The organism is Streptomyces sp. NPDC058864, from assembly GCF_042742985.1.
Taxonomy (GTDB): domain Bacteria; phylum Actinomycetota; class Actinomycetes; order Streptomycetales; family Streptomycetaceae; genus Actinacidiphila.
In genome coordinates, this window is record NZ_JBHYMQ010000030.1 from 1 (window position 1) to 54,321 (window position 54,321).

Sequence of the window (54,321 nt, forward strand, 5' to 3'; positions counted from 1 at the left end):
TTAAGGCTCCCAGTAGACGACTGGGTTGATAGGCCGGATGTGGAAGCCCAGTAATGGGTGGAGCTGACCGGTACTAATAAGCCGAGGGCTTGTCCATAGGTTGCTCGCGTCCACTGTGTAGTTCTGAAACAACGAACCCCGGCCTTTTTGGCTGGTGCCGGTTCGTATAGTTTCATAGTGTTTCGGTGGTCATAGCGTTAGGGAAACGCCCGGTTACATTCCGAACCCGGAAGCTAAGCCTTTCAGCGCCGATGGTACTGCAGGGGGGACCCTGTGGGAGAGTAGGACGCCGCCGAACAAATTTTGAGCCCCGGCTCCCGAGTTTAATCACTCGGGAGCCGGGGCTTTTTTGCGTACGATCGCGGTATGAGCAGCTACACGATACGTGCGTCCCGGCCCGATGAATGGCGTGCTCAGCGCGCGCTGCGGCTGGAGGCGCTCAATGACCCCGCCGCCGGCGTGGCTTTCGTCAACACCCATGACACCGAGGCCGCGTTCACCGACGACGTGTGGCAGGAGCGGGCGCGGACGCAGGCGTTCGTGGCGGAGGACGAGGCCGGCGGACGTGTCGCCAATGTGGCCGTACTCGTGGAGACGGGCGAGGAGTTCGACGTGCCGCAGACGCATCTGGTCGGCGTGTACGTGCGGCCGGAGTTCCGGGGTGGCGGACTGGCCGCGGAGTTGCTGGGGGCGGCGATCGCGTGGTCGTGGGAACTGCCGGCGCAGGTGCGGCGGGTGCGGTTGTGGGTGCACGAGGACAACCACCGGGCACAGGCCTTCTACAAGCGCCTCGGTTTCGTCAGGACGGGCAAGGAGATGGCGTTCCCGCTGGACGAGTCGCGGACCGAGTACGAGATGGAGCTGCAACGCCCGTAGGACGACGACGGGCCCTAGGGCAACCGCACCGCGTCCGGGACCTCGTCCAGGAGGGCGGGGGGCTGGCTGCCGAGGACGAGGCGGGCGTCGGCGCGCTGCCAGAGCGGGCCGCGCCAGTGGTCGCGGGCCTGTTCTGGGGAGCGCAGCACGGCCAGGGTGGGCAGGCCCGCGGAGGTGCCGGTGGCCAGGAGGTCGGGGAGCTCCGGGATCGGCGCGAGGGCGGCGATGTCGTCCAGCACGAGGGTCATTGGTGGGTCGAGCCGACCGGAGGATGACCCTGCGGCCATGCGCCGGCCGTGCTCGACCACGCTGGAGACGAGTGCGGTGAGCAACGGCATCGCACCCGGGTGGGTTCGCGGGTCCTCGTTGGGCTCGCCCACCACATAGAGCGTGCCCAGATCCTTGAGGAATGACTCCAGCTCGAGGCCGTCGGCGCGTCCCGGATTGCAGGCGTCCCGGATGTGTACGGAGCTGAGGGACTCCAGGGCGCGGTGGACGAGTGCCTGGGCGGCGTCGCGGCGGTGGGTGTGGGCGTGGAGGACGGACTCGAGCTCACCGCTCCAGCCGGACGCGGCCTTGGGGTGGGTGCGCAGGATGCGGACCGCGTCCTGGCCGGAACTGCCGCCCGCCCAGCGGTGCACCTGGCGGAACGGCTGGCCGTCGACGGCGGCGGCGTGCAGCCAGCAGCGCAGCAGGGTCTCGGCGGCGTCGAACATCGCGGCGTCGACCGCTGCGCGCGGCCGCACCGGGAAGAGCAGAGCGCGGGCGCGCGTGACGGCGGTGGGGACGTCCGTGCAGCCCGTGTGCGGGGCCCAGCGGAGCCGCGCCGGGGTGTCGACGAGGTGGGCCGGGTCGTAGACGTGCACCGGGCCGAGCTTGGCGCGGTTGCCGACCGTCTGGTGGAAGGTGTCCGGGTCGGCGGTCGTGACGAGGACCGGGCCCGCCGCGTTGAGGACGGCCGGCTGGACGAGGCGCTTGCCCTTGTCGCTGCGGAGGGCGGCGAAGGCCGCGTAGGTGCGGGTGAGTTCGCGGTCGGTGGTGACCGAGGGGCCGGTGGGACCGGCCGTGGGAGCCGTGGCGGCCGGTGCGGTGGGGGCGGCGGCCGGGCCCACCGGTACGGGTTCGGGTGCGGGGGTGACCGCCTCGGGGGCCTCCACGGGCCGCTGCGGGGCCTGCCGCGGCCCCACCGGGGTTCCGGGCTCCAGGGCCGCCTCCGCGGCCTTCAGGGCGGCCGTACGGCGTGCCGCGCGGCGCAGCCGGGTGCGGGCGATGGCACCCATCACGAAGACCGTGAGGACGAAGAGCACCATCAACTGCCCGATGAACACGCCCCAGAACAGCCCGGAGCCGGGCAGCCCCTCCGGCGGGGCGGGCCGCCAGGCCCCGGCGATGTCGTGGGGGTCAGCGATGAGGTGGCGCATGGCCACGGGGGTGCGCGTGAAGTGGACCTCGGCCGGCCACGCCCCGTGGGAGACGAGGCCCGCCATCCCGGTGCCCGTCCACACCAGGACGGTCATCCCGAGCAGGAAGCCGATGACGCCGAGGATCAGCCCGTCGGGGATGCCGCCCTCGCTCCCCTGGCCGTGGTGCTGCGCTCTCGCCATGGTCAGCTCCCCGTTCAGGCCACCGCGTCGTCTGCCAGCTGCTTGTCGAGGGAGACCCGGGGCTCGTCGAACCCGTCCGTCCCGTCGTCGTCGGCCGAGGCCTCGGTCATGGCGCGGTCGGTGTAGACGAGCGGCCGTTCGCTCTCGGTGATGAGGTGCTTGACGACCTGCACGTTGCCGTTGACGTCCCAGACGGCGATGCCGGGGGTGAGGGTGGGGATGATCTCCACCGCCCACCGGGGCAGGCCCAGCACCCGGCCGGTGGCGCGCGCCTCGTCCGCCTTCTGGGCGTAGATGGTGCGCGTGGAGGCCATCTTGAGGATCGCCGCGGCCTCCTTGGCGGCCGCGCCGTCCACCACGTCGGAGAGGTGGTGGACCACGGCGACGAAGGACAGGCCGAGACGGCGGCCGAACTTCAGCAGGCGCTGGAAGAGCTGCGCGACGAACGGGCTGTTGATGATGTGCCAGGCCTCCTCGACCAGGAAGATGCGTTTCTTCCGGTCGGGGCGGATCCAGGTGTGCTCCAGCCAGACGCCGACGATCGCCATGAGGATGGGCATGGCGATGGAGTTGCGGTCGATGTGGGACAGGTCGAAGACGATGAGCGGGGCGTCGAGGTCGATGCCGGCGGTCGTGGGCCCGTCGAACATGCCGCGCAGGTCGCCGTCGACGAGCCGGTCCAGGACGAGGGCCACGTCCAGGCCCCAGGCGCGGACGTCCTCCAGCTCGACGTTCATCGACTCGGCGGAGTCGGCCATGGGGTGCCGCAGCCGCTCCACGATGTCGGTGAGGATGGGCTGGCGGTCGGTGACCGTGTCGTGGACGTACGCGTGGGCGACCTTCAGCGCGAAGCCGGAGCGCTCGTCCAGGCCGTGGCCCATCGCGACCTCGATGATCGTGCGGAGCAGCGCGAGCTGTCCCGTGGTGGCGATCGCCGGGTCGAGCGGGTTGAGCTTGATGCCCCCGTCGAGGGCCGCCATCGGGTCCAGGCGGATGGGAGTTATTCCGAGGGCCTTGGCGATGAGGTTCCACTCGCCGACGCCGTCCTCGCCCTGCGCGTCCAGGACGACGACCTGGCGGTCGCGGAAGCGCAGCTGGCGCAGGACGTACGTCTTCTCCAGGGCCGACTTGCCGTTGCCGGACTCGCCCAGGACCAGCCAGTGGGGGGCCGGGAGCTGCTGCCCGTACAGCTGGAACGGGTCGTAGATGTAGCCCTTGCCGGAGTAGACCTCGCGGCCGATGATCACGCCGGAGTCGCCAAGGCCGGGCGCGGCGGTCGGCATGTAGACGGCCTGGGCCTGGCCAGTGGAGGTGCGGACGGGGAGTCGGGTGGTCTCCACCTTGCCGAAGAGGAAGCTGGTGAAGGCGTCGGTGATCGCTGCGAGGGGGTCCAGCATGGCCATGGTGGGAGCGCCTCCTCGGCGTCAGCGGTCGTCGCGCCCGGGGCGCAGGCTCCGGCGTGGCATCGTTGTCCCTGTCGTCCTTCCCATTAGCGCCGTCCTTGGAGACGGAGCGTCAAGTGCGCACAGGCGCATGGTGCTACCTCCCGGCCCCTCAGCGGCGGATGCCGGTCGCGAACGGGAGCGTGTTGACGAACGCCCGGTGGTGTTCCCGGTCGCACCACTCCAGCTTGAGGTACGACTTGCCGGCCGAGGCGCGGATCGTGCGCTTGTCGCGCGCCAGCGCCTCCGGGGAGCGGGAGGAGACCGTGATGTAGCCGACCAGGTTCACGCCCGCCGCGCCGGAGGCGAGGTCCTCGCCGCGCTGGTCGATGCGGGTGTGGTGGGCGATGTCGCGGGGGTCGACGACGCGGTTCATCTTGGCGGCGCGGCTGGCGTCGGCGTCGTCGTTGGTCTTCTCGGTGAGCATGCGCTCGATGGCGACGTCGGTCGGCTCGAGGTCCATGCAGACCGCGACGGTGCGGATCACGTCCGGCGTGTGGACCAGCAGCGGCGCGAGGAAGTTGACGCCGACGGGGGTCAGCGGCCACTCCTTGACCCAGGCCGTCGAGTGGCACCAGGGGGCGCGGGTGGCCGACTCGCGGGTCTTGGCCTGGAGGAAGGTCGGCTCGGTGGCGTCCAGTTCGGCGGGCCAGGCGTTGCGACGGGTCATCGCCTGGATGTGGTCGATCGGGTGGTCCGGGTCGTACATGGAGTGGATGAGCGACGCGAGCCGCGCCTGGCCGAGCGGCTGCCGGACTCGGATGTCGGCCTCGGTGAGGCGGGCGCAGATGTCGGTGAGCTCGCGGGCCATCACGGCCGCGATGCCCGCGTCCTTGTCGAGGGACTTGCGGCCGCCGCCGGCGGCGCGGGCGATGGCGTTGCCCTCGGCGGCGAGCTCGCGGCTGTAGTGCATGCACGCGACGAGATAGGCGCGGTGCTGCTCGGACGAGGTCGACACCATCGACTGCAGCTGGTCGTAGGAGTCCTTGAGCCACTGCTCGGCCTTGTCGTCGCCGCGCTGGGCGACGTCCTTGGCGTGCGCGTCGGGGTCGGCGGGGAGGGTGCGGGCGAGCATCTGCAGCCGGGTGACGAAGCCGTCCCCGTTGGCGACGTGCTTCAGCAGGGTGCCGAAGCGCTCGACCAGGGCCTCCTGGTCCTCGCTGTCGCGCAGGCCGACGCCGGGGCCCTCGATCTCGATGGCGGCGGTCACCGTGCGCCGGTCGACGTGCAGCAGTACGGCGATCTCGTCCGGCCCGAAGGGCGCCGACAGCCAGGTGATGCGGCCGATGCCGGGCGGCGGGCCGATCTCCACCTCGCGGCCGTCGAACCGGGTGCCGGCCTCGGCGGCGGCGGAGCGGTACGTCGCGGTCGCGGCGGAGCGCAGCGTACGGCGGTAGCTGCGGTTGATCTCGAACCAGCGGTAGAAGGTGCGGCGCCGGTACGGCATGTAGACGGCGGCGAAGGCGAGCAGCGGCCAGCCCGTCAGGCCGAGGATGCGCAGCGGCAGCACGGGGATCAGCAGGCCGCACATCATGCCGAGGAACGCGCCGGCGATGATCAGGGCGATCTCGCCGGTCTCGCGGTTCTTGCCGACGATGGCGTTGGGACGTGCCTTGCCGATCAGGTACGTACGGCGCTGCTGCGGTGGGGCGTAGGGCTGGGACGTCACCGGCTTTCGCCTCCTGCTGTCTTGCTGGGTCCGCCGCCGTTGCCGCGGTCAGGGTTCGTGCGCGGCGCGGGGGCCGGTGCCGGCGCGGTGCCGTTGCGGCTGCTGTGCGCGGCGATGCCGCTGGGCACGGCGTTCGCGGGCTGCACGCCGCCGCCCGTGGCCTGCTCCTGGGGACCGCCGCGGGTGCTGTGCGTCTTGATGCCCTGCTTCACCAGCGCGGCCGGGGAGGAGATGACGGCGGCGGCCTGGGACTCGGCGCTCGCCTTGCGGTTGCTGCGCAGGCTGGCCACGTCGTCGCCGAAACCGGGGACGAAGCGGTAGATCATCGCGCTGGCGAAGATGGCCAGCAGGATGATGGCCAGACCCGACACGACGGCGCCGAACGCGGTGGGCCCGTCGGAGCCGCTGAGCGCGCCCGCGAGGCCCAGCACGACCACGATCACCGGCTTGACGAGGATCACCGCGATCATGATCCCGGCCCAACGGCGCACGTGGTGCCACATGTTCTTGTCGACCAGGCCCGAGTAGACGGCGGTGCCGAGCAGCGCGCCGACGTACAGCAGGGCGGCGCGGATGACGAGTTCGAGCCACAGGACGCCGGCGGCGAGCACGGAGACCAGGGAGACCACGATCAGCATGATCGGGCCGCCGCCGATGTCCGAGTCCTTGGTCAACGCGTCCTGGAACGAGCCGAAGAAGGTGTCGGTGCTCGCGGACGTGCCGGACGCGATGACCTCCGTGATGCCGTCGGTCGCCGACACGACGGTGTAGAGGATCAGCGGCGTGAAGGCGGAGGCGATCACGGTGAGCCAGAGGAAGCCGACCGCCTCGGTCAGGGCCTCCGTGAGCGGCACCCCGCGCACGGCGCGCTTGGCGACGGCCAGCAGCCACAGGAGGAGCGTCAGGAAGGTGGAGGCGGCGAAGACGACGGCGTACTGGGTGAGGAACGCCTTGTTGGTGAAGTCCACGGCGGCGGTCTTGTTGACCGCCTTGGAGAGGCCGTCGATGACCCAGGCGGCGGCGTCGGCGCAGCCGCGCGCGAGCGAGTCCAGGGGGTCGAGCGGGTCCGCGACGGACGGGGTGTTCTTGGAACCGGTGCCGCCCTCGCAGTAGTCGCGGGCCTGCCCCACGATCAGGTCGCACGCGCTGTTGCTGCCGCTCGGGCTGGGCGTAGGGCTTGGGGCGGCCGCCACATGTGAGGCGGCGAGGACGAGGGTTGTCTGGGCGGCCGCGACGAGGGCGGTCAGGGACAGCGCGCGGCGCCGGTGGCTACCTGGCATACGTGAACCCTCCGTAACCCTGGACCGCGTTGGCGATCTCGTCGGCGCTGGCCGCACGGTTGTCGCCGTTGACGGGCGCGGGGCCCTCCTTCTGGCTGGACCTTTCGATTCTCCAGTCCCCGTCAACCCAGACGAGTTGCTCGGTGATGGTGAACCAGGTCTGGCTCACGGGCTTCGTCGAGCCCTCGCCGGCCAGGCCGACGAGGCCGGTGCTCCACACCTCGACGGTCGCGGCGTTCCTGGAGAAGTCCGTCACGCGGGTGCCGACGGGGACCGTGCGGGAGACGAACGTGTAGCCGTCCGGCACACCTCCGTCCTCGTCAAGTCCCACGTTGGCGAGGAATCCGGGTGAGTAGGCGCGGTCGAGGTCGTCCTGCAGGCGGTCGGTGACCTCGGGGGCGTGGATCGCCGCGACGATCGTGTGACGCCGGGCCGCGTCGAACATGCCGTCGGAGCCCAGCGCCACGGCGTAGTTCGCGGCGGCGGACTGCGCGCCCTGGTCGGTGCGGGCGTACCCCGCGGGGATGCCCGCGTTCTTGCCGTCCACCGGCTTCGTGCCGGTGGGGGACGTGGGCTGGGAACGCGCGCCGTCGGAGGTGCCGCCGCTCTGGCCGCCGCTGCCGGCCGAGTCGGAGGGGGAGCCTCCGCCGCGGTTGGCGAAGGCGATGGCGGCGATGAGGAGCACGACGACGCCGACGACCGTGACGAGGCTGCGGCTCGAGCGCTGCGGACGGCGGGAGGGGCCGCCCGTGCCGGGCGGGGGCTCGGGGAGACGGGTACGGGTCGGGGGGCCGTCCTGGCCGAGGCTCATCGGGGGCTCGCCCCCTCGGGGGTCATCGGGTGACTGGGCATCAGCAGACAGCCTCGGGTGGGGTGCGGGGCCGGGACGGGCCCCTCGGGGACAGTGCGCGGGGGATGGTGCGGAGTCCGACGCGTGGTCGCTAGACCGCCATCCCGTAGACGATGGTGAAGAGCGTGCCGAGGGAGCCGATGATGAACACGCCGGTCAGGCCGGCGATGATCAGTCCCTTGCCCTGCTCCGCACTGAAGGTGTCGCGGAGCGCCGTCGCTCCGATGCGCTGTTTCGCCGCGCCCCAGATCGCGATGGCCAGGCAGAGCAGGATCGCCACTGCCATGACCACCTCGATCATGACGCGTGCTTCGTTCCCCAGGGAACCGAAAGGCCCCCAGTCCGGGGCGATACCACCGATGATGGTGTTGATGTCGCCCTTCTCGGCTGCCAGGAACATGAGAACTCACCACCACGCTAGATCAGTTGGCGTCCTCGCCGGGGCGCAAGGAGCCAAGGTCTATCTTGGCGGAGGATGCCGCCGTCGTATGTCGACTCGGCGACTTTCTCAGCCGATTCCCCAATGTGATCCGGGCCGCAACCGTCAGACTGGACACACTGGCGTGCGATCCGGTGTTCGATGAGACTTTGTTGACTACTCTGTGTATCACGGTGGTGAGCGGAGGGCAACGATTGGCGGCGCTGCGGGTGGGGATGCTCCCCAGGGCCTGGCGCACCGTCACCTTCCGTGCCGGGCAGGGTGAAGTGACGAAGGGGTGGGGCGGGTGACGGCGGCTTCGCGGACCGCGCGCAAGGCCTGGCTGGTGTCGGGGGTCGTGGGTGGCCTCTTCATGTCGTTCGTCATGCTGCTCGTCGTCGGCACGTACCTGGTGGCGGCGAAGCTGACCGGCGGGGGCGGGGCGGTGACGCTCGCCAAGGGGGCGGTGCCGGCGGCGTACCAGGACCTGGTGCAGAAGTGGGGGAACCTCTGCGACGCCATCGACCCGGCGTTGCTGGCGGCCCAGCTCTACCAGGAGAGCGGCTGGAACCCGAGGGCGCAGAGCGCGGCGCAGGCGCAGGGGATCGCGCAGTTCATCCCCGGCACATGGGCGACGCACGGCGTGGACGGGGACGGGGACGGGGACCGCGACGTGTGGGACCCGGCGGACGCCATCCCCTCGGCCGCCTCGTACGACTGCCAGTTGGCCGGTTACGTCAAGGACGTGCCGGGGAACCCGACGGAGAACATGCTCGCCGCGTACAACGCGGGCGCGTACCGGGTCATCCAGGCCGGCGGGGTGCCGCGGATCCGGGAGACGCAGAACTACGTCCGGATCATCACGACCCTGCAGAAGAGCTTCGCGGCCCCGGTGGGACCGGTCGGGCCGTCGCGGACGGCGGCGGGCGCGATCTACTACGCCCAGCAGAAGCTGGGGACGAAGTACCTGTGGGGCGGGAACGGCACGCCGGAGCAGGGCGGCCGGTTCGACTGCTCGGGCCTGACGAAGGCCGCGTACCACTCGGTGGGGATCGAGCTGCCGCGTGTGGCCAACGACCAGTGGAACGCCGGACCGCACCCGAAGCGCGAGGAGCTGCTCCCGGGCGATCTGGTCTTCTTCGCGTACGACCTGACCGACCCGCGGTCCATCCACCACGTGGGGATCTACGTCGGCGGCGGGTACATGATCAACGCTCCCTACACGGGCGCGGTGATCCGCTTCGACAGGATCGACACCCCGGACTACATCGGGGCGACGCGTGTGACGGCGGCGGGCGCGGCGGCGGTGTGACCGGCCGCGCGCCCGCCGCGGTGTCGCCGTGGGTGAACACCGGGGTCCGGCATGCGGGATCGTGTCTCCCTTCGATAACGCCTTGGTGATCATCCGGTGGAGACCGGAACGCCGCGTACCGTGCCGTCCGTTGGACAGGGGAGAATCGACTCCCACACGGACGTGCACGGGGGTGCGGCGGAAGACAGTTAGGGGACACCGGTGGCAGAGCTCTCGCTGGACGGCTCGAACCCCGACGTCAGCCTGCTCCGCGACATCAACGGGCTCGCCAAGGACGCCCCGCGCTGGTTCGACCGCGTGATGGAGGCCGTCGGCGAGTACGGCCTCATCGTGCTCATGGTGCTGATCGCCGGCTGGTGCTGGTGGCGCGTGGCGCGCCGCAGCGGTGCCGAGGCGCCGGCGGCCGTGGCGGGCGTGGTCTGGTCCGGACTGGCGGCGGCGATCGCGCTGGTGCTCAACGTCCCGCTGCGCAACTTCGTGGACCGGCCGCGGCCCTTCGTGGAGCACAAGGGCATCGAGGTCCTGGTGAAGGGGAAGACCGACTTCTCCTTCGTCAGCGACCACGCCACCTTGACGATGGCCGTCGCGATGGGCCTGTTCATGGTCAGCCGCAAGTGGGGACTGGCCGCCGTCGCCGTCGCGCTGGCCGAGGGCTTCTGCCGCGTCTACATGGGCGTGCACTACCCGACCGACGTGCTGGGCGGCTTCGCCCTCGGCACGGCCGTCGCGCTGCTGTTCGCCCCGGCGGCGCTGGCCCTGCTGACCCCGCTGACCAAGGCCGTGGCCGACTCCCGCCTGGGCGTGCTCGTGCGGGCGGCGCCGGGCCGTGCGGAGGCGCGCCGGGGCGAGCCCTATCCGGAGCCGTCGGCGCTCGACAGGGACCTGGCCGCCTGACGGCTGCCACCGGCGCCCCTGCGCGTCCCTGTCCGGACGCGCGGGGCGGCGCGGAGGCCCGTCAGAGCGCCTGCTGGAAGGCGAACAGCCGCGAGGGGTCGTAGCGGGCCTTCAGGCGGGTCAGCTTGTCGGCGGCCGAGCCGTAGTAGGCGGTGCGCCAGTCGGAGAGCGTGGCGTCGGTGTAGTTCTGGTACGCGGCGCCGGAGGCGTGACGGCGCATGGCCGTGTGGAGCCCGGCGAGCCAGTTCGTGGTGCCGGGGGACTCTATGTACTGGGCCAGGAAGCGCGAGCGCCGGTGCACGAAGGCGGTGGCCGTGGGCGAGACGCGGTTGACGGCGCCGCCGAGCGCGGTGAGCGAGACGCTGCCGGAGCCGGAGCGCAGCCCCTCCACCTGGGACAGCAGGGTCTGGATGCCGGCGGCGGAGAGCGAGCGGTCGTAGAAGTCGGAGCGTGCCGCGTAGGTCTCCCGGCCGAGCCGGCCGGAGGGGCTGCGGCCGGGGGTGGTGCCGGGCAGGTGGCACTGGGCGGTGCTCAGGTTCGAGCAGCCCGCGTAGGCGAGGGCCGCGTCGAGGTAGGAACGCGGGTGCAGGGACACGCTGGTCGCGGAGGCACCGGCGCTGTCGGCGAGCCGGTCGACGGCGTTCGCGAGCTCGTCGCGGGAGGTGATGCCCACGGTGGCGATGCTGATCTGCGGGGCCCCGGTGCCCGACTTGTCCAGGTGCAGGGCGGACCAGATCTCGTCGGGCTGGGTGGGTCCCCACTCCTGCCAGGCGCGCAGGACGGCGGCGGCCTTGCTCCAGGGCCAGGTCAGATAGCCGGTCACGACCTGCGGCGAGGCCTGCGTGTCGAACGTCAGGCGGGTCACCACGCCGAACTGGCCGCCGCCCGCGCCGCGCAGCGCCCAGAACAGCTCCGGGTTCTCGTTGGCGCTGCAGCGCAGCACCCGGCCGCCCGCCGTGACGATCTCGGCGCCGGTGAGGCTGTCGCAGGTCAGCCCGTACGCGCGGCTGAGCACTCCGTGGCCGCCGCCGAGGGTGAGGCCGGATATGCCGACCGTCGGGCACGAGCCGGCCGGCAGGGTGCGCCCGCTCGCCCCGAGCCGGGTGTAGACGTCGATGAGCTTCGCGCCGCCCCCGATGGTCGCCGTACCGCCGGAGAGGGCCACCGAGGCCATGGAGGAGACGTCGAGGACGAGCCGGCCCTTGCCGCCGGAGTAGCCGGCGTAGGAGTGCCCGCCGTTGCGGACCGAGACGGGGACGCCGGTACGGCGCGCGAAGTCCAGGCACTCGCGGATGTCCTCGGTGCCGGAGACGTACGCCACGGCGGCCGGGCGCTGTCCGTCGAAGCGGGTGTTGTACAGCAGGCGGGCGGTGGCGTAGTCCGCGTCGTCGGGCATGACGAGGCGGCCGTCCAGGGTGCGGCCGAGGGCCTTCCAGTCCGGGCGCGCGGTCGGGGAGGCGCTGGGTGAGGCGGCCCCGCCGGCCGTCGTGGCGGTGCCGGGGGTGCCGGGCGCGGGGCTGCCCGCGTGCGCGGGGCGGCCGCTCTCCGGGGTGCAGGCCGCGGTCAGCCAGCCCGCCGCGGCGATGCCCGCGCCGCTGCGGATCAAAGTTCGTCGGTTCAAGGTGGTGCCTTCCGCTCCGCTTCCCCCGTGTGGTCGTCCGTGAGGACGGTGGGGAACAGGTGACCGGTTGCGGATGGGGAATGTGACGTCCGCCGGACCTGCCGCGGACCTGACGCGGACCGCGTCAGCCCTGCTCGTGCTCGGTGGCGTCGCGGCGGGCGCGGTCGCGGGCGCGGCGGGCCGGACCCCGCCAGCCGCAGACGCAGGTCGCGTGGGAGAAGGCGCCCTTCTCCGTGGTGGTCGCCCGGTGGGCGGACGGGGGCGGGTCGCTGGGAGGCACGGAACAAAGCTACCGGCCGTGACGCGGTGCCCTGACCCTCGTTATGCCCCACGACGTCCGAGGCGCGGCACGGTGCAGGGGGTTGGCGGAGATGGGGCAGCTCGGTCGGGCGACTGCGGCAGCCGTGGGTCTCGGGTTGTACGCGCTGGCGGTGGCGGGGTGCTCGGCCAGCGGTGAGGCCGCCGAGGTGGACAGCCTCCCGGTCGACGCCTCGGAGACGCTGCGGCACGCGGTGGACTCGCTGGTCGCCGCGGGCAGCTCCAAGGTCCGCACGTCGATGGAGATGGCCAGCGGCGGCACGAAGATCGCCATCAGGGGCACCGGATCCTTCGACTACGCCGAGCGGCGCGGCCGCCTCCAGGTCGTCCTGCCGCCGGACGCGGCCGGGGACGCGGAGCACGAGCCGGTCACGGAACTCCTCACGCCCGGCGCGCTCTACATGAAGAACCGCGGCGAGGGCGTGCCCGCCGACAAATGGGTGCGGGTCGACACGACCCGCCTGGCGGACGGCAACCTCGTCACGGGCGGTGCGACCGATCCCCTGGTGGCCGCGGAGCTGCTGCGGGCGGCGCGGGAGGTACGGCGGACCGGGACGGAGACGCTGGACGGGGTGCGGGTGCGCCACTACCAGGGGGTCACGGACATCGCGGACGCCGCACGCGTCGCCTCCCCGCTGGTACGGGCGGAGCTCGCGGCCGCGGCGGAGGGCTTCACCGTGACCCGGGTGCCGTTCGACGCGTGGCTCGACGAGGACGGGCGGCTGCGCAAGGTGCGGCAGCGCTTCACCTTCAGCAACGGCGGGGGCGCGGGCGTACGGAGCGCGCCGGCGCAGGTCACCGTGGTCTCGACGACCGGCATGTATGGTTTCGGGGCGCCGGTGCGGGTCACGCTGCCCCGCGCGACCGACATCTACACGGGGAAGATCGTTTCTGCGACCGGCCCCTGAGGGCTTGCCGAAATGGCCCGTCCGTGTCATGCACGGACCGTGCACCAGTCCCTACGCTGGGCGGGGAGGAGGTGGTGCACGTGGCGGTGTGGCTCCTGGACCAGGACGACCAGGTCCACGTGGCCCTCGCGGAGATCGAGCTGTGCTGCGAGCTGATGATCGCGGCGTCGGCGACGACCGAGGAACGGCTGAGTTACGAGCGCATCGACGAGGTGCTGAACGTGGGCCCCCGCGTGCCCGCGCAGGCGACCCGGCGGTCGGCAGGGGCCGGCCGCTAGCTCCGGAGCAGCCGGGCTATGGCCGCGGTCGCCTCGGCCACCTTGTCGTCGGCCTCGGGTCCGCCCTTCGCCGCGGCGTCCGCGACGCAGTGCCGCAGGTGCTCCTCCAGCAGCTGGAGGGCGAAGGACTGCAGAGCCTTCGTACCGGCCGACACCTGGGTGAGGATGTCGATGCAGTACACGTCCTGCTCGACCATCCGCTGCAGACCGCGGATCTGCCCCTCGATGCGGCGCAGCCGCTTGAGGTGCTGGTCCTTCTGCTTGGCGTAGCCGTGCTGGTGCGCCTCGTGCCCGTGCTCCGGGGTGTCCCCGGCGGTGTCGGCGTGCCCGGCGTCGTCCGCCGGCGAGTGCACCTGCTCCTCGGCACCGCCGGTCTCGGTGACCGTCATGATGTCCCTCCTGCCCCCTATACCCCGGCCGGGTATATCGTACCGAATTCGCCCCAATGTGCGAGGGTGCGCGGAGAACCCCTGCTGGGGCGCACCCTCGCCGATGAGCGACACTGTAGGACGCCGGTTAGCTGTGGCCGGATGATGCGCCTAGCATCAATGCGACCGAAACCGATGTATTCCGAGGACTTCACGTGCGCTTTCGTCTGACCCCCAGGGAGACGAGCTTCTACGACATGTTCGCCGCATCCGCGGACAACATCGTCACAGGGTCGAAGCTCCTCATGGAACTGCTCGGGGCCGATTCGGCCACCCGCTCGGAGATCGCCGAAAGGATGCGCGCCGCGGAGCACGCGGGCGACGACGCGACGCACGCCATCTTCCACCAGCTGAACTCCTCCTTCATCACGCCCTTCGACCGTGAGGACATCTACTCCCTGGCGTCGTCCCTCGACGACATCATGGACTTCATGGAGGAGGCCGTCGACCTGGTCGTGCTGTACCAGGTCGAGGAACTGCCCCGCGGGGTCGAGCAGCAGATCGAGGTGCTGGCCCGGGCGGCCGAGCTGACCGCCGAGGCGATGCCGCACCTGCGCACCATGGACAACCTCACCGAGTACTGGATCGAGGTCAACCGGCTGGAGAACCAGGCGGACCAGATCCACCGCAAGCTGCTGGCCCACCTCTTCAACGGCAAGTACGACGCCATCGAGGTGCTCAAGCTGAAGCAGATCGTGGACGTCCTGGAGGAGGCGGCGGACGCCTTCGAGCACGTGGCCAACACCGTGGAGACCATCGCGGTCAAGGAGTCCTGACCCAGGTGGAGACCTTCTCTCTGGTCGTGACCATCGGCGTCGCGCTCTTCTTCACGTACACCAACGGCTTCCACGACTCCGCGAACGCCATCGCCACCTCCGTGTCCACCCGGGCGCTGACCCCGCGGGCCGCGCTGGCGATGGCCGCGGTGATGAACCTCGCCGGTGCCTTCCTCGGGACCGGCATCGCGCACACCGTCAGCGAGGGCCTGATCGAGACGCCGCACGGGCAGACCGGCATGGCGATCCTCTTCGCGGGGCTGGTCGGGGCGATCGTCTGGAACCTGATCACCTGGTACTACGGTCTGCCCTCCTCCAGCAGCCACGCGCTGTTCGGCGGTCTGGTGGGGGCGGCGATGGCCGGCGGCACCGGGGTCATCTGGTCGGGGGTCGTGGACAAGATCATCCTGCCGATGTTCCTGTCGCCGATCGTCGGCCTGGTCGTCGGCTACCTGGTGATGCTGGCCATCCTGTGGATCTTCCGCAAGGCCAACCCCCACAAGGCCAAGCGCGGCTTCCGCATCGCGCAGACCGTCTCGGCGGCGGGCATGGCGCTCGGCCACGGCCTGCAGGACGCGCAGAAGACGATGGGTGTCGTGGTGCTCGCGCTGACCATCGCCGACGTCCAGGAGGAGGGCGACGGCATCCCGCTGTGGGTGAAGTTCGCCTGTGCGGCGATGCTCTCCCTCGGCACGTACGCGGGCGGCTGGCGCATCATGCGCACCCTCGGCCGCAAGATCATCGAGCTGGACCCGCCGCAGGGCTTCGCCGCGGAGACCACGGCGGCGTCGATCCTCTACACGACCGCCTACATCTTCAAGGCGCCGATCTCCACGACCCACATCATCACCTCGGCGATCATGGGCGTGGGTGCGACGAAGCGGGTCAACGCGGTCCGCTGGGGCGTCGCCAAGAACATCGTGACCGGCTGGTTCATCACGATGCCGGCGGCGGCGCTGGTGGCCGCGCTGGTCTACGCCGTGGTGCACGTGGCCTTCGGCTGAGCCGGGTACGGCCCGCGGGCGGGAGCGACACGAGGAGGCGGCGGCCGGACACCGGCCGTCGCCTCCCGCCTTTTCCCGGCGGCGTCCGCCACCCGTACCGGGCCTCCGCCGCCTTCCGGCCGCCCCCGGCCCGTACGGGCGACCCGTACCGCGGCCGCGACGCAAATGGGCCCGCCCCCCGTACGGGGGGCGGGCCTTCGCCTTGCGGTGGCACCGCCATGCAGCACCGCAGGACGGCTGTGGCCGGCTGCCGGGGACGATCAGCCGAAGCGGCCGGAGATGTAGTCCTCGGTCGCCTGCACGGACGGGTTGGAGAAGATCCGCTCCGTGTCGTCGATCTCGATGAGCTTGCCGGGCTGGCCGACCGCCGAGAGGTTGAAGAAGGCGGTGCGGTCGGAGACGCGCGCGGCCTGCTGCATGTTGTGGGTCACGATGACGATGGTGAAGCGCTCCTTGAGCTCACCGATCAGGTCCTCGATGGCGAGGGTGGAGATCGGGTCGAGCGCGGAGCAGGGCTCGTCCATCAGCAGGACCTGGGGCTCGACCGCGATGGCGCGGGCGATGCACAGACGCTGCTGCTGACCGCCGGACAGGCCCGAGCCGGGCTTGTTGAGGCGGTCCTTGACCTCGTTCCAGAGGTTGGCGCCGCGCAGCGACTTCTCGACGATCGTGTCGAGGTCGCTCTTCTTCTTGACGCCGTTCAGCTTCAGGCCGGCCGCGACGTTGTCGTAGACCGACATGGTCGGGAACGGGTTGGGGCGCTGGAAGACCATGCCGACCGTGCGGCGCACGGACACCGGGTCCACGCCGGGGCCGTAGAGGTTCTCGTCGTCCAGGAGCACCTTGCCCTCGACGCGCCCGCCCGGGGTCACCTCGTGCATCCGGTTGAGGGTGCGCAGGAAGGTGGACTTGCCGCAGCCGGACGGGCCGATGAAGGCCGTCACCGTGCGCGGCTCGATGTTCATCGAGATGTCGTCGATCGCCTTGAAGCCGCCGTAGTAGGCGGAGAGTCCGCTGACGTCGATTCGCTTGGCCATGGTGGTGTTGCTCGCAATCCTTGGGTCGCTGATGTTGGCCGCGTCAGCGACCGGTCTTCGGGGCCTTCCAGCGCGCGATGCCGCGCGCCAGGAGGTTGAGGATCATGACGAAGGCGATCAGCACGAGTGCCGCCGCCCACGCCCGGTCGTAGCTCGCGTCGTTGCCGTTCTGGTACTGCTGGTAGATGTAGAACGGCAGCGAGGCCTGAGGGCCGTTGAACGGGTCGTTGTTGATCAGGTTGTTGCCGAAGACCAACAGCGCGATGGGGGCGCTCTCGCCGGCGATGCGCGCGACCGCGAGCATGACGCCCGTGGTGATGCCGCCGATCGCGGTCGGGATGACCACCTTCACGATGGTGCGCCACTTGGGCACACCGAGCGCCAGCGAGGCCTCGCGCAGCTCGTTCGGGACGAGCTTGAGCATCTCCTCGGTGGAGCGGACGACGACCGGCATCATCAGGATGGCCAGCGCCATGGCGCCGGCGAAGCCCGAGGGGCCGAAGCCCAGCAGCAGGTTCCAGGTCGACAGGATGAACAGACCGGCGACGATCGACGGGATGCCCGTCATGACGTCGACGAAGAAGGTCACCGCCTGGGCGAGGCCGCCCTTGCCGTACTCGACCAGGTAGACGGCGGTCAGCATGCCGATCGGGGCCGCGATGGCGGTGGCGATGCCGACCTGCTCCAGGGTGCCGATGATGGCGTGGTAGACGCCGCCGCCCTCGCCGATGGTCAGCACGCCGTTCATGGAGTGCGAGAGGAAGGCGCCGTCGAGGATCTTGACGCCCTTGCTGACCGTGGTCTGGATCAGCGAGTACAGCGGGAGGGCGGCGAGGACGAAGGAGGCCCAGACCACGCTGGTGGCGACCCGGTCCTTGGCCTGGCGGCGGCCCTCGACCGCGGTGGCGATCGCGTAGGTGCCGAGGACGAACAGCAGGACGGCGATCAGACCCCACTGCAGCTTGCTGTCCAGGCCGGCGCCGAGGCCGATGCCGACGGCGAGCACGATCGCGCCGGCCGCGATGCCCGCGGGGGCCCACTTCGGGAGCCGGCGCTGGGCCAGGGGGCGCTGCGGCACCGCCGGGGCGGAGCGCTTGTCTGCGACTGCGTGGCTCATGCGTTGGCCCCCGAGTATTCCTTGCGCTTGGCGATGATCGCGCGGGCGGCGCCGTTGACGAGCAGCGTGATCACGAAGAGCACCAGACCGGAGGCGATCAGCGCGTCACGGCCGAACTCGTTGGCCTCGCCGAACTTCGCGACGATGTTCTGGGAGAAGGTGCCGCCGACCGGGTCCAGGACGTGCACCGACAGGATCGGCGAGGCGGACAGCACCGTGGCGACGGCCATCGTCTCGCCGAGCGCGCGGCCGAGGCCGAGCATCGAGGCGCTGATGATGCCGGACCGGGCGAAGGGGAGCACCGACATGCGGACGGTCTCCCAGCGGGTCGCGCCGAGGGCCAGCGCGGCCTCCTCGTGCATCCGCGGCACCTGCCGGAAGACCTCGCGGCTGACGTTGGTGATGATCGGGAGGATCATGATCGCCAGCAGGATGCCGACGGTGAAGATCGAGCGGGCGGCGCCCTGCGGGTCTTCCTTCTCGAAGACGACGGTCCAGCCGAGGTACTCGTCCAGCCACATGTTGAGGCCGGTCAGGTGCGGGACCAGGAAGAGCGCGCCCCACAGGCCGTAGATGATGCTGGGCACGGCGGCGAGCAGGTCGACGATGTACGACAGCGGGGAGGCGACGCGGCGCGGCGCGTAGTGCGAGATGAACAGCGCGATGCCGACGGCGATCGGGACCGCGATGACCATCGCGATGATCGAGCTGACGATCGTGCCGTAGGCCAGCACCGCGATGCCGAAGACCGGCGGGTTGGCGTTGGCGTTCCACTCGAAGGTGGTCAGGAAGTTGCCGTGGTCCTTGGAGATCGCGTTGATCGCGCGGATCGTCAGGAAGACCGCGATCGACGCCATGATCAGCAGCAGCAGGATGCCGGAACCACGGGAGAGGCCCGAGAAGATCTTGTCACCGGGGCGCGTGACATTGGCCCCGGATTGCCGCGCGGTCGTTGGCGGGGTGGGGTTCTGTGCGGTTATAGCCATCGGTTTCTACTCCGGTCTGGGTGGGGGATCGCTCCCCCGGCGGCGGTGCACCGGAAGTGCGACCGGCCCCGCGACGGTGCGTCGCGGGGCCGGTCGACTGGGTCAGGACAGGGCGTCCACGGTGGAGCGGACCTTCGTGGCGATCTCGGCCGGGAGCGGCGCGTAGCCGGCCTCGGACAGGATGGCCTGGCCCTCCTCGGAGGCGGTGTAGCCCAGGAAGGACTTCACCAGCGGCAGGGTCTCGGCCTTGTTGCCCTTGTCGCAGGCGATCTCGTAGGTCACCAGGACGATCGGGTAGGCGTTGTCGGCCTTGGTGGTGTAGGCGGCGGACATGTCCAGGGACAGGTCGGCACCGGTGCCCACGACCTTCGCCTGCGCGATGCCGGCGGAGGCGTTGTCGGCGGTGGCCTCGACCGGGGCGGAGGCGCCGGTGTCGATCTTCACCGTGTTGATGCTGTTGGCGGTCGCGTAGGAGAGCTCGAAGTAACCGATCGAGCCGTCGACCTGCTTGACCTGGGCCGCGACACCGGCGGACTTGGCGGCGGACTGGCCGCCCTTGCCGGCCCACGCCTTGGCGTGCTCGTACGGCCACGCGTCCTTGGCGGCACCGTTGAAGTACTTGGTGAGGTTGTCCGTGGTGCCGGACTCGTCCTGACGGTGGAACGTCTGGATCTTGCTGCTGGGGAGCTTGGCGTCCGGGTTCAGCGCCTTGATCGCCTTGTCGTCCCAGGTGGTGATCTTCGAGTCGAAGATCTTGGCCAGGGTCGGGGCGTCCAGGACCAGGCTGTCCACGCCGGAGAGGTGGAAGCCGATGGCGATCGGGCCGCCGACCATCGGGATGCTGATGCCGGTGCCGGTGTTGCAGATCTTCTTGGACGCCTCGACCTCTTCGGGCTTCAGCGGCGAGTCGGAGCCGGCGAAGCCGTCCGTGCCGTTGTTGAAGTCGATGATGCCCTCGCCCGAGGACGACGCCTTGTAGTTGATCTGGGCGCCGGTGCAGGCCTGCTGGTAGTTCTTGACCCAGGCGTCCATGGCGTTCTGCTGCGCCGAGGAGCCGGAAGCGAGGAGCTGGCCGCCCTTGTCCGCGCACTTGATGCTGCTGGACGAGGTGGAGGGCGCCTTGCTGCTGTCGCCGCCCGCGTTCGTGTTGTCGTCCGAACCGCACGCAGTGAGCATGAGAGCACCGGAGACCGCGACCGCGCCGACGGCCAGGGCACGGAGCCCGCTCTTACGCTGAAGCTTCACCTTTGGTGATTCCTTCCTGAAGCCCGCCGGTGGACGGCGAAGCAGAGGTATGGATTTCTGCATCCACCCGGCGGCTGCTCGCTCACCGGTAAGGCCGAAATTAGGCAGATCAGGTGAAGTGGTCGACGGCCGAGGGTGAACGCAAGGTGAACCTCGCATATCAGTGCGGTGCTGTAGCCCACACCGAGTGGCGTACGTCTCAGCGTGCCACCCTCACACGGCCGTTCCCCGGAGGAACGCGTCGAGCACGACACGGTCCCGCTCGTGGGTGAGACGGTTGCGCGAGGCGGTCGGCGGCAGCCAGATCATGCGGTCGACCTCGCGGTTGGGGGCGAAGCAGCCCTCGCGTGCTTCGGCGGCCCAGTAGCGCACGATCTTCGTGCGCCCCTCCACCAGGTACGTGGAGGAGGGCAGCACCCGGCCGGGCACGCAGTCCAGGCCGGTCTCCTCCTTGACCTCGCGGAGCGCGCCGTCCAGCGCCGTCTCCCCGCGCTTCAACTTGCCCTTGGGGAGCGACCAGTCGTCGTACTTGGGGCGGTGGATCAGCGCGATCTCCAGGCCGCCGTCGAGCGGGGAACGGCGCCACAGCACCGCCCCGGCGGCGAGGATCGGGGTGTCCGCGGTGCCGGTGGAGGCGATGGCGGTGCTCCTTTCCGGGCCGCGGGTCACGGATCGGGCCGCTACCGCGGACGGGCCGGACGTGCCGGAGGGATCAGCGCGTCCACAGGTGGGCGAAGGCGTACCGGGCCGCCTCCACCTCCAGGCGCTGGTCTGCGTGGAGCACGCCCAGCGCGTAGGCGGTGGCGGGGGCGATCCGCGGGGTACGGGCGGCGGCGGTGACGGCGGCAGCCGCCTCCGCGGCCTCCCGGTGCTGCTCCAGCACCCGCGCCGCGGCGGCCAGCCGGGCGGCTGACTCCCCGTCGTCGTACGCGAGGAGCTCCTGGGCGTAGCGGCGCAGCCGCAGCAGGACGCGGACCCGGTTCCACGCGGCGTCCAGCCGCTCGGCGGGCAGTTCGCCGGCGAGCGCGGCATGGAGCGTCTCGCCGTTGTACGGGTGCCGTGCGCGCGTCAGCGGGAGCGCGGACACGGCGTCGGTGAGCCGGGTGTGGGCCTGTTCCGTCAGCAGCGGCAGCACGGTGGCCGCGGGCTTGCGCGCGGCCGGCGAGAGCGGGACCTCGGAGGCGAGCACGGCCACCGCGTCCACCACCGCGTGGAAGCGCGAGGAGCCCATGGCCTGCAGGGCGGCGGAGTGCGCCCGGGTCCGGGCGAGGGTGAGCTGACGCTCCAGCAGGGCACCGGCCCGGGCGGCGCCCACGGCGAGCGGGCCGCTCCCGGCGCCACCGCGTTCGCCGGCCTGCGGCGGGGCGGGGGAACGACGGGCCCCCGCGGCGTGCGCCGCCGCGGTCACCGGTTCCGGGAGCTCGGCGGGGGCCTCCGCCGCGGCGGGGTCGGGCGTGGTGGGCACCGCCAGCCACAGGCCGAGGTCGTCGTCGGCCGGGGCGGGAGCCGCGGGGATGCCACCGGTGTCCTCGGCGGAGGCCAGCCGCTGGAGTGCGCCGATCAGCCGGCCGAGCCGGGCCGCATAGCGGTGCTCGCGGCCGAGGGTGTCGGTGAGCCAGCCGAGCTCGCCCCGCAGGGGGTCGGCCCAGCCGGGGTCGGTGAGCGACCCGAAGGTGTGCAGGGTGCCGGCGATGCGGCGGGCCGAGCGGCGCATCTGGCGGCCGCTCTCGGCGGTGTCGTCCTGGGGCCGGCCGGGTTCGCCCTCGCGTGGTGCCAGCGCGCGCAGAAAGGCCGTCGCCTCTTCCCGCAGGTACTGTCCGAGGACCGCACCGGCCTCACGGTCGGGGAGCCCGCCGGCCGTCAGGCCGGCGGGCGCTGCCGTGTCAGGGTGTCGCTGGGCCACGCCGGCGCCTCCGCGCATCGATGAGCATCTCCTGGATGTGGGGCAGCGGACGCCCTTCGGCGTCGGTGCTGTGCCGGGTCCAGTCCCCGTCCGGACCGAGCCACCAGGACGAGGTGGAGTCCGAGGTTCCGGTCTCCAGAAAGCGGTTCAGGGAGGCCCGGTGCGCGGGGTCGGAGACCCGGACCAGTGCCTCGATCCGCCGGTCGAGGTTGCGGTGCATCATGTCGGCGCTGCCGAGCCACACCTCGGGGTCGCCTCCGTTGCCGAAGACGAAGACCCGGGAGTGCTCCAGGAAGCGGCCGAGCACGCTGCGCACCCGGATGTTCTCCGACAGGCCCGGCACGCCCGGGCGCAGCGCGCAGATGCCGCGCACCCAGACGTCGACGGGCACGCCGGCCATGGAGGCCCGGTACAACGCGTCGATGATCGCCTCGTCGACCATCGAGTTGGCCTTCATCCGGATGTACGCGGGCCTGCCCTCGCGGTGGTGGGCGATCTCCGCGAGGATCCGCGAGACCAGCCCGTCGCGCAGGCTGCGCGGGGCCACCAGCAGCCGGTTGTACGTCTCGCGGCGCGAGTAGCCGGAGAGCCGGTTGAACAGGTGGGACAGGTCCGCGCCCACCTGCGGGTCGGCGGTCAGCAGCCCGAGGTCCTCGTAGAGCCGGGCGGTCTTCGGGTGGTAGTTGCCGGTGCCGACGTGGCTGTAGCGGCGCAGGGTGTCGCCCTCCTGGCGGACCACCAGCGACAGTTTGCAGTGCGTCTTCAGCCCGACCAGGCCGTAGACGACGTGGCAGCCCGCCTCCTCCAGCTTGCGGGCCCACTTGATGTTGGCCTGCTCGTCGAAGCGCGCCTTGATCTCGACCAGCACCAGCACCTGCTTGCCGGCCTCGGCGGCGTCGATCAGGGCGTCCACGATCGGCGAGTCGCCGGAGGTGCGGTACAGGGTCTGCTTGATGGCCAGGACGTCCGGGTCCTGCGCGGCCTGCTCCAGGAACCGCTGCACGGAGGTGGAGAAGGAGTTGTACGGGTGGTGCAGCAGCACGTCGCGCTCGCGCAGCGCCGCGAAGACGTCGGTGGCGTGCGCCGACTCGACCTCCGCCAGGTCCGGGTGGGTGCCGCCGACGAACTTCGGGTACTTCAGCTCCGGACGGTCCTGCCCGGCGATCGCGAACAGCCCGGTCAGGTCCAGCGGCCCGGGCAGCGGGTAGACTTCGGCGTCCTCTATGTTCAGCTCCTGGACCAGGGTGTCCAGGGCCTGCGGGGAGATCGACTCCTCGACCTCGAGGCGGACCGGGGGACCGAAGCGGCGCCGCAGCAGCTCCTTCTCCAGGGCCTGGAGAAGGTTCTCCGCGTCGTCCTCCTCGACCTCCAGGTCCTCGTTCCGGGTCACCCGGAACATGTGGCTGTCCAGCACCTCCATGCCGGGGAAGAGCTCCTCCAGGTGCGCGGCGATGACGTCCTCCAGCGGGACGAAGCGCTGCGGGCCGGCCTCGAGGAAGCGGGACAGGATCGGCGGGACCTTCACGCGGGCGAAGTGGTCGTGCCCGGAGACCGGGTTGCGCACGGTGACGGCCAGGTTCAGGGACAGGCCGGAGATGTACGGGAACGGGTGCGCCGGGTCGACGGCCAGCGGGGTCAGGACCGGGAAGATCTTGTTCCGGAAGAGCGTGAAGAGCCGGGCCTGCTCCTTCTCGGTGAGGTCGCTCCACCGGATGATGTGGATGTCCTCCTCGCTGAGCGCCGGGGCCACGTCGTTCTGGAAGCAGGCGGCGTGCCGGGCCATGAGCTCGCGGGCCCGGCTGAGGATGTTCTCCAGCACCTTGGTGGGCGGCAGGCCGGAGGCCGAGCGCTGGGCGACGCCGGTGGTGATGCGGCGCTTCAGGCCCGCGACGCGGACCATGAAGAACTCGTCCAGGTTGCTGGCGAAGATCGCGAGGAAGTTGGCCCGTTCGAGGAGCGGGGTGGCCGGGTCCTCGGCGAGCTCCAGCACGCGCTCGTTGAAGGCCAGCCAGCTCTGCTCGCGGTCCAGGAAACGGTTGAGCGGGAGCTCGTCGGCCGTCTCCCCGTCCTCCGGGGCGTCGGCCGGGCGGGCCTCGCCCGTCTGCTCCGCGGGACGCGGCACCGTCGAGAGGCCGTCGAGGCGCTTCAGTTCGGGATGCAGGGGCGGGACGACGTGCGGGCGCCCGTAGGCCGGTGACTGCTCCGCCGGGGTCTGCGACTCGGACTCGGCAGTGGCGCCGGAGCCCGACCGCTCGGTCCGGGCGTTCGTCGGGAAATTCATCGAGGCCATGGGTGCGAGCCCTCCTCCGGATCCGGCACGTCGTTCACGTGGACGGCGGCGCACGGAACCCGGCCACCGACCATGCCTCCATTGTCCCCGGCGCGCCGGGATACCGGCAGGTCGACAGGGGGGAGGTGGGTGGCGGCGGGCTTCTGCATTCACAGATGCTCGCAAGCGAGTTTGAATCGCCGGTAACGGGCAGGTGGCGGTCAGGAAATCGCCGTACGTACCGGCCGTGACCGGACGGTCACCCGGGCGGCCCCGTCGGGTGCCGGACCGCCCGTCCGCGGGAGGCTCAGGTCTCCGTCCGGTACATCAGGTCGACCTCGTGCGTGGTGAAGCCGAGGCGCTCGTAGACGGCGAGGGCGGGGGCGTTGTCCGCGTCGACGTAGAGCATCGCGGTGGGCAGGCCGCGGTCGTGCGCCAGGTACCGCAGTCCGATCAGGGTGAGGGCCCGGCCGAGGCCGCCGCCCTGCTGTTCGGGGTGGATGCCGAGTACGTAGACCTCGCCCAGGCCCTCGCGCGCGTGCACCTTCGTCCAGTGGAAGCCGGCCAGCCGGTCGCCGCGGAAGGCGAGGAAGAACCCGGCCGGGTCGAACCAGGGCTCGGCCTTGCGGTCGTCCAGGTCGCGCTGGGTGAGGCTGCCCTGCTCAGGGTGGTGCGCGAAGGCGGCGGCGTTGACCGCCAGCCAGGCGGCGTCGTCCTGACCGGGGACGAAGGTGCGCACGGTGACGCCGGAGGGAAGCACCGGCTCGCCCAGCGGGGGCGCGCCGGCGCCCTCCTCCAGCGGGCGGCGCAGCTGCCGCAGCTCACGGAAGAGGGCGAGGCCGAGCAGCCCGGCCAGGTGGCGGGCGGCGGGGTGGCCGCCGTGCGCCCACACCCGCAGCCGCTTGCCGGAGGCGGCGAGCAGGGCGTGGCCGAGGGCCCGCCCGTGGCCCTGTGCCCGGTGCGCGGGGTGGATGACCATTTCGGCGGCGGGGGCCTCGACCGGGTCGGTGTCCTCCAGTTGGGCGTACCCGACGAGCACGCCGTCGCTCTCGACCAGCAGGTGGGTCACGCCCGCACGGGCACCGCCGCGCAGGTTAAGCCGGCCCTGCTCGGAGACCGCGGCCTGGCCGTCGACCTCGGCGGCCGCCCCGATCAGGGCGAGGACCGCGTCGGCCCGGCCGGGGCCCAGCTCGTCGAGGGTCTCGATCCTGCGGGGGCCCACGGCGGTCTGCTGTGCTGCTGCGTCGGTCATGGGACCGAGCTTACGACCGCTGGAGTGCCGGAGGTGTCCATCGGCACCAGTGCCGCCGCACCGCAGGCCACGACCGCCGCGGCGGCGAGGGCGGGCCAGTAGCCGGTGGCCGAGATGAGGGCGGCGCTCAGCGGCGGCACGACGGCGGCGGTCAGGTTCTGGCCGGTGTTGTGGACGCCGAGGGCACGGCCGGACCAGGAGGTGCCGGCACGTTCGGCCGTGGCGGTGAAGGACAGGCCGTTGGTGCTGGCGGTGATCCCGACGGACAGCACGAGGGCGGCCTCCGTCAGCGGTGAGGGGAAGGCCGCGGTCAGGGCCGCCGCCGCGACCACCACAGCGGTGGCGACGGCCAGTTGCCGCATCGGCCGCAGCCGGCTGCCGACCCGGTCCGACCAGCGCCCGGCGGCGATCCGGGAGCAGGCTCCCAGCACCTGCGCGAGGGCGATCAGCCGGCCGGCGCCGACCGCCGACCAGCCCCGGGTGTCCACCAGCAGCACCAGGGCGAAGGCCCCCGCCGTGAACTGCGGTACGACCAGCAGTGCGCCCGCGCCGTGGATCCGCCACAAGGCGGCCGAGCCCCGGTAGGGGTTGGCGGCCGGGGCCGCCCCGGGAGCGGCCGGCGGGCGTGCCGGGTCGGCGGCGAACAGTGCGACCAGGCAGGCCACGGCCCCGCACACCGCGGCCAGGAAACCGAAGGCGCCGCGCACGCCGTACGCGGCCGCGAGCGGGGGCATGGTCAGCGCGGCCACGCCCATGCCGAGCGGGGTGGCGGTCTGCCGGATGCCCATGGCCAGCCCGCGCTCCCCGGCGGAGAACCAGCCCATGACGAGGCGTCCGCTCGCGGAGTACACCGAGGCCCCCGCGGCTCCGGCCAGGGCGAGCAGCAGGCCCAGTGCCGTCGTGCCGCCGCCGGCGCCCATCGGGCCGGCGGCGACGGCGAGCAGCGCGGCCGCGCCGCCGAGCCCGGTGGCGATGACGACGCGTTCGCCGTACCGGTCCGCGGCGGCGCCCCAGGCGACGAGGGCGGCGACCAGCCCGGTGGTGGGGCAGGCGATGAGGAGGCCGATCTGCGGCAGGGTCAGGTGTGCCGTGTCCCGCAACGCGGCGGCCAGATAGGGGACTCCATAGACGAAGGCGCAGGCGGCGGTCTGCGCCCCGGTGCCCAGGGCGAGCATCAGCCAGCGGCGTCGCATGGCGCGCACCTCCTCGGTGGGTGGTGGCTCCAACTATGCCGCTTGTTTGAATGGCGAGACAGATCATTCCGTTCTGTGAGACGAAATGGGCGTGGAGCCGTCATGTACCGATCAGTCGAAACCTGCCCGTAACCGCAAAGCCACTGACAACTACGCGCGTTGACAATAGGCTGCGGCCGTCCTCCGCCTCTCATCCTTCGTCCACGTCCAAGGGGACCCATGTCAGTGACCCACCCGCGTAGCCGTGGCGCACGCCGCGTCGCCGCCGCGACCGCCGGTCTGGCCGCGGTCGGTGCGCTCGTCATAGCGAGCCCGACCGCCCAGGCCCACGACACCCACCACGGGGGTCACGGCCACGGCAGCCGTACCGTCGACCTCCAGCTGCTCGCCGTCAACGACTTCCACGGCAACCTGGAGCCCCCGGCCGGTTCCTCCGGCCGCGTCACCGAGCTCCAGGCGGACGGCACCACCAAGACGATCGACGCCGGCGGCGTCGAGTACCTGGCCTCCAGCCTGCGCACCGCCCGCCAGGGGCAGGCGCGTTCGCTCACCGTCGCCGCCGGCGACATCGTGGGCGCCAGCCCGCTGCTGTCCGGCCTGTTCCACGACGAGCCCACCGTCGAGGCCATGAACAAGCTGGGCCTGGACGTCACCGGCGTCGGCAACCACGAGTTCGACGAGGGCAAGGACGAGCTGCTCCGGCTGCAGAACGGCGGCTGCCACCCGGTCGAGGGCTGCTACGAGAAGGGCCGCAAGTTCAAGGGCGCGGACTACCCGATCCTCTCGGCGAACGTCGTCAACGAGAAGACCGGCCGCCCGCTGCTCAAGCCCTACACCATCGAGAACGTGAAGGGCGTCCGCGTCGGCTTCATCGGCGTCACACTCGAGGGCACTCCGAACATCGTCACCGCCGAGGGCGTCAAGGGCCTGAAGTTCCTCGACGAGGTCGAGACGATCAACAAGTACACCAAGGAGCTCAAGCGCCAGGGCGTCAACGCCGTCGTCGCGCTCGTGCACGAGGGCGGCTTCCCCGCCTCCTCCGCGTACAACTACGACTGCGACGCGGGCGGCTCGGGCACCGGCCTGTCCGGCCCGATCGTCGACATCGCCAAGAACACCTCGGCGGACGTCGACGCGCTGGTCACCGGCCACACCCACAACGCGTACGTGTGCACCATCCCCGACCCCAAGGGCAACGACCGCCTGGTCACCAGCGCGGCGTCCTTCGGCCGGCTCTTCACCGAGCTGGACATGAAGTACGACCTGCGCACGCACGACATCGTGCGCGCCTCGGTCCGGGGCTCCAACCACGTCGTGGACCGCACCCAGAACAAGGCCGCGGACATGACCTCGCTGATCGGCCGCTGGCAGACGCTCGCCGCCCCGGTCGCGGGCCGCACCGTCGGCTGGATCTCGCAGGACATCACCCGGGCCGGCAACGAGTCCGCCCTCGGCGACCTCATCGCCGACGCGCAGCTCGCCTACGCCAAGACCCTCGACCCCTCGGCTTCGATCGCGCTGATGAACCCGGGCGGCATCCGCACCGACCTGGTGCACAAGGCCTCCGGCAGCGAGGGCGACGGCGTCGTCACCTACGGCGAGGGCTTCGCGGTCCAGCCGTTCAGCAACACGGTCAACCTGCGGACGCTGACCGGAGCCCAGCTGGTCACCGCGCTCCAGCAGCAGGTCAGCGGCAGCAACGAGGCCGCCCCGAAGATCCTCCAGATCTCGGCCGGCCTGACCTACACGCTGGACCTCACCAAGTCCGGCGCCGCCCGCGTCGTGACCGACTCGATCCGCCTGAACGGCGCCCCGATCGACCCGGCCGCGAGCTACCGCGTCGCGATGAACTCCTTCCTCTCCGGCGGCGGTGACGGCTTCGGCGAGCTGGCCAAGGGCACCGGCGAGCTCGTCGGCGGCGACGACCTGGCCGCGCTCAACGCCTACCTGACCGCCAACTCCTCGGCCTCTGCGCCGCTGGCCGCCCCGGCGGCCGACCGCATCACGATCGTCCAGTAGTACGCGGCGGGAGCGGGCCGGTCCCGCGACCACGCACCGCACGGGGGCGGCCGTCGACACCGACGGCCGCCCCCGTCCTTCGTGCCGGGCCGCCCGCGACCCCGCCCTCGTGGCGCGGCTCCGCGCTGCTTACGCTGTGGACATGACGACTACGGGGCGACGGCGGTTCAGGTCCGGCACGGTGATCCTCGGCGGCATGGGTGTGCTCGCCGCCGCGCTGTCCGCGTGCGGCTCCGAACCCGACAAGCGCTGCGTGGACCCCGACACCTACCGCACGCTCCCGCGCGAGAAGTGCGACGACGGCAGCGGCCAGGGCCGTTACTACTACGGCGGCAGCGTCCGGGGCGGGAAGGCCAAGGGCGGCAGCTTCGACAAGTCGTCCGTGAAGACCGGGGGCTTCGGCGGCCACGGGTCGGGCCACGGGTCGGGCCACGGGTCCGGCGGCGGCTGATGCGCCGGCACGCCGTCGAGCCGCGCCCCGGCTGGCAGCGGACCGTGGAGGAGCAGGGCGTCGTCTACCCGCTGACCCGCTACCCCGACGGCTCCCTGCAGCCGTACTGGGACGAGAGCGGGTACTACGAGTTCTCGCTCCCGGAGGTCGAGGCCCTGGAGGGGACCGTCGAGGAGCTGCACGCGATGTGCCTCGCCGCCGCGGAGCACATCGTGGCCGAGGACCGCTTCGCCGAGCTCGGCGTCCACGACCCGCGGCTGGCCGCGCGGATCGCCGAATCCTGGCGGCGGCGTGCCGAACTCCCCTCCCTCTACGGCCGCTTCGACCTGCGCTACGACGGGACCGGCCCGGCGAAGCTGCTGGAGTACAACGCCGACACCCCCACCTCGCTGGTGGAGGCGGCAAGTGCCCAGTGGTTCTGGATGGAGGACCGCTTCCCCGGCGCCGACCAGTGGAACTCCCTCCATGAACGCCTCGTCGACGCGTGGCGCCGCCAGGCCCCGCTGCTGCCGCCCGGCCCGGTGCACTTCGCGCACACCGAGGCCGACGAGCTCGGCGAGGACCTGATGACGGTGGCCTACCTGAGGGAGACCGCCGAACAGGCCGGGCTCGAGACCCACGCCCTGTCCGTGGAGGCGATCGGCTGGGACGAACTGTCCGGCCGCTTCGTCGACGACCGGCTGCGCTTCATCCGCAGCTGCTTCAAGCTCTACCCCTGGGAATGGCTGGCCGCCGATCCCTTCGGCGGTCACGTCCTGGACACCCTCGACAACGGCGGCGGCACCGGCACCACCTGCTGGATCGAACCCGCCTGGAAGATGCTGCTCTCCAACAAGGCCCTCCTGGCGGTCCTGTGGGAGCTCCACCCGGGCCACCCCAACCTCCTCGCCGCCCACCTCGACGGTCCCCGCGAACTGGCCCGGACCACGGGCTGGGTCGCCAAGCCGCTGCTCGGCCGCGAGGGCGCCGGCGTCACCGTGCACCGCGCCGGCGAGTCCGCGCCGCCGCGCGCCGGCGAGCCGTGCTGCTACCAGGAACTGGCCCCGCTGCCCGAGTTCGACGGCAACCACGTGGTGCTCGGCGCGTGGGTCGTGGCGGACGAGCCGGCCGGGCTCGGCATCCGCGAGTCGGCGGGCCTGGTCACCGACACGTACGCGCGCTTCCTGCCGCACGTCATCCGCTGAGCCGCGCCGCCGGACGGCGCGAACGGCGGCTCAGGGTGACCCGGCGGCGGCAGCGCGTGCACTGAACGCGCTTACCCTTGCCGCGCGGGGGAGTTACCAGCGGAAACACTTTCCTCGACGGTAACTTGTGCTTCACCATGGGCAGCCCTGTCCCTCCAGACCCATCGATGTGTCCGGGTGGTCCGCCGTGTCCCAGAAGCACCAAGCGCCCGTCTACGACGAGTTGTCCGACGCCGCTCTGACCGAGCGGATACGGGCCGGCGCGCCGACCGCCTACCCGGCGACCGAGGAACTGCGCCGCCGCCATCTGCCCGCCGTCGCCTGCTACGCACGGCTGTGCGCCCGCGACGGGGCCGCCGCCGACCAACTCACCGCGCAGGCCTTCGCGCTGGCCTGGCAGGAGGTCCACCGGGGCGTCGACCCCCGCGGCCCCTGGCGGCACCGGCTGCTGATGCTCGTCCACCAGGCCGCCGCCGTGTGGGCGGGCGGCAGCCGCCGCGAACGGCTCGGTGACGGGTACGCCGCCTTCATCGACGACATCCGCGGCGCCGAGCAGCGCCTTCCCGGCCTCCCGGGGCTGCCCGTCCACCCACGGCTCCACCTGGCCGAACGCTCCGGGCTGGTCGGCGGTTTCGCCGTCCTGCCGCAGCACACGCAGGGCGTCCTGTGGCACGCCGTCGTCGAGCGGGAGGGCGCCGCCGACGTCGCCCGCTGGACCGGCGACCGGCCCACGGAGATCGCGGACCTGACCGCCAGGGCCCGGGACGCGCTGCGCGAGGCCTACCTGCGGACGTACCTGGACCGCAGCGAGGACCCCCGGTGCAAGGGCTTCGGCCGGCTCCTGGACGCCGCCGCCCGCCGCGACGACGCCCGGCAGAACGAGGACGTGGAGCGGCACCTCGCGCACTGCCCCGGCTGTTCCGGCGCGCTGGAGACGCTGATCGCCCTCGAACGCGACCCCCGGCCGCTGCTCGCCGCGGCCCTGCTCGGCTGGGCGGGGCCCGCCTACCTGGCGGCCCGGTCCGCCCCCGCGCTGCCCGCCGCCGCGCCCGGCCCGCCCGCGGCGTCCGTCACGTCCCGCCGTCGGCGGCGGCCCGGCCCGCTGCGGCGGCTGCTGAGCCTGCGCACCCGCTACCCCTCGCCCCTGGTCTCCCTGCTGCTCGTCACCGTCGCCGGTATCGCGGCCACCGGTCTGGTGTACGCGACGGGCGACGACCCCGCCCCGACCGGGAACGACAGGGCGCTGCCCCGCCCGCCGGCGGGCTCGGTCACGGTCACCGCGACCGCCACGCAGACCGTCACCCCGGACCCCACCGCGACCCGGAGACCCTCCGGCACGCCGAGCGCCTCCGCCACCGCGAGCGCGTCGGCGAGCCGCTCGCCCGCGCCGCCGACGCGCACGCCGAGCGCCGGTCCGCCGCGCAGGGTGCCGGGCAGCGGCTACGCGCAGGTCGTCAACGACGCGTCGGGCCTCTGCCTGGACGTACGCGACGAGGAGTTCGACAAGGGTGACGACGTCATCGTCGCCGGCTGCGACTCGGGCTCGGCCTCCCAGCAGTGGCGGGTGGATTCGCGCGGCCTGCTGGTCAACGGCGCGGACCCCTCCTTCTGCCTGGACTCGCGCGGCGGGACCGACCGGGGCCTGGGCATCTGGGCCTGCTCGTCGGTCGAGGGCAGGAACGCGGCGAACCTGCAGTTCCTGGTCGACTCCCTGGGCCGGATCCGCCCGCAGATCGACCTCGGCACCGCGATGCAGCCGGACGGCACCGCCCCCGGCTCCACCCTCTCCTTCGCCGGCACCGGCACCGGCGACGCGCAGCGCTGGCACGCCGGGTAGCCGGGCCGGGCCGGTCAGGCGGTCGCGGGTGCCTCGGGCGGCGGGCTCTGCGCCCCGGGCAGCCGTATGACGGCCGTGGTGCCGCCGCCCTGCGCGGGGTGCAGGCCGACGGTGCCGCCGAGCTGCTGCACCGTATGGGCCACGATCGACAGGCCCAGGCCCGAGCCGGGCAGGCTGCGTGCGGAGGCCGAACGCCAGAAGCGCTCGAAGACGTGCGGCAGGTCCTCCGGCGGGATGCCCGGACCGTGGTCCGTGACCGTCAGCTCGCCGCCGTGCAGCTCCACCTCGACCGTGCCGGCCGGCGGGCTGAACTTGACGGCGTTGTCCAGGAGGTTGATCACCGCCCGCTCCAGGGCGGACGGCTCGGCCCGCAGGTACCACGGGGCCAGCTCGGCGGTGATCTTCAGATCCGGGCCGGTGCGCCGCCGGGCCCGCTCCAGCGCGGCCTCCACGACCTCGTGGAACGCCACGGTCTGCGGGGGCGCGCCGCCGTGCGCCGCGTCCGGCCGGGACAGCTCCTGCAGATCACCGATGAGCGCCGCCAGTTCGCCCATCTGCGCCTTCACCGACAGCATCAGTTCCCGGCGGTCCTCCGGGGGCAGCTCCCGGCCGGTCAGCTCGCTGCGCTCCAGCAGTTCGATGTTGGTGCGCAGGGAGGTGAGCGGAGTGCGCAGCTCGTGCCCGGCGTCCGCGATCAGCTGCTGCTGCAGCTTGCGGGAGGAGGACAGTGCGGCCGTCATGGAGTTGAAGGAGGCCGACAGCCGGGCGATCTCGTCGCGGCCCTCGACCGGGATGCGGACGTCCAGGTCCTCGGTGCGCGCGACGTGCTCCACGGTCTCGGTGAGCCGGTCGACCGGCTTCAGCCCCGCACGGGCCACCCCGAGGCCCGCCGCGCTCGCGCCGAGCACCCCTATGCCGCTGACGGCCAGGAGGACCAGCGCGAGGGTGTTCAGCGGCCCTCTCACCTCGCTGAGCGGAAGGGCGGTCGAGATGGCGACGGGCACCTTCTGGTTGCGGGACTCGATGGTGGCCTGCTGCGTCAGCATCCGCATCTTGGTGCCGTCGGCCGCGGTCACCGTCTGCACCGACTGCGTACTCTCCCGCCGCAGGACGGCCAGATCGGCCTTGGTCACCGGGAGCGTCTGGTCGCCGAGCACCCAGCACGACCCGCCGCTGACGGTGATGAGCTGCATGGACGCGCGGTACGGATTGCTGACGACCCGCCAGTCGCTGGTGTCGCTGTCCGGCTCGCTCAGGCAGCCGCGGCGCAGCAGCACCTCCGTGGCAGCGTGTCCCCCGCCGCTCGAGGCATCGTACAAAGCGTCGTCCAGACGCTCGGACAGCTGCGCCCGCACGATGAACCAGCAGGCCAGCGCGCACCCGGCCACCGCGGCCGCCACGGCGGCCGCGGTGAGGATCGCCAGGCGGGACCGCAGCGGCAGGGAACGGAAGCGCGGGATGCGCGGCATCAGCCCTTGCCCTCCGCGGAGCGCAGTACGTAGCCGACGCCCCGCACGGTGTGGACCAGCCGGGGCAGTCCCCCGGCCTCGGTCTTGCGCCGCAGGTACATCACGTACACGTCCAGGGAGTTGGAGCTCGGCTCGAAGTCGAAGCCCCAGACCGCCTTGAGGATCTGCTCGCGGGTGAGCACCTGGCGCGGGTGCGCGAGGAACATCTCCAGCAGGGTGTACTCGGTGCGGGTCAGCTCGACCGGCAGGCCGGCCCGGGTGACCTCCCGGGTCGAGGTGTCCATCCGCAGGTCCGCGAAGGACAGCGCGCTCTCCTCGCCGGTGTCCGCGCCGGTCACCGTCGCGTACGCGCTCCGCCGAAGCAGCGCCCGCAGCCGGGCCAGCAGCTCGTCCAGCTCGAAGGGCTTGACCAGGTAGTCGTCGGCGCCGGCGTCGAGACCGGTGACCCGGTCGCCGACCGTGTCGCGGGCGGTGAGCATGAGGATCGGCGTGGTGGTGCCGCCGGACCGCAGCCTGCGGGCGGTGGTGAGGCCGTCCATGCGCGGCATGAGGACGTCGAGGACGATCGCGTCGGGCCGGTAGGAGGCGACCTGGTCCAGGGCGGCCAGGCCGTCCTCCGCCAGCTCGGTCTCGTATCCCTCGAAGGCGAGGCTGCGCCGGAGTGCTTCGCGGACCGCGGGCTCGTCGTCCACGATCAGGATGCGGGCGGGGGCCTCGCCGTTCTCGCCGGGGCTCATGGTCTTCCACCTCGTGGGATGAGGGTCGGGGGCGGCGGGTGCCGCCGGGGGTGCGGCGGGGTGCTCCGGTCCCTAGCCTCGCACGGCGGCGAGGCGGTGGGCCGCAATCGCCCGGCGGGCGTAGCGGCGCGCGTACCGGCGGGTGGTCGCGATCTCGGGCTCGCGGGCGGCCGGCTCCCGGTAGGGGATCAGCGCGCGGTCGGCGGGGCCGGACGGGACGCTCGCGGGGTGGAGGGAGGTGCTGAGGAAGACGTTCATGGTGCCCACATCCCTTCGATGCGGTGCGGTCAGCTGTCGCTGCCGCCGTTGCGCAGGGTGCCGAGGTCTGCCTTGAGGGTGTTCACCGGGATGGCGAAGCCGAGACCGACGCTGCCCGCCTGTCCGGTGGCGGAGGAAGCGGCCGAGTACATGGCCGAGTTGATGCCGATGATCTCGCCGCTCATGTTGAGCAGGGCGCCGCCGGAGTTGCCGGGGTTGAGCGAGGCGTCGGTCTGGATCGCCTTGTACGTGGTCGTGGACGAGCCGACGTCGCCGTTGTACTGGCCGCCGCCGAACTGGAACGGCCACCGGCCGTTCCCGCCGCCGGGCCGCTGCCCCTGGCCCTGGCCGGTGGAGACCGTGACGTCGCGGTCGAGCGCGGAGACGATGCCGCTGGTGACGGTGCCGGTCAGGCCCTCGGGCGAACCGATGGCGACGACCTGGTCGCCGACCGCGACCCGGCTGGAGTCGCCCAGCGACGCGACCGGCAGGCCGCTCACGCCCTCGGCCTTCACCAGCGCGAGGTCCTTGCCGCTGTCGGTGCCCACGACGGTGCCGGTGACCGTCTTGCCGGAGCTGAAGGTCACCTTGACCGAGTCCGCTCCGGAGACGACGTGGTTGTTGGTGACGATCTCACCGTCGCCGGTGACGACCACGCCCGAACCGGTCGACTCCCCGGCGCCGGAGGACGCGCTGATCTCCACGATGCTCGGGCTGGCGGCGGCGGCCACGGCCGCGACACCGGTGCTGCCCGAGCTGCTGGTTCCGATCACCTTCGTCGCGGTGCCCGCCGCCGGGGCCGAGGTGGTCGCCCGCCCCACCAGGGCGGCCGTCCCACCGCCGATCAGCGCGGACACCAGCGCCACGGAGGCGACCAGGGCCACCGGGCGGCGCGTACGGCCCTGGGGCTGGGGCTGGGGCTGGGGCTGGGGCTGAGGCTGCGAGGCGTGGGGCGCCGGGTGCCCGTACGCGAAGTGCGGCTCGTAAGGCGGCCGGGGCGGGTACCCGCCGGCGCCGGGGGACTGCTGCGGCTGCCGCGGGTCGTGGGCGTCGTCGTGACGGGTGCTCTCGTTCATGCCTATGACTGTTCTCGCCGAACATGAGAGCTTCCTGAGTGTGACCTGAGAACCGGGGCAGAGTTCCGTATGCCCGATATAAAGAACGAAGCCCCAGGTCAGGGCCTGCGCTTACACGCTTCGTAGAAAGGCCGCCGGCCGGGGCGGGCGGGGCCCGTCGCGGCCGGCGCCGCTGTCAGTGGCAGCCGCAGCTGCGCCGCACGACCAGCCGGGACGGGAACTGCCGCAGCCGCTCGCGCCGCGAGCCGGAGACCCGCAGCCCGTCGTCCAGCACCAGGTCCACCGCCGCACGGGCCATCGCCTCGCGGTCCGAGGCCACCGTCGTCAGCGGCGGGTCGGTCAGCCCCGCCTCCTTGACGTCGTCGAAGCCGGCCACCGCCAGCTCCCCGGGCACGTCGATCCGCAGTTCGCGGGCCGCCCGCAGCAGGCCGATGGCCTGGTCGTCGGTCGCGCACACGATGGCGGTCGGACGGTCCGGCCGGGACAGCAGTTCCAGGCCGACCTCGTAGGCGTCGTAGCGGTTGTACGGGGACGAGTAGAGATGGCCGTCGACGGGGAGTCCCGCCTCCTGCATGGCACGGCGCCAGCCCTCGATGTGGTCGGTGACCGGGTCGCCGTGCTTCGGGGTCACCTCGGTGCCGCCGAGGCAGGCCACGTACGCGTGCCCGTGCTCCAGCAGGTGCCGGGTGGCGAGCTGGGCGCCGCCGACGTCGTCCGTGACGACCGCGACGTCGTCGATCGCCTCGGGCCGCCGGTGCATCAGCACGACCCGCGCGTCCCAGGCGTCTATCTCCAGCGCGGCGTGCTCGCTGAGGCCCTGGCTGATGAGGATCAGCCCGGATACCCGCATGCCGAGGAAGGCGCGCAGGTAGTGCACCTCGCGCTCGTCGAGGTAGTCCGAGTTGCCGACCAGCACCATCTTGCCGCGCTCGGCGGCCGCCCTCTCGACGGCGTGCGCCATCTCCGCGAAGAACGGCTGCCGGGCGTCCGGCACGATCAGCCCTATGAGGTCCGTACGGCGGCTCGCCATGGCCTGGGCCACCCGGTCGGGGCGGTAGCCCAGCTGTTTGATCGCCGCGAGGACGCGCTCGCGGGTGGCCGGTGCGACCGGCCGGGGTCCGTTGTTGATGACGTAGCTGACGACCGCGGTCGAGGTCCCCGCAAGCCTGGCCACATCGTCACGCGTCACCTTTGCCACGGGCCGAGTCTACGCGGGTACACCCGTGCATCCCACCGTCTGTCCACAGGCGTGACCACCGTGTGATCAGCCGTTCCGGGAGGCGGTCGCGGCCGTCCCCTGCGCCGGTTCCTGCCCGGTCCCCGAGGGTGCCGCCGCCGTCTCCTCCGCCGTCCGCTCGCCCTTCTCCGGGGTGACGAAGCGGTAGCCGACATTGCGGACGGTGCCGATCAGGGACTCGTGTTCGGGCCCGAGCTTGGCGCGCAGCCTCCGCACGTGCACGTCCACGGTGCGCGTGCCGCCGAAGTAGTCGTAGCCCCAGACCTCCTGAAGGAGCTGGGCGCGGGTGAACACCCGGCCCGGGTGCTGCGCGAGGTACTTCAGCAGCTCGAACTCCTTGAAGGTCAGGTCCAGGACCCTGCCCTTGAGCTTCGCGCTGTACGTGGCCTCGTCCACCGACAGGTCGCCGTTGCGGATCTCCATCGGGCTGTCGTCGACGCCGATCTGCTGGCGGCCCATGGCCAGCCGCAGCCGCGCCTCGACCTCGGCGGGCCCCGCGGTGTCCAGCAGGACGTCGTCGATGCCCCAGTCCGCGGTGACGGCCGCGAGGCCGCCCTCGGTGACCACCAGGACCAGCGGGCAGCCGGGCCCGGTGGAGCGCAGCAGCTGGCACAGCGAGCGGACCTGCGGCAGCTCGCGGCGGCCGTCGACGAGGATCACGTCGGCGCCGGGGGTGTCCACCAGCGCGGGGCCCTCGGCCGGGGCCACCCGTACGTTGTGCAGCAGCAGTCCGAGTGCCGGGAGCACCTCGGTGGACGGCTGGAGCGCGTTGGTCAGGAGGAGGAGAGAGCTCACCGGCCGCTCCCGTCGTTCATCGTCCGGTCATGCGTGTTCCGCTTGCCCATTGCGACCCTCCTCGGTCCTGCGAGGACGTGTGCGTGCGCCGACATGTGCGCTCCGGTGGCCCGGAAAGCACGAAAGGACCCGGGGGCGACGCTGCCCGGATCCTCTTGACCAAAGAGAATAGCCCACATGGAGTCCGTAAGTGAGCCCGCGGTTGCGCGGTCCTGTGTCCCGTCGATCGTTTCCGGTGGGTTGCGGGCCGTGCTGACGGCCGAGGACCGGGTGCCGATCGACGCCGCGTACCTGCCCGGATCGACGCCCGGAGGGCTCGCGATCGTGGTCGCGCACGGCTTCACCGGCGCTCTGGAGCGGCCAGCCGTGCGCCGCGCGGCGGAGATCTTCGCCGGGGCGGCAGGTGTCGGCGGGGTGGTGACCTTCTCCTTCCGGGGGCACGGGCGCTCGGGCGGGCGCTCCACGGTCGGCGACCGCGAGGTCCTGGACCTGGACGCCGCGGTGCGCTGGGCACGGCGCCTCGGCCACCCCGCGGTGGCCTCGGTGGGCTTCTCCATGGGCGGTTCCGTCGTCCTGCGGCATGCGGGGCGCAAACCGGCGCACGACGGGGCGCACGTTGACGCTGTCGTCTCCGTGAGTGCGCCCGCGCGCTGGTACTACCGCGGTACGGCGCCGATGCGCCGGGTCCACTGGGCGATCACCCAGCCCGTGGGACGCCTGGTCTCCCGGGGACTGCTGCACACGCGCATCGACGACAAGGACTGGGACCCCGTGCCCGTGCCGCCCGTCGAGGCGGTGCGGTCCATCGCGCCCACACCGCTGCTCGTCGTGCACGGCGACCGCGACGGCTACTTCCCGCTCGACCACCCGCTCTCCCTCGCCGAGGCCGCGGGCGACGCGGCGGACCTCTGGATCGAGCCCGGATTCGGCCACGCCGAGAACGCCGCGGCGCCCGCCCTCCTGCGCCGCATCGCCGCGTGGACGGCCGAACGGGCCCGCCCCGCCGGCACGCCCGGCTGACCCCGCCGCCCGTACGGACCGGGCCCGGCCGCCGTGCCGCGCCCGCGCTGCGCCATCATGGACCGCGGCAGGACCCGCACGGGCGAACGGAAGGACCGCTATGGCGGCACACGGAACCATCCGGTACTGGGCCGCGGCCAAGGCCGCCGCCGGCGCCGCGGAGGAGCCGTACCGGGAGGGCACCCTCGCCGAGGCGCTGGAAGCGGCGCGTGAGCGCCACGCGTCCCGCCCCGAGTTCGCCCGCGTACTGGCGAGCTGTTCGTTCCTGGTCGACGGGAACCCCGTCGGCACCCGGGACCACGCCGGGGTCCGGTTGGCCGACGGCGGCACCGTCGAGGTGCTCCCGCCGTTCGCGGGAGGATGAGCACGTGACCGACAACCACGACTGGTACGACCGCGGCGCCGGACCGATGCCCGCGCACGACAACACCACCGCCGTCCTGCCGCCCGTCGGCGGCGACCCGGAGCCGTCCCCGGGCGGTGGCCGTGCCGCGCGGCGCCGCCAGGCGTCCCGCACCGGCTCGCCGATCATCGCCCCCGGCATGCAGCCCGCCCTCGTCACGGCCGCCCTGGCGCTGCTGCTGGCGGGCGGGGCGCTGCTGGGCCGCCCCGCGCTCGCCGCGGCGGGCGTGGTGCTGCAGGCGGTCACCGCGGCCGGCTGGTTCCGGCTCAACGGCATGTGGCCGGCCCGGCAGGGCATCGTGCTGGCCTTCCTGGCCGGCGTCACCGCCGAGGCCGCCGTTCTGGTGGACGGGGTGGACAACGCGCCGGCGGTGATCGTCGGCACCCTCGGCGTCTGGCTGCTGCTCGTCCTCGTCCTGCAATTGCGCCACCGCGGCAGCTCCGAGGAGCGGCTCTCCTCGCTGACCGCGACGGCAGCCTCGACGCTCATCACGATCCTGGCCACCGGCTTCCTGGCGACCACGGCCGACCCGCGGGGCACCGACGCCGTCGTGACCGCGGTGATCGCGGTCGCCGTCGCGACGCTCGCCCGGGCGGTCCCGCTGCCCGGCGTGGTCTCGGTCCTGGTCGCGCTCGCCGCCGCCACCGGCAGCGGCATCGCCCTCGGGCAGCTGGAGACCTCCGACGCGGCGCTGGTCGCGCTCGCCGCCGGGGTCTGCGCGCTGATCGGCCTGCGGGTGGCCAGCTATGACTTCCCGTCCCGGTTCGTGCACTTCACGGCGGGTGTGGCGCTGCCGCTGACCGCCGCGGCCCCGGCCGTCTACGTGATGGCCCGGGCACTGCTGGGCTGACACCCGTTAGGGTCGGTCCGAACACCGACTCGGGGGTTGACCCATGCGCGCTGTCCGGATCCTGCTCGTCCTCGTCGTGGTCCTCGGCGGCCTGTTCGTCGCGGCGGACCGGATCGCCGTGCACTTCGCGGAGTCCGAGGCGGCGGACCGGGCGCAGCAGACGCTGGGCCTGGACTCCCCACCGGGGATCGACATCAAGGGCTTCCCGTTCCTCACGCAGGTGCTGGCCGAGAAGCTGGACGACGTCGAGGTGACGGCGGACGGCGTGCGGGCCACCGGCACCGGCGGCCAGACGCTGCGCGTCGCCCGCTTCCAGGCCGACCTGCACGGGGTGAGCCTTGGCAGCGGCTTCAGCAGCGCGGTCGCCGACACGGCCGAGGGCAGTGCCCTGGTCGGCTACGACGACCTGGCCAAGGCCGCCCCGAGCGGTGTGACCATCGCCTACGGCGGAACCTCGGCGAACGGCAAGGGCCAGGTCAAGGTGGGGGTGGAGGTCTCCACCCCGGTCGGCACGATCAAGCGCAGCGTGGTGAGCGAGGTCAGCGTCGCGGGCAAGGGCGGCATCAAGCTGACCGCCGGCAAGATACCGGGGCTGGAGTCGCTGCCCCCGGTCGTGGAGGACCTGATCCGCGAGCGGATCGACTTCACCCGCGCGCTGTCGGGCCTGCCGGAGGGCATCGAGCTCAAGTCGGTGACCGCGACCGCCGACGGCATCAGCGTCGCGGCGACCGGCACGAAGGTCGTTCTCGCCCAGTGAGACGGGGGCGTCCGCTCCGCAGTCGACACGGCGGAGGGCGGGCCCGGAGCCACCGGGCGACGACCCGGCATCTGATGTTCATCTCGCAGTCCGGACAATCTCATCTCGGGATCCGGACCGCCGGTGACACCGGCCGGTCCCCTTCCCTACGATCGAGCCCATGAAGCGACAGGCGGACCTCACGAAGCGGCGGGCAGTCGACCTGTGCCGTGTCGCCGCCATGCTCTGTCGCGTCCCCTAGGGGCCCCGCGCCGTCTTCCGGCGCCGTATGCCGCCCCGCCCTTCCCCGCGAGAACGCCGTGTCGCGACGCTCAGCGCAGCCCGGCACCCGTGCGCACCCGTCCGTGCGCCGAGACCATCCGCAACTGCCCCGGAGGAGAACAGCAATGAGCCGCAGTGACGTCCTGGTGGACGCCGACTGGGTCCAGGCCCGGATCGACGACCCGAAGGTGGTCATCGTCGAGGTCGACGAGGACACGTCGGCGTACGACAAGAACCACATCAAGAACGCCGTCCGGATCGACTGGAAGACCGACCTCCAGGACCCGGTGCGCCGTGACTTCGTCGACCAGGCGGGCTTCGAGAAGCTGCTGTCGGAGAAGGGCATCGCCAACGACGACACCGTCGTCCTCTACGGCGGCAACAACAACTGGTTCGCGTCCTACGCGTACTGGTACTTCAAGCTCTACGGCCACCAGGACGTCAAGCTCCTCGACGGCGGCCGCAAGAAGTGGGAGCTGGACTCCCGCGACCTGGTCGACGGCTCCGAGGTGCCGGTCCGCCCGGCGACCGAGTACCGGGCCCAGGGCCAGGACACCTCCATCCGCGCCTTCCGCGACGACGTCCTCGCCGCCATCGGCAGCCTCAACCTGGTCGACGTCCGCTCGCCCGACGAGTTCACCGGCAAGCTGCTCGCCCCGGCCCACCTGCCCCAGGAGCAGTCCCAGCGCCCGGGCCACGTGCCCACCGCCCGGAACATCCCCTGGTCGAAGTCGGCCAACGACGACGGCACCTTCAAGTCGGACGACGAGCTGAAGGAGCTGTACCAGAACGAGGGCGTGGACCTGGCCAAGGACACCATCGCCTACTGCCGCATCGGCGAGCGCTCCGCGCACACCTGGTTCGTGCTGCACGAGCTGCTCGGCCAGCCCAACGTGAAGAACTACGACGGTTCCTGGACCGAGTACGGCTCCCTCGTCGGCGTGCCGATCGAGCTCGGCGCCGCCAAGTAAGCCCCCAGAACCGAGACCCCGACCCGGAGGATTCAGCACCATGTGTGGAGCGAAGGCCGGCGGCCCGGACCTGGCCGGTATCGACGTGGCGACCGAGACGATCATCCAGGGTTCCGTGACCCGCGACGGCGAGCCGGTGACCGGCTACGTTCGGCTGCTGGACGGCGGCGGCGAGTTCACGGCCGAGGTGCCGACCTCGGCGACCGGCCAGTTCCGCTTCTTCGCGGCCCCCGGCTCGTGGACGCTGCGCGCCCTCGTACCGGGCGCGACGGTGGACCGGGCCGTCGTGGCCCAGCAGGGCAACCTCACCGAGGTCGCCATCGCCGTCTGACCCGACGGCCGCGCACACGAGAAGGGCCGCATTTCCAACGGGCCACCGAGTGGGAGTGCGGCCCTTCGGGTCGTACGGTGGAAGGGTGTCCACGAGGCGTCGTCGTCGCTGGTATTACGCCATGATGGGCAGTTGCGTTCTGCTCTTCGTCCTGGCGTGGAGCCTCGTGCGCCTGTGGTCGGTGCCGGTGGCCGTCGGGATGTGCGTGGTGGCCATGGTCATCCCGCCGATCGCCGCCGTCGTGGCGAACCGCAGGGGCCCGGACGAGCACTGGTGGGACGAGACCGGCGACCCGACCTCCGACGAGTGGTGGCGCGAGCTGGACCGCCGCGACGACCACCGTGACCAGCGCTGACGCCCGGGGAGACACCTCGGCGTCCCCCTGCGGCGGCTCAGTAGACGAGCGCCTGCGTTCCGTCGGCCATGGCCTCGCTGACGAATACCTGCGCACCGGCGATCCGGACCCCCTCGAGCAGGTCCTTCTCGGTGATGTCGCGGCGCGCGGCGCACTGCGTGCACAGCGTGATCCGCCCGCCCGCCAGGATCCCCTCGATCAGCTCGGGCAGCGGCGCCGCGTGCGGCAGCTCGAACTCGGCGGCCCGTCCCGGCAGCGCGAACCACGACGACTCGCCGGTCAGCCAGAGCGACACCTCCACGCCGCTGGCGACCGCCACCGCCGCCACCGTGAACGCCTGGGAGCAGCGTTCGGGAGCGTCCGCACCTGCGGTTACCTTGATCACGAGCTTCTTCGCCATGGCGTATACCCTAAGGTGGCTCGGCTCACAGGAAAAACGTTGAGAGCGTTTGCCGACGCTCGGCATAATGCGTTCGCCGCGTGGGCGCGATCAGCGCGCCGGCCGCGGATTTCTGCCCGGGGGGGCTTGTGGAAGCGCGTACCGATTCGCGTACCGGCGTCGTGATCGCCACGATCGTCGGACTTGTTGTGCTCGCGACATTGACTGCGGGGGCAGTCGTGGCGTTCGGCTCGTCGTCCTCGTCGACGTCCGCGTCCGGGCTCCCCGGTGGGGCCGCGCCGAGCAGCCCGGGTCCGGGGACGACCGACCCGGCGCCGCCGTCAGCGGAGGAGTCCCCGAGCCCCGCCGCCACGGGCGCGCCCTCGCCCAGCCACACCCTCAAGGGCACCGTGGACGACGGCAGGCACCGCGGCGACCTGCGCTACTTCCTGCTCACCCCGCCGGCGGACGCCGAGGTCTACGGCGACGAGGAGGGCACCGAGCTCTCCCGCTCCGAGGTCGCGGACTCCGCCGAGGTCAAGCAGGCCCTGGCCACCCACGGCTTCAAGGCCGCGGCCCAGCGGACCTACCTCACCGGTGACGGCGAGTACGAGGTCTCCGTGCAGCTCGTCCGCTTCGCGAACGCCGGCTCCGCCGCCGCGTACTACGGCGCCTTCTACTACCAGGGCACCCGGATCACGCTGCCCTCGTCGGGCAGCCCCGCCAAGGCCTACCGGCTCTCGTCCTCCTCGGCCGAGAGCACCGGCTCGGTGATCGTCCTGTCCCATCAGGGCGACGTGCACATCACCCTCTCCGTCACCGGGGCGAAGACCCCCGGCAAGGACCTGCTCGCCCGGCTCCTCGACAAGCAGTACCGGCGTCTGAAGACCGGCCGCTGAGCCGCACGGCAACACCGGACGTACGGACCGGCCCGCGCGGCCGTCCGCACCCACCCACGAACACCCCAGTGGAGAACCCCTTGTCCCAGGACACCCCCGTCCCGGAACAGGTCGCCCCTGTTCCGGACGGGCCCCCCGTCCGCCCGCCGCGCAGACGCGGCCGGACCACCCTGCTGATCGCCTGCGCGGCGGTCCTCGGCGTCCTCGCGGGCGCCGGCGCCGGCTACAAGATCCAGTACGACCGCCCCGAGACCCCGCTCCCGCCGCTGGCCCAGCCGAAGCCCGTGCAGCCCAAGGGCGCCGCCCCCGCGGCCAAGCCGCTCACGGCCGCCGAGGACACGCTGGTCACGTACGACGGGGACCTGCGCAAGCTGCTGCTCAAGCGGCCGAAGGGCGCCAAGGACCTCGACGGCACGTCGGGCCACGACCACTGGCTGTCGCTGTACGACTACGCGGACAGCTTCGAGGAACCGGACCACATGTTCGGCGAGCTGAACGGCAACGACTTCCGGAGGGCCGCCGTCTCCATGTGGCGGACGGGCGGTTACGCCACGACCACCACCACCGAGGTCCGCCTGGTCCAGTTCCGCGACGAGACCGACACCTACACCGACGACATGTTCGACGGGCAGCAGGGTTACATGGCCGGGAAGAAGTTCGCGGGCAACACCGGGTCGGCCATCCCCGGCTCGTTCGACGGCCGCGTGTGGGTCTACTCCAGGCCCTGGAGGAAGGCGGGCTACCTGCCCCTCTACACGGCGCGTGCCCTGGCCCGGAAGGGCACGGTCATGATGGACATCTGGGTGTACTCGGAACGGCCGATCAAGAAGTCCACCATCATGTCCCTGGGCGAGCGGCAGTGGGAGCGGCTGTGAGCGACGAGAACACCCCTGTCCCCGCCGAGCCGCAGCCCGAGGGATCTGCCGAGGCCCCGACGGCTCGGCCCGAGGCCCGGCCCGAGGAGCAGCCCGCCCCGCTCGCCGGACCCGAGCCCCCGGACGGGGCCCCCGCGCCGGAGACCGTCCCCGCGCCCGTCCCCGCGCCCCGCCGCGGCCGTCGTGGCCTCGCGCTCGGCGTCGCCGCCGCGCTGGTGGCCGTCGTCGCGGGCGGGGGTATCGGCTTCGCCGTGCTCGGGCACCAGAAGGACGACGGCAAGCAGGCGAGCCGGCAGACCTGGAAGGCCCCCGAGCCGAAGAAGACCGGCGAGTACGGCACCCAGTCCGGCGGCAGCCACTACGGCACGCTCGGCAGGCTGCTGCTTCCCGTGCCCGATGCGTACATGCCGGGCCCGGACGTGGACGAGTACGGCAACGACGCGGAGTTCACCGGCAAGCAGGCCGTGGCCGTGTTCGAGGGCGACCTCGCCGAACTGCCGAAGAAGCAGCGGGACCGCCTGCACAAGACCGTGGCGGGGCTGCACATCCAGGGCGTCGGCCTGCGGACGTACCGCGACGCGACGGGTGAGGCCGTCTTCGAGACGCAGATCGTCCAGATGAAGAACAAGCGCGCGGCGCGCGCGGGGACGGAGTTCTTCACCGAGTTCACCAAGGCGCTCGGGGTCTTCAGGAACGGGCCGAAGATCGCGGGCCACGACAAGGCACGCTGCGTACTGCCGCCCAAGAAGCCCGGCGCGAAGCTCGACAGCATGATCTGCGAGGCGACCGAGGGCGACCTGACCATCCGCATGTCCGTCTCGGGTGCCTCGCCGCTGAAGAAGGACGACGCCGCGGATCTGTTCAAGCAGCAGCTCGACCGCGTACAGGACCCGGGAGAGGCCGCATGAGCGAGCAGACCCAGAGCGACGACGTGAAGATCCCGGCCCAGGCCGCCGCCCCGGCGGAGGAGACCCTCGCGGAGCCCGTCCCCGCCGTGGCGGTGACGGAGCCGGTGCCCGCGGAAGCGGTGAAGGACGCCTCGGCGGAGCCCGCTTCCGCCGTGCCCGTGGCGGAGCCCGAGCCCGCGCAGGCCCTGGAGGAAACCGCGACGGACGCCGCGCCCGTGGACGCCGCCCCGGCGGAGCCCGACGTGACCGCGACCGAAGCCGTGCCCGTGCCCGTCGATGCGGCCTCCGCGGAAGCGGTCGCGCCCCGCCCGCGGAAGCGGCTGCGCGATCGCAGGGGCCTGCGGGCGGCCGTGCGCTGGACCGCCGCCGTCGTGGCGTTCGCGGCCCTCGGCGGGGCCGCGGCGTACGCCGTCACACAGCCCGAGCGGACCGAGATCCCGGGGCTGCGGACCCCGGACGACGGCCGCTGGTCCTACCCTGCCCTGAAGCTGCCCAAGCTGCCGGCGGGAGCGCCCCGCGCGCTGGACGGGGACGGGAACCGGGCCCGCCGGCACTACGCGGACGTCCGCACCCTGCTGGTGCCCGCCCCCGCCGGGGCCAAGGCCGACAAGACCTTCCCGGGCGCCACCGGGTGGCTGCCGACCGGCGACTTCCTCGAGCTCTACCCCGCGGAGGACCGCAAGGAGCTGAGCGCGACCCTCGAGCAGAACACCCTCCGGCACATCGCCGCCCGCGCCTGGACCATGGGCGATGGCACCCGCGCGGAGGTCTACCTGCTGCAGTTCGCGACCTGGGGCTACTCGAGCGACGTCAAGGACAAGTTCGTCGCCGACGGTGCCCCCGCGAAGGCCGCGGCGGCCGACTACGACACGGAGTGGGAGTCGACGTGGCTTGACGATCCCGAGCTGCACATCTCCCTCTTCGACGAGGACAAGCCGCGCGGGGCCGAGCACGTCCGCTACGGCTACGTCCAGGCCGGCGACGTCCTGGCCGTGGTCGTGCTCTCCAAGGCCGGCACCCAGCCGGCCGTCCCGTTCCACCAGACCGTGCTGCTCCAGGCGCAGCTGCTCGGCTGACCCGGACCGACGGCGGGACGACGGCGGAAGACCGGCCGGAGTCCGGGTGCGGGCGCGGCGCGCGGACCTCGCGCGGCCGCGCCCGTACCCGCCCACTAGACTCGTACCTGGCCCCACCGGGCCGCCGACCGTCCGCGCCTGCCCGAGGAGCACGCTCGTGAGCGCCATTGAGTTCTTCTTCGACACCCTGCTCGTCCTGGTCTGCCTGGGCGTCATCGCGTTCTCCGCGCTGGCTGTGAAGAAGCTCTACCAGGGACAGCGCTGAACATGATCGAGATCCCCTCAGACCTGCACCCCGACCTGGTCCCCCTCGCCTTCCTCCTGGGCACCTGGGAGGGCGCGGGCGTCTTCGACTTCCCGGGCGCCGAGAAGTGCAACTTCGGGCAGGAAGTGATCTTCAGCCACGACGGGCGGTCCTTCCTGGAGTACACCTCCAAGACCTGGGTGCTGGACGCCGAGGGCAAGCCGGTGAAGCCGCTGGAGAGCGAGTCCGGCTTCTGGCGCATCGACAAGGACCGCAAGGTCGAGATCACCATGACCCGCGACGACGGCGTCATCGAGATCTGGTACGGCGAGCTCGCCGAGGCCAAGCCGCAGATCGACCTCGTCACCGACGCCGTGGCCCGGCTCGGCGACGCGCCCCCGTACAGCGGCGGCAAGCGCCTGTACGGCTACGTCAAGAGCGACCTGATGTGGGTCGGCGAGAAGGCCACCCCCGAGGTGCCGCTCCGCCCCTACATGTCGGCGCACCTGAAGAAGGTCGTCAACCCCAGCGAATGGGCGAAGGACCTCAAGGACCTCCCGGACGACGGCATCGCCTTCTTCCGCTGAGCGGTCCGCCGAGGGGGATCACGACTCCGTGATCCTCCTCTCCCTTGCCTAGACTGTCCTCGTGGTCACCACGGACTGGAAGAGCGACCTGAGGCAGCGCGGCTACCGGCTGACGCCGCAGCGACAACTTGTCCTGGAGGCTGTCGACGCGCTGGAGCACGCGACCCCGGACGACATCCTGACCGAGGTGCGCAGGACCGCCTCCGGCGTCAACATCTCCACGGTCTACCGCACCCTGGAGCTCCTGGAGGAGCTGGGCCTGGTCAGCCACGCCCACCTCGGACACGGCGCCCCCACCTACCACCTCGCCGACCGGCACCACCACATGCACCTGGTGTGCCGGGACTGCGAGTCGGTCATCGAGGCCGACGTGTCCGTCGCCGAGCCGCTGACGGCGCGGCTGCGCGAGACGTACGGCTTCGAGACCGACATGAAGCACTTCGCGATCTTCGGCCGCTGCGCGGACTGCGCGGGGAAGCCCCGAACGCCTGAGGGTTCAAGTAACCGGACGTAGGGTGGTGTGCATGCAGCGCCAAACAACGACCAGTCCCCTGCTGTCGCTCCCCGGTGCCGTTCCCGCGGAAGGCCCCGACGAGGGCGTCGCCGCGCACTACGGAGACCTCTTCCGCGAACAGCGCGCACTGGCGGACGGCAAGGGATTCGTCGACCTCTCCCACCGGGGCGTCGTCGCCGTCACCGGCCAGGACCGCCTCGCGTGGCTCCACCTGCTGCTGACCCAGCACGTCAGCGACCTCCCGCCCGGGCGGGCCACCGAGGCGCTGGTCCTCTCCGCCCACGGCCACATCGAGCACGCCCTCTACCTCGTCGACGACGGCACGACCACCTGGATGCACGTCGAACCCGGCACGCAGGGCGAGCTCATCGCGTACCTGGAGAGCATGAAGTTCTTCTACCAGGTCGACGTCTCGGACCGGAGCGGCGAGTACGCGGTCGTGCACCTGCCCGCGGGCAGCATCGCCACCGTCCCCGCCGACTGGCCGGTGCGCGAGGTGCCGTACGGCCGCGACGTGTTCGTGCCGCGCGGCGAGCTGGAGTCCTGGGCCCGGCAGGCCGGCACCCCCGTCGGCGTGCTGGCCCTGGAGGCGCTGCGGATCGAGGCGCACCGCCCGCGGGTCGGCCTGGAGACCGACCACCGCACCATTCCGCACGAGCTGGGCTGGCTGGACACCGCCGTCCACCTCGACAAGGGCTGCTACCGCGGCCAGGAGACCGTCGCCCGGGTGCACAACCTCGGCCGGCCGCCGCGCCGCCTGGTCTTCCTCCACCTCGACGGCAGCGAGGTCAAGCTGCCCGGCCACGGCGCCCCCGTACGGCTCGCCGCGGACGGGCCGGACGGCCGACCGGTCGGCACCGTCACCTCCTCCGCCCGGCACTGGGAGCTGGGCCCGATCGCCCTCGCCGTGATCAAGCGCAACACCCCGGTGGACGCGACCCTGCTCGCGGACGGGACGGCGGCGAGCCAGGAGACGGTCGTCGAGCCCTGAGGGGCGCGCCTCACATCTCCAGGACGACCGTGAACGGGCCGTCGTTCGTGAGCGAGACCTTCATCTCCGCTCCGAACCGGCCCGTCTCCACGTGCGCGCCCAGCGACCGCAGTTGCGCCACGACCTCGTCCACCAGCGGCTCGGCGACCGGGCCGGGCGCCGCCGCGTTCCAGGTGGGCCGGCGCCCCTTGCGGGCGTCACCGTAGAGGGTGAACTGGGAGATCACCAGCAGCGGCGCGGCGATGTCCGAGCAGGACTTCTCCCCGGGCAGGATGCGCAGCCCCCAGAGCTTCCGGGCCAGTTGGGCCGCCTTCTCCTCCGTGTCGTCGTGCGTCACCCCCACCAGCACGCACAGCCCGGGACCGACGATCTCGCCGACCGTCTCGCCGTCCACCACGACACTCGCTTCGCTCACCCGCTGGGCCACCGCACGCATACCGCCATTGTCCCGGCCCGACGGGGGCGCGCGGCACCCGGGCCGTACGCCCGCTTGGACTCACGCACAACTGTCCGGAGCCGCCGTTCGGGTGCAGGTGCCTGCGCGACGCAGTTACTCGGTGGCACGATCGATATCTGCCCGACGTGGGGGACGAGGGGACGGACAGCGATGAAGCACAGCAGCACGACCGGCACGGCGGAAGGCGATCGCATGCTCAAGGCACCGGGCCCGCGCTCCCCCCTCACCGCCGGCACCCCCCGGCCCGACTTCGCCGGCCTCACCCTCGAAGGTCTGCGCTCCGCGCGCCGCGAGGCCCAGCTGGAGGAGGCGGACCTCTCCTACCTGCGGCGGCTCCTCCAGGGCCGGATCGACATCCTCCGCGCCGAACTCGCCCGGCGCACCGCCCCGGACGCCCCCGTGCTCGACCGGCTCTCCGAGATCCTCACCGACACCCCGTCCCGGCACCGCTCCTCCGCCCGCCACGTCACCCTGGGCACGCCGCACAGCGAGCGCTACCGGCAGCTCGCGGAGGAGATGCTCGCCGAGGTCCAGCTCTCCGACCTCGAGGCCCGCACCGACCAGGAACTCCACGACGCGATGGGCCGGCTGGTCCGCCACGAGCAGCAGGTGTCGCGCTGCCGGCAGTCCCTGCAGCGGACGGTCGACGGCTGCAGCACCGAGATCGCCCGCCGCTACCGCGAGGGCGAGGCGCGGGTCGACGACCTGCTGGCGGGCGACTGACGGCAGCGTGGCGAAAACGGGATGCGGCCGGGGCCGGGGTCGGCCTACCGTGCGGGGCATGAGCCTTGAGGTCCGTACGATCGGCGAGTCCGACTTCCCCGGCTGGCTGCGCGCCGTCAACACCGGTTTCCACCGGCCGCCGTCGGTGACCGAGGAGGAGATCGCACTCCGCCGCTCCCAGACGGACCTCGACCGCACCCAGGGTGCCTTCGACGAGGGCCGCTGCGTGGCCACGTTCCGCAGCATGCCCCGCGAACTCACCGTGCCCGGCGGCGCGGTGCTGCCCGCCTCGGCGATCACCAACGTCTCCGTCACCGCCACGCACCGCCGCCGCGGCCTCGCCTCCCGCATGATGGCCGCGGAACTCGACGCCTCCGTGCGACGCGGCGAGCCGGTCGCGATCCTCGTCGCCGCGGAGTACCGGATCTACGGCCGCTTCGGCTTCGGCCCCGCCGCAGGGATCACCGAGTGGGAGGTCGACACCGCCCGCGCGGGCCGCCCCCAGGGGGCGCCGTCCGACAGCGGCCGCATCGACCTGGCGGACCCGTCCGAGGTCCTCAAGCTCGGTCCGCAGCTCCACGACCGGGTGCGGCTGCGGCATCCCGGCGCGATCAACCGCACCGAGCGCAACTGGGAGTACGCCACCGGGACGGTGGTCAACCCCTCCTTCCCGTGGAAGGAGCCGATCTTCGTCCTCTACCGCGACGCCTCCGGACGCGTCGACGGCATGGCCGCGTACTCGGCCGAGGACACCTGGCACGGGATGTTCCCCAAGGTCCCGCTCACCGTCAGGGAGTTGATCGCCGCCACGCCCGAGGCCGAGCGCGCGCTGTGGCGTTACCTGCTCGCCATCGACTGGGTCGCCACCGTGCGCACCGGCTTCCGCGGCCAGGACGACGTGCTGCCGCTGCTGCTCGACGACCCGCGTGCCGCCCACGTCCACTCCAGCAGCGACTTCCTGTGGCTGCGCCTGCTCGACGTGCCCCGTGCGCTGTCCGCCCGCACCTACGCGGCCCCGGGCGCGGTTGTCCTCGACGTCGCCGACCCCGACGGCCATGCCGCCGGCCGCTTCCGCCTCGAAGCCGCCGCCGACGGCACCGCCACCGCCGAGGCGGCCCCCTCCGCCGCCCCGGACGTCTCCCTCACCGCCGCCGCCCTCGCCTCCCTCTACCTCGGCGAGGAGTCCGCGGCCCGCCTGACCGTCACGGGCGGCGTCACGGAGTCCCGCCCGGGCGGCGCGGGCCGCGTCGACGCGCTGTTCCGCACGGCGCGCAGGCCGTGGCCGATCGACACGTTCTAGTCGTCGCTAGTGGTGTCCGTAGGACACCAGCACCAGGAGGACGAGTACCCCGCCGACGCACATCGCATAGCCGGAACGGGCCTTGAACCCGGCACCCACCAGCAGTACGCCCAGCCCCATCAACGGCCCGTACTTCCACGCCAGGTAGTGCTCCACCAGCGCCGCCGGCACATGGCTCCACAGCATGCCCCACCCCCTTCCAAGGTGGCCGACCGAAAGGCGCGGGCCCGCTGCCGTCCTGGCCCTACTGGGCCAGGAGCAGCGCGATCACCGCGAGTCCGACGCACGTGAACGTCGTGTTCCGGGCCTTGTGGCCCACCGTGAACAGTCCGACGGCGAAGGCGCCGGCCGCGCCGTACCGCCACTGGACGAGCTGCTCGAACGCGAAGGCGCACAGAGCGAGAGCGGGCATAGCGATTCACTCCTTCGAGGCGCGTGGGATCGTTCCCTCCGCGCGTAGAACGCGGAGGGGGCAGATTTGACCCGAGGGTCGGCATGTGGCTGAGCGGAAGCGTGGTGCTGCTGATGCGTGCAAAGCGTCGTGGCGCTGCACTCTCAGCCGCGGTCATCCCCGGCGCATCGTCGGGACGGAGAGGCTGCGGCCCCTGGTAGGTGCCAACTGGCCTAAGTTGACTGCTATCTGGGCCAGTTGACTGTGTTCATGTCTATGTTGTCCCCGTTGACTACAGATCCATAAACTCGACGCAGTCAACTCCACTTGCCTGACTTGAAGATGTAGGCTTCTTCTGTGACCGGTGGGCGAACAGCCAATGGCGCCAGGCGTGAGTGGGAGCGCGTGGCCGATTCGCTGCGTGACCGGATCGAGGCCGGCGAGATCCCTGTTGACGGCCAACTCCCCACCCAGGCTGAGCTGGTGGAACAGTTCGACGTCGCCCGCGCCACGGTCCAGAGGGCGCTCAGGGAGCTCCAGGATGAGGGTTACGTAGCGTCAATCCAGGGCAAGGGCGTCTTCGCCCGAAACTGGCGCAACCCGACACCGGCACATGCCAACGGCGCACCGGAGCAGCCTGTTTCGGCCACGGTCAAACTGGCGGACGCCCTGGTGGAGGCCTTCGCGGACGAACACGTCACGATCGACGCCTACTGCCTCACGAGCGAGTCCCTCAACGGCGCGCTCCTGGAACCCGTCGGCCGCATCCTGCGAGGAGAGCTGCGGCCTTCCTCCATCACCGTCAGGCTGCTCCTCCCCAGCCCCCACGCGTTCCTCGCGATCCCGAAGAGCGTCGACGACCCCGAGGATCCCCGTCCGAGAGAGCGCTTGGCGGGATTGATAGACCTGCACATGCGACTGCTGAGCAACCTGCTCACCGATCTCGAGACCCGTGGGTGCGTCGACTCCGTGACGATCGAGACCAGGAAGGTTCCGATCACCCCCACGACCAAGGTCTATCTGCTGAACGGCGATCGCGGCCTGCAGGGTTACTACGCGGTCCAGAAAGGCAACGTCGCCCTCAATGACGGCACGTCGATGGAGATCTACGACGTGCTCGGTGTGGGAGCGGAACTCTACGCCCAGGGATCGGAACAATTCAGTACATGTCGACAGTGGTTCGATTCCCTGTGGGGGACGATCGCCCAATCGAACTGACGTCTGGAGTGGACCGAAATGTCCTGCTGGACTTCGATGGGCCGATCTGTCGCGTCTTCGCTCATCACCCCGCGGAGAACGTGGCCAAGGCGCTGAAAGAGCAGATGCGTTCGTACGCGCCGCTCGCGCCGGCTATCGAGGCTTTTGATGACCCCCACGCACTCCTGGCGGTCGTGGCGAGTGATCCCTCGGCGTATGCGCCGGGCCTGGCCGTCGAGTTGGATCAACTCCTCGCGGAGGAGGAAGTCACGGCGGCGGCGTCAGCGGTGATGACGGAGGGTTTGACGCCGGTGGTCAGGTCCTGGCGAGAGCAGGGGATCCGGCTTGGCGTCGTGACCAACAACACCGAGGCCGCCGTTCGGGTCTTCCTGCGTGCCGCGGGACTGCTGGAGGCCTTTGACGGCCCGATCATCGGCCGTCCTGGGGACGCGCGCCTGATGAAGCCCAGCGGCCACATGCTCCGATTGGCGATGAACAGGTTGGGGACCTCGCCCGAGGGCTGCGTCTTCGTCGGGGACTCCTGGCGTGATGCCCGCGCCGCGCGCAGTGTCGGGATGAGGTTCGTCGGTTACTCGCGTGACGAGGAGCGAAAGCGGGTTGAACTTTCCTCGGAAGGTGTCGGGACGGTGATCTCTCACATGGCGGAGCTGGAGGGCATGAAGTGGTGAGGGTCTCGCGTCAAGTGCGGGTGCACTCTGGCGCAGGGCGAGGTGCGGAATCACACTCACTGAGTGACCTCTGACGGCGGGCCGCGGATGACGCGTGCTTCTTGTTCCCCACGCCAGGCCTTGCACGATGTGGCGGGCGTTCTCTTCGACTTCGACGGCCCATTGTGTCATCTGTTCGCCACGGTATCCGCCCCAAGCGTGGCTCGTGAACTCTGGACGTTCATCGAGCGGGAGCGACTCCCGGCCCTGGACACCGTTCCCATCGGGAAGCGCCAGAGCCCTGTGGACATATTCAAGGGTGCGGTCGACAAATGGGAGGATCCCCGTGACGTAGCACGGCTCGAGCGGCGTCTCACGAAATGGGAACGCCGGGCCGTTGAGGGGGCCAAGGCGACGGACG

59 protein-coding genes and 2 rRNA genes (1 of these 61 only partly in view) are annotated in these 54,321 nt (G+C 71.9%); 33 read left to right on the forward strand and 28 right to left on the reverse strand.

Annotated features, from left to right (window positions below):
• The 3 genes from ACFW3D_RS22495 to ACFW3D_RS22505 all read left to right on the forward strand — a co-directional run.
• Positions 1-97: ribosomal RNA gene (locus tag ACFW3D_RS22495) — 23S ribosomal RNA — on the forward strand; the annotation flags it as partial.
• Positions 98-181: 84 nt separating this feature from the next.
• Positions 182-298 (forward strand): 5S ribosomal RNA (rrf, locus tag ACFW3D_RS22500).
• Positions 299-366: 68 nt separating this feature from the next.
• On the forward strand, positions 367-876 hold the full coding sequence (locus ACFW3D_RS22505; protein ID WP_500506312.1) for a GNAT family N-acetyltransferase: 510 nt from the start codon (positions 367-369) through the stop codon (positions 874-876).
• Positions 877-890: 14 nt separating this feature from the next.
• Here the strand turns inward: ACFW3D_RS22505 and ACFW3D_RS22510 are convergent, their stop codons facing one another.
• The 6 genes from ACFW3D_RS22510 to ACFW3D_RS22535 all read right to left on the reverse strand — a co-directional run bounded on the left by ACFW3D_RS22510 (position 891) and on the right by ACFW3D_RS22535 (position 8,121).
• A complete protein-coding gene (locus ACFW3D_RS22510) occupies positions 891-2,480 on the reverse strand; it encodes a type IV secretory system conjugative DNA transfer family protein (RefSeq protein ID WP_500506315.1) in 1,590 nt (529 codons plus the stop codon).
• Between the two features lie 14 nt (positions 2,481-2,494).
• A complete protein-coding gene (locus ACFW3D_RS22515; protein WP_500506480.1) occupies positions 2,495-3,877 on the reverse strand; it encodes an ATP-binding protein in 1,383 nt (460 codons plus the stop codon).
• A 157-nt stretch (positions 3,878-4,034) separates the two neighbouring features.
• Positions 4,035-5,591: an SCO6880 family protein gene (locus ACFW3D_RS22520; protein WP_500506317.1), complete on the reverse strand. Its 1,557-nt coding sequence runs from the start codon at positions 5,589-5,591 to the stop codon at positions 4,035-4,037.
• Entirely contained in the window at positions 5,588-6,871 is a 1,284-nt protein-coding gene (locus ACFW3D_RS22525; protein ID WP_500506320.1) for a hypothetical protein, read from the reverse strand. The genes ACFW3D_RS22520 and ACFW3D_RS22525 overlap by 4 nt, the downstream gene beginning before the upstream one ends.
• Positions 6,861-7,682, reverse strand: a complete 822-nt coding sequence (locus ACFW3D_RS22530) for a DUF8175 domain-containg protein (protein ID WP_500506323.1) — start codon at positions 7,680-7,682, stop codon at positions 6,861-6,863. The genes ACFW3D_RS22525 and ACFW3D_RS22530 overlap by 11 nt, the downstream gene beginning before the upstream one ends.
• A gap of 130 nt (positions 7,683-7,812) precedes the next feature.
• Positions 7,813-8,121, reverse strand: a complete 309-nt coding sequence (locus tag ACFW3D_RS22535; RefSeq protein WP_018559685.1) for a DUF8827 family protein — start codon at positions 8,119-8,121, stop codon at positions 7,813-7,815.
• Between the two features lie 391 nt (positions 8,122-8,512).
• Here ACFW3D_RS22535 and ACFW3D_RS22540 point away from each other — a divergent pair, with 391 nt between their 5' ends.
• Together ACFW3D_RS22540 and ACFW3D_RS22545 are read left to right on the forward strand one after the other, a co-directional pair.
• Positions 8,513-9,451 carry a C40 family peptidase gene (locus ACFW3D_RS22540; RefSeq protein ID WP_500506482.1) on the forward strand — a complete coding sequence of 313 codons (939 nt, stop codon included), beginning with the start codon at positions 8,513-8,515 and terminating at the stop codon, positions 9,449-9,451.
• 201 nt (positions 9,452-9,652) lie between these two features.
• A complete protein-coding gene (locus tag ACFW3D_RS22545; protein ID WP_500506326.1) occupies positions 9,653-10,345 on the forward strand; it encodes a phosphatase PAP2 family protein in 693 nt (230 codons plus the stop codon).
• A 61-nt stretch (positions 10,346-10,406) separates the two neighbouring features.
• Here ACFW3D_RS22545 and ACFW3D_RS22550 read toward each other — a convergent pair whose 3' ends face one another.
• Both ACFW3D_RS22550 and ACFW3D_RS22555 read right to left on the reverse strand, forming a co-directional pair.
• Complete coding sequence (locus ACFW3D_RS22550; RefSeq protein ID WP_500506328.1) at positions 10,407-11,966, reverse strand: FAD-binding oxidoreductase; 1,560 nt, start codon at positions 11,964-11,966, stop codon at positions 10,407-10,409.
• A 124-nt stretch (positions 11,967-12,090) separates the two neighbouring features.
• Positions 12,091-12,246 carry a hypothetical protein gene (locus tag ACFW3D_RS22555; RefSeq protein ID WP_500506330.1) on the reverse strand — a complete coding sequence of 52 codons (156 nt, stop codon included), beginning with the start codon at positions 12,244-12,246 and terminating at the stop codon, positions 12,091-12,093.
• Between the two features lie 91 nt (positions 12,247-12,337).
• Here ACFW3D_RS22555 and ACFW3D_RS22560 point away from each other — a divergent pair, with 91 nt between their 5' ends.
• Both ACFW3D_RS22560 and ACFW3D_RS22565 read left to right on the forward strand, forming a co-directional pair.
• Positions 12,338-13,192: an SCO4651 family lipoprotein gene (locus ACFW3D_RS22560; protein WP_500506333.1), complete on the forward strand. Its 855-nt coding sequence runs from the start codon at positions 12,338-12,340 to the stop codon at positions 13,190-13,192.
• A gap of 71 nt (positions 13,193-13,263) precedes the next feature.
• Positions 13,264-13,470: a hypothetical protein gene (locus tag ACFW3D_RS22565; protein WP_500506335.1), complete on the forward strand. Its 207-nt coding sequence runs from the start codon at positions 13,264-13,266 to the stop codon at positions 13,468-13,470.
• Here ACFW3D_RS22565 and ACFW3D_RS22570 read toward each other — a convergent pair.
• Positions 13,467-13,859: a metal-sensitive transcriptional regulator gene (locus ACFW3D_RS22570; RefSeq protein WP_500506337.1), complete on the reverse strand. Its 393-nt coding sequence runs from the start codon at positions 13,857-13,859 to the stop codon at positions 13,467-13,469. The genes ACFW3D_RS22565 and ACFW3D_RS22570 overlap by 4 nt on opposite strands.
• Positions 13,860-14,053: 194 nt before the next feature.
• Between ACFW3D_RS22570 and ACFW3D_RS22575 the strand changes: the two genes are divergently transcribed.
• Together ACFW3D_RS22575 and ACFW3D_RS22580 are read left to right on the forward strand one after the other, a co-directional pair.
• Positions 14,054-14,674 carry a DUF47 domain-containing protein gene (locus ACFW3D_RS22575; RefSeq protein WP_026251102.1) on the forward strand — a complete coding sequence of 207 codons (621 nt, stop codon included), beginning with the start codon at positions 14,054-14,056 and terminating at the stop codon, positions 14,672-14,674.
• 5 nt (positions 14,675-14,679) lie between these two features.
• Positions 14,680-15,678, forward strand: a complete 999-nt coding sequence (locus tag ACFW3D_RS22580; RefSeq protein ID WP_500506339.1) for an inorganic phosphate transporter — start codon at positions 14,680-14,682, stop codon at positions 15,676-15,678.
• Between the two features lie 260 nt (positions 15,679-15,938).
• Here ACFW3D_RS22580 and pstB read toward each other — a convergent pair whose 3' ends face one another.
• The 9 genes from pstB to ACFW3D_RS22625 form a co-directional block, all read right to left on the reverse strand.
• Positions 15,939-16,715: a phosphate ABC transporter ATP-binding protein PstB gene (gene pstB / locus ACFW3D_RS22585; RefSeq protein ID WP_319139071.1), complete on the reverse strand. Its 777-nt coding sequence runs from the start codon at positions 16,713-16,715 to the stop codon at positions 15,939-15,941.
• Between the two features lie 43 nt (positions 16,716-16,758).
• The gene (gene pstA, locus ACFW3D_RS22590; protein ID WP_500506342.1) at positions 16,759-17,832 is read right to left on the reverse strand and encodes a phosphate ABC transporter permease PstA; all 1,074 of its coding nucleotides are present in this window, start codon (positions 17,830-17,832) and stop codon (positions 16,759-16,761) included.
• The gene (gene pstC / locus ACFW3D_RS22595; protein WP_500506344.1) at positions 17,829-18,818 is read right to left on the reverse strand and encodes a phosphate ABC transporter permease subunit PstC; all 990 of its coding nucleotides are present in this window, start codon (positions 18,816-18,818) and stop codon (positions 17,829-17,831) included. The genes pstA and pstC overlap by 4 nt, the downstream gene beginning before the upstream one ends.
• Before the next feature lie 102 nt (positions 18,819-18,920).
• Entirely contained in the window at positions 18,921-20,063 is a 1,143-nt protein-coding gene (pstS, locus tag ACFW3D_RS22600; RefSeq protein WP_500506346.1) for a phosphate ABC transporter substrate-binding protein PstS, read from the reverse strand.
• 213 nt (positions 20,064-20,276) lie between these two features.
• Positions 20,277-20,732, reverse strand: coding sequence for an NUDIX hydrolase (locus tag ACFW3D_RS22605; protein ID WP_500506348.1), 456 nt, complete (start codon positions 20,730-20,732; stop codon positions 20,277-20,279).
• A 43-nt stretch (positions 20,733-20,775) separates the two neighbouring features.
• Positions 20,776-21,984 (reverse strand): CHAD domain-containing protein, encoded by a 1,209-nt coding sequence (locus tag ACFW3D_RS22610; RefSeq protein WP_500506350.1) that lies wholly within the window; start codon positions 21,982-21,984, stop codon positions 20,776-20,778.
• Positions 21,947-24,256, reverse strand: coding sequence for an RNA degradosome polyphosphate kinase (locus ACFW3D_RS22615; protein ID WP_500506352.1), 2,310 nt, complete (start codon positions 24,254-24,256; stop codon positions 21,947-21,949). Before ACFW3D_RS22615 ends, ACFW3D_RS22610 begins: the two co-directional genes overlap by 38 nt.
• A gap of 286 nt (positions 24,257-24,542) precedes the next feature.
• Positions 24,543-25,487 carry a mycothiol synthase gene (gene mshD, locus ACFW3D_RS22620; protein WP_500506354.1) on the reverse strand — a complete coding sequence of 315 codons (945 nt, stop codon included), beginning with the start codon at positions 25,485-25,487 and terminating at the stop codon, positions 24,543-24,545.
• Positions 25,484-26,680: an MFS transporter gene (locus tag ACFW3D_RS22625; protein WP_500506356.1), complete on the reverse strand. Its 1,197-nt coding sequence runs from the start codon at positions 26,678-26,680 to the stop codon at positions 25,484-25,486. Before ACFW3D_RS22625 ends, mshD begins: the two co-directional genes overlap by 4 nt.
• A gap of 219 nt (positions 26,681-26,899) precedes the next feature.
• Here ACFW3D_RS22625 and ACFW3D_RS22630 point away from each other — a divergent pair, with 219 nt between their 5' ends.
• The 4 genes from ACFW3D_RS22630 (at position 26,900) to ACFW3D_RS22645 (ending at position 32,171) form a co-directional block, all read left to right on the forward strand.
• On the forward strand, positions 26,900-28,699 hold the full coding sequence (locus ACFW3D_RS22630) for a bifunctional metallophosphatase/5'-nucleotidase (RefSeq protein ID WP_500506358.1): 1,800 nt from the start codon (positions 26,900-26,902) through the stop codon (positions 28,697-28,699).
• 142 nt (positions 28,700-28,841) lie between these two features.
• Positions 28,842-29,150, forward strand: a complete 309-nt coding sequence (locus tag ACFW3D_RS22635) for a hypothetical protein (RefSeq protein ID WP_500506360.1) — start codon at positions 28,842-28,844, stop codon at positions 29,148-29,150.
• Complete coding sequence (locus tag ACFW3D_RS22640) at positions 29,150-30,334, forward strand: glutathionylspermidine synthase family protein (protein ID WP_500506362.1); 1,185 nt, start codon at positions 29,150-29,152, stop codon at positions 30,332-30,334. Before ACFW3D_RS22635 ends, ACFW3D_RS22640 begins: the two co-directional genes overlap by 1 nt.
• Before the next feature lie 187 nt (positions 30,335-30,521).
• The gene (locus ACFW3D_RS22645; RefSeq protein WP_500506364.1) at positions 30,522-32,171 is read left to right on the forward strand and encodes a ricin-type beta-trefoil lectin domain protein; all 1,650 of its coding nucleotides are present in this window, start codon (positions 30,522-30,524) and stop codon (positions 32,169-32,171) included.
• A gap of 14 nt (positions 32,172-32,185) precedes the next feature.
• On the opposite strand, the gene ACFW3D_RS22650 is transcribed toward ACFW3D_RS22645, so the two are convergent.
• The 6 genes from ACFW3D_RS22650 to ACFW3D_RS22675 form a co-directional block, all read right to left on the reverse strand.
• Positions 32,186-33,640: a sensor histidine kinase gene (locus ACFW3D_RS22650; protein ID WP_500506366.1), complete on the reverse strand. Its 1,455-nt coding sequence runs from the start codon at positions 33,638-33,640 to the stop codon at positions 32,186-32,188.
• Positions 33,640-34,377, reverse strand: coding sequence for a response regulator transcription factor (locus ACFW3D_RS22655; RefSeq protein ID WP_500506368.1), 738 nt, complete (start codon positions 34,375-34,377; stop codon positions 33,640-33,642). The genes ACFW3D_RS22650 and ACFW3D_RS22655 overlap by 1 nt, the downstream gene beginning before the upstream one ends.
• A 72-nt stretch (positions 34,378-34,449) precedes the next feature.
• Entirely contained in the window at positions 34,450-34,635 is a 186-nt protein-coding gene (locus ACFW3D_RS22660) for a hypothetical protein (RefSeq protein ID WP_500506370.1), read from the reverse strand.
• 29 nt (positions 34,636-34,664) lie between these two features.
• Entirely contained in the window at positions 34,665-35,711 is a 1,047-nt protein-coding gene (locus tag ACFW3D_RS22665; protein ID WP_500506372.1) for a S1C family serine protease, read from the reverse strand.
• Positions 35,712-35,886: 175 nt separating this feature from the next.
• Positions 35,887-36,909 (reverse strand): LacI family DNA-binding transcriptional regulator, encoded by a 1,023-nt coding sequence (locus ACFW3D_RS22670; RefSeq protein WP_500506375.1) that lies wholly within the window; start codon positions 36,907-36,909, stop codon positions 35,887-35,889.
• 66 nt (positions 36,910-36,975) lie between these two features.
• The gene (locus tag ACFW3D_RS22675; RefSeq protein ID WP_500506377.1) at positions 36,976-37,743 is read right to left on the reverse strand and encodes a response regulator transcription factor; all 768 of its coding nucleotides are present in this window, start codon (positions 37,741-37,743) and stop codon (positions 36,976-36,978) included.
• Positions 37,744-37,920: 177 nt separating this feature from the next.
• Between ACFW3D_RS22675 and ACFW3D_RS22680 the strand changes: the two genes are divergently transcribed.
• The 8 genes from ACFW3D_RS22680 to ACFW3D_RS22715 all read left to right on the forward strand — a co-directional run bounded on the left by ACFW3D_RS22680 (position 37,921) and on the right by ACFW3D_RS22715 (position 42,691).
• Entirely contained in the window at positions 37,921-38,763 is an 843-nt protein-coding gene (locus ACFW3D_RS22680) for an alpha/beta hydrolase (RefSeq protein ID WP_500506379.1), read from the forward strand.
• 100 nt (positions 38,764-38,863) lie between these two features.
• Positions 38,864-39,127, forward strand: coding sequence for a MoaD/ThiS family protein (locus ACFW3D_RS22685; RefSeq protein ID WP_500506381.1), 264 nt, complete (start codon positions 38,864-38,866; stop codon positions 39,125-39,127).
• A gap of 4 nt (positions 39,128-39,131) precedes the next feature.
• Entirely contained in the window at positions 39,132-40,016 is an 885-nt protein-coding gene (locus ACFW3D_RS22690) for a hypothetical protein (protein ID WP_500506383.1), read from the forward strand.
• A 43-nt stretch (positions 40,017-40,059) separates the two neighbouring features.
• Complete coding sequence (locus ACFW3D_RS22695; protein ID WP_500506385.1) at positions 40,060-40,773, forward strand: LmeA family phospholipid-binding protein; 714 nt, start codon at positions 40,060-40,062, stop codon at positions 40,771-40,773.
• Positions 40,774-40,933: 160 nt separating this feature from the next.
• Positions 40,934-41,014, forward strand: a complete 81-nt coding sequence (locus ACFW3D_RS22700; RefSeq protein WP_354797803.1) for a putative leader peptide — start codon at positions 40,934-40,936, stop codon at positions 41,012-41,014.
• A 145-nt stretch (positions 41,015-41,159) separates the two neighbouring features.
• Entirely contained in the window at positions 41,160-42,005 is an 846-nt protein-coding gene (locus ACFW3D_RS22705; RefSeq protein WP_500506387.1) for a sulfurtransferase, read from the forward strand.
• Positions 42,006-42,045: 40 nt separating this feature from the next.
• Positions 42,046-42,336, forward strand: a complete 291-nt coding sequence (locus ACFW3D_RS22710) for a DUF1416 domain-containing protein (RefSeq protein ID WP_500506389.1) — start codon at positions 42,046-42,048, stop codon at positions 42,334-42,336.
• Between the two features lie 85 nt (positions 42,337-42,421).
• Complete coding sequence (locus ACFW3D_RS22715) at positions 42,422-42,691, forward strand: DUF3099 domain-containing protein (protein ID WP_500506391.1); 270 nt, start codon at positions 42,422-42,424, stop codon at positions 42,689-42,691.
• 37 nt (positions 42,692-42,728) lie between these two features.
• Here the strand turns inward: ACFW3D_RS22715 and ACFW3D_RS22720 are convergent, their stop codons facing one another.
• Entirely contained in the window at positions 42,729-43,091 is a 363-nt protein-coding gene (locus tag ACFW3D_RS22720; protein ID WP_500506392.1) for a DsrE family protein, read from the reverse strand.
• Positions 43,092-43,291: 200 nt separating this feature from the next.
• Here ACFW3D_RS22720 and ACFW3D_RS22725 point away from each other — a divergent pair, with 200 nt between their 5' ends.
• The 7 genes from ACFW3D_RS22725 to ygfZ all read left to right on the forward strand — a co-directional run bounded on the left by ACFW3D_RS22725 (position 43,292) and on the right by ygfZ (position 49,164).
• Complete coding sequence (locus ACFW3D_RS22725; RefSeq protein ID WP_500506394.1) at positions 43,292-43,969, forward strand: hypothetical protein; 678 nt, start codon at positions 43,292-43,294, stop codon at positions 43,967-43,969.
• Between the two features lie 80 nt (positions 43,970-44,049).
• On the forward strand, positions 44,050-44,844 hold the full coding sequence (locus tag ACFW3D_RS22730) for a hypothetical protein (RefSeq protein WP_500506396.1): 795 nt from the start codon (positions 44,050-44,052) through the stop codon (positions 44,842-44,844).
• Positions 44,841-45,752, forward strand: coding sequence for a hypothetical protein (locus ACFW3D_RS22735; protein ID WP_500506398.1), 912 nt, complete (start codon positions 44,841-44,843; stop codon positions 45,750-45,752). The genes ACFW3D_RS22730 and ACFW3D_RS22735 overlap by 4 nt, the downstream gene beginning before the upstream one ends.
• On the forward strand, positions 45,749-46,828 hold the full coding sequence (locus tag ACFW3D_RS22740; protein ID WP_500506400.1) for a hypothetical protein: 1,080 nt from the start codon (positions 45,749-45,751) through the stop codon (positions 46,826-46,828). The genes ACFW3D_RS22735 and ACFW3D_RS22740 overlap by 4 nt, the downstream gene beginning before the upstream one ends.
• A 267-nt stretch (positions 46,829-47,095) precedes the next feature.
• Complete coding sequence (locus ACFW3D_RS22745) at positions 47,096-47,659, forward strand: heme-binding beta-barrel domain-containing protein (protein ID WP_018559641.1); 564 nt, start codon at positions 47,096-47,098, stop codon at positions 47,657-47,659.
• Between the two features lie 61 nt (positions 47,660-47,720).
• On the forward strand, positions 47,721-48,173 hold the full coding sequence (locus ACFW3D_RS22750; protein WP_361811186.1) for a Fur family transcriptional regulator: 453 nt from the start codon (positions 47,721-47,723) through the stop codon (positions 48,171-48,173).
• Between the two features lie 10 nt (positions 48,174-48,183).
• Positions 48,184-49,164 carry a CAF17-like 4Fe-4S cluster assembly/insertion protein YgfZ gene (ygfZ, locus tag ACFW3D_RS22755; protein WP_500506403.1) on the forward strand — a complete coding sequence of 327 codons (981 nt, stop codon included), beginning with the start codon at positions 48,184-48,186 and terminating at the stop codon, positions 49,162-49,164.
• A gap of 10 nt (positions 49,165-49,174) precedes the next feature.
• Here the strand turns inward: ygfZ and dtd are convergent, their stop codons facing one another.
• Positions 49,175-49,600 (reverse strand): D-aminoacyl-tRNA deacylase, encoded by a 426-nt coding sequence (gene dtd / locus ACFW3D_RS22760; protein WP_500506405.1) that lies wholly within the window; start codon positions 49,598-49,600, stop codon positions 49,175-49,177.
• 213 nt (positions 49,601-49,813) lie between these two features.
• On the opposite strand from dtd, the gene ACFW3D_RS22765 reads away from it, so the two are divergent.
• Both ACFW3D_RS22765 and ACFW3D_RS22770 read left to right on the forward strand, forming a co-directional pair.
• A complete protein-coding gene (locus ACFW3D_RS22765) occupies positions 49,814-50,344 on the forward strand; it encodes an RsiG family protein (RefSeq protein WP_500506484.1) in 531 nt (176 codons plus the stop codon).
• A gap of 58 nt (positions 50,345-50,402) precedes the next feature.
• A complete protein-coding gene (locus tag ACFW3D_RS22770; protein ID WP_500506407.1) occupies positions 50,403-51,644 on the forward strand; it encodes a GNAT family N-acetyltransferase in 1,242 nt (413 codons plus the stop codon).
• 6 nt (positions 51,645-51,650) lie between these two features.
• On the opposite strand, the gene ACFW3D_RS22775 is transcribed toward ACFW3D_RS22770, so the two are convergent.
• Both ACFW3D_RS22775 and ACFW3D_RS22780 read right to left on the reverse strand, forming a co-directional pair.
• Positions 51,651-51,830, reverse strand: a complete 180-nt coding sequence (locus ACFW3D_RS22775) for a hypothetical protein (RefSeq protein ID WP_500506409.1) — start codon at positions 51,828-51,830, stop codon at positions 51,651-51,653.
• 58 nt (positions 51,831-51,888) lie between these two features.
• Entirely contained in the window at positions 51,889-52,056 is a 168-nt protein-coding gene (locus ACFW3D_RS22780; RefSeq protein WP_179280085.1) for a hypothetical protein, read from the reverse strand.
• Positions 52,057-52,392: 336 nt separating this feature from the next.
• On the opposite strand from ACFW3D_RS22780, the gene ACFW3D_RS22785 reads away from it, so the two are divergent.
• The 3 genes from ACFW3D_RS22785 to ACFW3D_RS22795 form a co-directional block, all read left to right on the forward strand.
• Complete coding sequence (locus ACFW3D_RS22785; protein WP_500506411.1) at positions 52,393-53,253, forward strand: GntR family transcriptional regulator; 861 nt, start codon at positions 52,393-52,395, stop codon at positions 53,251-53,253.
• The gene (locus ACFW3D_RS22790) at positions 53,202-53,921 is read left to right on the forward strand and encodes an HAD family hydrolase (RefSeq protein WP_500506413.1); all 720 of its coding nucleotides are present in this window, start codon (positions 53,202-53,204) and stop codon (positions 53,919-53,921) included. Before ACFW3D_RS22785 ends, ACFW3D_RS22790 begins: the two co-directional genes overlap by 52 nt.
• 87 nt (positions 53,922-54,008) lie before the next feature.
• A protein-coding gene (locus ACFW3D_RS22795; protein WP_500506486.1) for an HAD family hydrolase crosses the window boundary here: on the forward strand, positions 54,009-54,321 show its 5' end (the start). It continues 404 nt past the right edge of the window; 313 of the gene's 717 nt are visible here — the first part of the coding sequence; its start codon is at positions 54,009-54,011; its stop codon lies beyond the right edge, outside the window.

What these genes read in the sequence shown, in the direction of transcription:
- ACFW3D_RS22530 (WP_500506323.1), bottom strand. Translation starts at nt 7,682, where the DNA reads ATGAGCCTCGGCCAGGACGGCCCCCCGACCCGTACCCGTCTCCCCGAG.
- ACFW3D_RS22665 (WP_500506372.1), bottom strand. Translation starts at nt 35,711, where the DNA reads ATGAACGAGAGCACCCGTCACGACGACGCCCACGACCCGCGGCAGCCG.
- ACFW3D_RS22630 (WP_500506358.1), top strand. Translation starts at nt 26,900, where the DNA reads ATGTCAGTGACCCACCCGCGTAGCCGTGGCGCACGCCGCGTCGCCGCC.
- ACFW3D_RS22515 (WP_500506480.1), bottom strand. Translation starts at nt 3,877, where the DNA reads ATGCTGGACCCCCTCGCAGCGATCACCGACGCCTTCACCAGCTTCCTC.
- ACFW3D_RS22705 (WP_500506387.1), top strand. Translation starts at nt 41,160, where the DNA reads ATGAGCCGCAGTGACGTCCTGGTGGACGCCGACTGGGTCCAGGCCCGG.
- pstA (WP_500506342.1), bottom strand. Translation starts at nt 17,832, where the DNA reads ATGAGCCACGCAGTCGCAGACAAGCGCTCCGCCCCGGCGGTGCCGCAG.
- ACFW3D_RS22710 (WP_500506389.1), top strand. Translation starts at nt 42,046, where the DNA reads ATGTGTGGAGCGAAGGCCGGCGGCCCGGACCTGGCCGGTATCGACGTG.
- ACFW3D_RS22505 (WP_500506312.1), top strand. Translation starts at nt 367, where the DNA reads ATGAGCAGCTACACGATACGTGCGTCCCGGCCCGATGAATGGCGTGCT.
- ACFW3D_RS22640 (WP_500506362.1), top strand. Translation starts at nt 29,150, where the DNA reads ATGCGCCGGCACGCCGTCGAGCCGCGCCCCGGCTGGCAGCGGACCGTG.
- ACFW3D_RS22625 (WP_500506356.1), bottom strand. Translation starts at nt 26,680, where the DNA reads ATGCGACGCCGCTGGCTGATGCTCGCCCTGGGCACCGGGGCGCAGACC.
- pstB (WP_319139071.1), bottom strand. Translation starts at nt 16,715, where the DNA reads ATGGCCAAGCGAATCGACGTCAGCGGACTCTCCGCCTACTACGGCGGC.
- ACFW3D_RS22610 (WP_500506350.1), bottom strand. Translation starts at nt 21,984, where the DNA reads ATGCGCGGAGGCGCCGGCGTGGCCCAGCGACACCCTGACACGGCAGCG.
- ACFW3D_RS22570 (WP_500506337.1), bottom strand. Translation starts at nt 13,859, where the DNA reads ATGACGGTCACCGAGACCGGCGGTGCCGAGGAGCAGGTGCACTCGCCG.
- ACFW3D_RS22790 (WP_500506413.1), top strand. Translation starts at nt 53,202, where the DNA reads ATGTCGACAGTGGTTCGATTCCCTGTGGGGGACGATCGCCCAATCGAA.
- mshD (WP_500506354.1), bottom strand. Translation starts at nt 25,487, where the DNA reads ATGACCGACGCAGCAGCACAGCAGACCGCCGTGGGCCCCCGCAGGATC.
- ACFW3D_RS22660 (WP_500506370.1), bottom strand. Translation starts at nt 34,635, where the DNA reads ATGAACGTCTTCCTCAGCACCTCCCTCCACCCCGCGAGCGTCCCGTCC.
- ACFW3D_RS22695 (WP_500506385.1), top strand. Translation starts at nt 40,060, where the DNA reads ATGCGCGCTGTCCGGATCCTGCTCGTCCTCGTCGTGGTCCTCGGCGGC.
- ACFW3D_RS22510 (WP_500506315.1), bottom strand. Translation starts at nt 2,480, where the DNA reads ATGGCGAGAGCGCAGCACCACGGCCAGGGGAGCGAGGGCGGCATCCCC.
- ACFW3D_RS22740 (WP_500506400.1), top strand. Translation starts at nt 45,749, where the DNA reads ATGAGCGAGCAGACCCAGAGCGACGACGTGAAGATCCCGGCCCAGGCC.
- ACFW3D_RS22525 (WP_500506320.1), bottom strand. Translation starts at nt 6,871, where the DNA reads ATGCCAGGTAGCCACCGGCGCCGCGCGCTGTCCCTGACCGCCCTCGTC.
- ACFW3D_RS22745 (WP_018559641.1), top strand. Translation starts at nt 47,096, where the DNA reads ATGATCGAGATCCCCTCAGACCTGCACCCCGACCTGGTCCCCCTCGCC.
- ACFW3D_RS22680 (WP_500506379.1), top strand. Translation starts at nt 37,921, where the DNA reads ATGGAGTCCGTAAGTGAGCCCGCGGTTGCGCGGTCCTGTGTCCCGTCG.
- ACFW3D_RS22720 (WP_500506392.1), bottom strand. Translation starts at nt 43,091, where the DNA reads ATGGCGAAGAAGCTCGTGATCAAGGTAACCGCAGGTGCGGACGCTCCC.
- ACFW3D_RS22650 (WP_500506366.1), bottom strand. Translation starts at nt 33,640, where the DNA reads ATGCCGCGCATCCCGCGCTTCCGTTCCCTGCCGCTGCGGTCCCGCCTG.
- pstC (WP_500506344.1), bottom strand. Translation starts at nt 18,818, where the DNA reads ATGGCTATAACCGCACAGAACCCCACCCCGCCAACGACCGCGCGGCAA.
- ACFW3D_RS22765 (WP_500506484.1), top strand. Translation starts at nt 49,814, where the DNA reads ATGCTCAAGGCACCGGGCCCGCGCTCCCCCCTCACCGCCGGCACCCCC.
- ACFW3D_RS22535 (WP_018559685.1), bottom strand. Translation starts at nt 8,121, where the DNA reads ATGTTCCTGGCAGCCGAGAAGGGCGACATCAACACCATCATCGGTGGT.
- ACFW3D_RS22655 (WP_500506368.1), bottom strand. Translation starts at nt 34,377, where the DNA reads ATGAGCCCCGGCGAGAACGGCGAGGCCCCCGCCCGCATCCTGATCGTG.
- ACFW3D_RS22685 (WP_500506381.1), top strand. Translation starts at nt 38,864, where the DNA reads ATGGCGGCACACGGAACCATCCGGTACTGGGCCGCGGCCAAGGCCGCC.
- ACFW3D_RS22700 (WP_354797803.1), top strand. Translation starts at nt 40,934, where the DNA reads ATGAAGCGACAGGCGGACCTCACGAAGCGGCGGGCAGTCGACCTGTGC.
- dtd (WP_500506405.1), bottom strand. Translation starts at nt 49,600, where the DNA reads ATGCGTGCGGTGGCCCAGCGGGTGAGCGAAGCGAGTGTCGTGGTGGAC.
- ACFW3D_RS22780 (WP_179280085.1), bottom strand. Translation starts at nt 52,056, where the DNA reads ATGCCCGCTCTCGCTCTGTGCGCCTTCGCGTTCGAGCAGCTCGTCCAG.
- ACFW3D_RS22770 (WP_500506407.1), top strand. Translation starts at nt 50,403, where the DNA reads ATGAGCCTTGAGGTCCGTACGATCGGCGAGTCCGACTTCCCCGGCTGG.
- ACFW3D_RS22540 (WP_500506482.1), top strand. Translation starts at nt 8,513, where the DNA reads ATGTCGTTCGTCATGCTGCTCGTCGTCGGCACGTACCTGGTGGCGGCG.
- ygfZ (WP_500506403.1), top strand. Translation starts at nt 48,184, where the DNA reads ATGCAGCGCCAAACAACGACCAGTCCCCTGCTGTCGCTCCCCGGTGCC.
- ACFW3D_RS22635 (WP_500506360.1), top strand. Translation starts at nt 28,842, where the DNA reads ATGACGACTACGGGGCGACGGCGGTTCAGGTCCGGCACGGTGATCCTC.
- ACFW3D_RS22775 (WP_500506409.1), bottom strand. Translation starts at nt 51,830, where the DNA reads ATGCTGTGGAGCCATGTGCCGGCGGCGCTGGTGGAGCACTACCTGGCG.
- ACFW3D_RS22615 (WP_500506352.1), bottom strand. Translation starts at nt 24,256, where the DNA reads ATGGCCTCGATGAATTTCCCGACGAACGCCCGGACCGAGCGGTCGGGC.
- ACFW3D_RS22560 (WP_500506333.1), top strand. Translation starts at nt 12,338, where the DNA reads ATGGGGCAGCTCGGTCGGGCGACTGCGGCAGCCGTGGGTCTCGGGTTG.